The organism is Marinomonas colpomeniae (genome assembly GCF_014803385.1).
Taxonomy (GTDB): Bacteria; Pseudomonadota; Gammaproteobacteria; order Pseudomonadales; family Marinomonadaceae; genus Marinomonas; species Marinomonas colpomeniae.
Genome location: NZ_JACYFC010000002.1, coordinates 575,482 through 633,152, shown reverse-complemented (window position 1 = coordinate 633,152; position 57,671 = coordinate 575,482). Strand labels below are relative to the sequence as shown.

Sequence of the window (57,671 nt, the reverse complement as noted above, 5' to 3'; positions counted from 1 at the left end):
TCGGCGCTAAATTTAATACCCTAGTTAAAAAAGCTGACGAAGTTCAGATCATGAAGTACTGCGTCCATAACGTGGCTCACGCTTACGGAAAAACAGCGACTTTCATGCCTAAACCAATCGTTGGTGATAATGGTTCTGGTATGCATGTACACCAATCTTTCTGGAAAGATGGCGTAAACCAATTTGCTGGCGATCTTTATGCTGGTCTGTCTGAAACTGCTTTGTTCTACATTGGCGGTATCATCAAGCATGCTAAAGCATTGAATGCATTCACAAATGCTTCAACTAACTCGTACAAGCGTCTTGTACCAGGTTTCGAAGCGCCAGTTATGCTAGCTTACTCAGCTCGTAACCGTTCTGCTTCTATCCGTATTCCTTACGTTGCAAGCCCTAAAGGCAAGCGTATCGAAGCTCGTTTCCCTGATCCAACCGCTAACCCATACCTAGCATTCGCAGCTATGTTGATGGCTGGCCTTGATGGTATCAAAAACAAGATTCACCCAGGCGATGCGGCAGACAAAGATCTATACGACCTTCCTGCAGAAGAAGCAGCAGCCATTCCACAAGTTGCTTCTAGTCTGGAAGAAGCACTTAAGTGTCTAAGCGAAGATCGCGCATTCTTAACTCAAGGCGGCGTATTCTCTGACGACATGATCGATGCTTACATCGAGCTTAAAGCAGGTGATGCACAACGTGTTGCAATGACAACAACACCACTTGAATTCGAACTTTACTACAGCGTTTAAGTTTTAAACCGCTGAAAGTAATACGTAATAGAAAGCCCCGAGATTAATCGGGGCTTTTTTTTGCACTAAAAAAATCCCCCTTATTGATACGCATCAAAATAGTGCGTATGGTTTTTTATATAAGACAAAAACGTTAGTAAACAAGTCTTCTTAGGGCGCCCAATGTTGGTTCGTTTTTTGCAACTACTCCGTAGGGAATAATGAACGCAGGAGTCAAAAGAGAGGCGTATGCTGTGTATAGCTTATTAATAGACCATCTATCTACCGCTGTTGTTCAATTGAACAACAGACTTGAGATCGAATATTTAAATCCTGCCGCTGAAATGCTGCTCGCCGTCAGTCGACGTCGAATTTATGGTAACGATCTTGGGGCAGCTTTTCGAGAAGATGAAAGCAGCATTCAGGCCTTACAATCTGCCATTGCATCTGGTAACCCTTTCACAAAAAGAGAGGCTGAGATCGAGTGTAGCAACACACAAAAACTGTTTTGTGATTACACCGTCACACCGATAATGGGGTCGTCTAACAGCACAGAAACTATCATCATAGAAATTCATCCTCGCGATAGAATGAAACGAATCTCACAAGAAGACGAGATAATAGCCAACCACGAAAGCAGCAAAGAATTAGTTCGCGGCCTCGCTCATGAAATCAAAAACCCACTCGGTGGTATACGCGGAGCTGCACAGCTAATTAGCCGTGCTTTTACTGACGAAGCGCTCAATGACTACACTCAAGTGATTATTGAAGAATCAGATCGCTTACGCGATTTAGTAGATCGTTTACTAGGCCCAAGACAAATTCCAAAAAATAAACCACTAAACATACATAAAGTTATTGAGCGAGCCAGACAGCTAATTTCAGTTGAAACTGATAATCAAATTCAACTGATTCGAGATTACGACCCAAGCATTCCAGATCTAATCGGTGATGAATCGCAATTAATTCAAGCACTACTTAATGTGACTCGTAACGCAATGCAAGCCTTGATGGAAGACGACAACACTCAGCATAAAACTATTCAAATGGTTACCCGTACACTGCGTCAATTTACCATCGGCTCAAAGCGACATCGTTTAGTTTGTAAGATCAGTATTATCGATAATGGTCCAGGTATACCGGACGCCATTATGAAAACATTATTTTATCCAATGGTTAGTGGCCGCGCAGAGGGAACAGGCTTAGGTCTGTCCATCGCTCAATCCGTTGTTCATCAACACCATGGAATTATTGAGTGTAATAGTTACCCTCAAAAAACCGAATTCAATCTATTAATTCCCATTGAGACGACAGTCCAAAGCTAGGAGAAATACACATGACAGCAGAAGAAACAGTATGGATTGTTGATGACGATCGCTCTATTCGCTGGGTACTAGAAAAAACTCTAGAACAAGAAGGCATTCAATGTCGCTTATTTGATTCAGCCGAAAACCTAGTCAGTATGCTTGAAAAAGAGCAACCAAGTGCCATCATTAGTGATATCCGCATGCCAGGTATGGACGGTTTAAAACTGCTTGAAAAGCTACAGATGGATCACCCTTATTTACCTGTCATCATTATGACCGCACATTCAGACCTTGAAAGCGCTGTAGCGTCATATCAAGGCGGTGCATTTGAGTACCTACCAAAACCCTTTGATGTGGAAGAAGCGGTTAGCCTAGTAAAACGCGCTATGCTACATCACAAAAATTCTCGACCAAGCACAGAAGACATGGTCGAAGAATCTATTGAGGCAGAAGTAGATAAAGAGATCATTGGTGAAGCGCCTGCTATGCAGGAGGTATTTCGAGCCATTGGCCGCCTTGCTAACTCCAACATCACCGTGTTAATAAATGGTGAATCAGGCACAGGTAAAGAATTAGTAGCTCAAGCTCTACACACCCACAGCCCTCGTGCTACAAACCCTTTTATCGCACTAAACATGGCGGCTATTCCACATGACCTAATCGAATCAGAACTGTTTGGTCATGAAAAAGGTGCCTTTACTGGCGCGAACACACAGCGTCGTGGTCGCTTTGAACAAGCGAATGGCGGAACACTGTTTTTAGATGAAATAGGTGACATGCCAGCTGAAACACAGACTCGTTTATTACGAGTATTAGCAGATGGTGAATTTTATCGTGTTGGTGGCCATACAGCGGTAAAAGTAGATGTACGCATCATTGCTGCGACCCATCAGAATCTTGAAATTTTGGTACAGAAAGGTTCATTCCGTGAAGATTTATTTCACCGCTTAAATGTCATTCGTATTCATTTACCTAAACTTGCCGAACGTCGTGAAGATATACCTAAGCTAGCTCGTCACTTCTTAAGCCGCGCAGCGGATGAGCTCGCAGTTGAACCCAAACTATTAACAAAAGAAACAGAAAACTATCTTACCCAGCTTGAATGGCCAGGTAACGTTAGACAACTTGAAAACACCTGTCGCTGGTTAATAGTAATGGCGTCTGGACGTGAAGTACTAGTTGAAGATTTACCACCTGAGTTGCTTGCTGCTGTACCTCATGAGCAACCTTTTGCATCCTGGGAAGAAGCGCTTAAAAATTGGGTAGATAGCACATTAGCAACAGGTCAAAAAGGCATACTGGATCAAGCGGTACCTAAGTTTGAGCGTATCATGATAGAAACCGCTTTGGCTCACACAGGCGGGCGTCGTCGTGATGCATCTCTTCTCTTAGGCTGGGGACGCAACACCTTAACTCGTAAAATCAAAGAGTTAAATATTGACCACGCAGAACAAGACGAAGATTAATTCAATTCAATAAAAAACAAGAGTGTAGGCAAACCTAATGCTAGGTTACCTGCACTATCTCAATTTTCTATTATTTTGGACTTGCTTTTATATCCACAATCCCCTACTAATAAACACTATTAACTGATTATTAATGAAGGGAAAATTGTTATGTACCCAACACTCGAGTCAATGGGCGTCACTAGCATAAAGGACATTGAAAAGTTCACTTTACGTTACGAAGGCGGCCATGATGTATTAAAAATTTATTACCGCCGTGAAAAAGGATCTTTACTTCCTAAAAGTAAAAAATTCAAGTTTGGTCGTGCGACTAAAACAGTACTAGCAGATGGCGGTCAACAAACATATCGTCAAGTACAAGAACCTTCTCTTACCGTATTACGTGCAATGGAAGAATTGGAAATGATTGTTGGTAGACAACATGAAGCCAAAGTTACAAAAGACGACTTGGTCCAAGAATTAGTGCATTTGGAAAAAGTTATGACAAGTAAAATCAACGAAATCAAAGAAAAAATCGAAGCCATGCAATAAGTCGTCTACTAAGTAAAACGAAACAATAAAGCACTTCGAAATCCTTTCTATTGGCTGGGCACTAGGTTCAGCCAATAATTCTGACTGGCCCCTATATAGAAATCTCGCTACAATCGCTTCAAATATTTTATCTCTTTTTGTGCCCGAGCTTTTTATGAATATTGTTACCTCTGTATCAGAACTCGCCAACATTCTCCGTCAAGGTGGGGTTATTGCCTATCCAACAGAAGCTGTTTGGGGGTTGGGTTGCGACCCTTTTAATGAGTCTGCAGTTAGACGAATTCTAAAGCTCAAATCTCGTCCAGAATTTAAGGGTTTAATTTTGGTTGCCGGTGCACAAGAAGAATTAACGCCCTGGTTGAATTCACTCAATAACGAAACGGCAAAACGACTTACCAGCTTAAACAAGATCCCCACTTCTTGGGTTGTCCCAGACACAAAAATCGCACCTAGCTGGATTAGAGGCGAGCACAAAAGTGTCGCTATACGTTTATCGCAACACGAGCCAGTTCAAAGATTATGCGCCGCATTTAATGGAGTCATTGTTTCTACATCAGCAAACCCATCAGGGCTAAATTCAGCTCTTAACATAGAAGAAGTGAACACATACTTTGGTGATAAAATCGATGCTATTTTCAACGCCCCATTAGGCAAAGCAACACAAGCATCACAAGTGCGTGATATTCTGACAAACACGTTATTCAGACCCTAAACCGTTAAACAAGCACATCACACCAAGACAACCCAATAGCGCACAAAATTTTCTACAACTGATATCTTGTGCACAACATGCCAAGTTATTCACAAGCATAAAAAAAGCGATATCTCGTTTTATGTATAAACAAGATATCGCTTTATAAGGAAGCTTAGCTCTCTTTATTTCTAAACAATCAGAGCCTTAATGTCCACCCAAGTACGCTTCGCGCACTTCTGGATTGACCAAGAGTTCATCACCTGTACCTGTCATACGAATCTCACCATTCACCATTACATAGCCACGATCGGCTAGCTTTAAAGCATGGTTAGCATTCTGTTCGACAAGGAAGATAGTCATTCCCGTACTCGCAACATCTTTAAGGATTTGGAAGATTTGTTTAACAATAATAGGAGCAAGACCTAAACTAGGCTCATCCAATAAAAGCAATTTTGGACGACTCATTAAAGCACGCGCAATAGCAAGCATTTGCTGCTCGCCCCCAGACATAGTTGATGCACGCTGGTTACGACGCTCTAATAGGCGAGGAAACAATTCAAACATCTTTTGCATGTCTTCTTCAGCATGATCCATACCGATAGGGATTGTTCCCATCAATAAATTTTCTTCTACAGACATACTAGGAAAAATACGTCGACCTTCTGGTGATTGAGCAAGACCATTCGATGCAACGTAATGAGCCGATTTTTGCGAGATATCTTCACCGCGATAAATAATCTGTCCAGAAGAAATGCGTGGCTGCCCAAAAATTGACATCAATAAAGTTGATTTACCAGCACCATTTGCGCCGATCAAGGTAGCAATTTCACCTTCATTGACTGACAAAGACACTTTTTTCAAGGCTTGGATAGGACCGTAATGAACGTCTACATCTTTAAATTCCATCAAAGTAGTCATAGTGTTACCTCCTCGCCTTCTTCCGCACCAAGATAAGCGGCAACCACTTTAGGATTACTCTTAATATCCTCTGGACCACCTTCAGCGATTACCTCACCATGATCCAACACGACGATATAATCAGAGATATCCATAACCATCCCCATATCATGCTCGATCAACAAAACCGTTGTGTTGTGCTCATCACGCAACACACGAATCATTTTAGTAAGTGCTTCAGTTTCTGAAGGGTTTAAACCTGCTGCTGGCTCATCCAAACAAACGATCTCTGGGTTAGTACACATAGCACGAGCAATTTCTAAACGACGCTGTTGTCCGTAAGAAAGCTCACCAGCCAACCGATTTGCTGAGTCTTCAAGATCCACGACGCCTAACCAGTAAAAAACGCGCTCTAATGCTTCCTCTTCAGCTTTTCGATATGCCTTAGTATTCAAAATACCTGCAATCATGCTGCGATTAACACGCATATGTTGAGCTACCAATAAATTCTCAACTACTGACATTTCTTTAAATAAACGAATATTTTGGAACGTTCTAGACAAACCTGCACGGTTTACCAAATGCGAACCACCAAACATTTTATATTTAAGACGATTAAAAAATGCAATCGGTGAAAAGTAATCCGAAAACTGAAACGGTTCGCCAAGCACTTTAATAATGCTAGTTTCTTTGCCGCCAGCAGATAAAAGAATCTTTCCACCTGTCGCTTTATAAAAACCAGTAAGACAGTTAAATACCGTAGTTTTACCTGCACCGTTTGGCCCAATCAAAGCTGACACTGAACCGCGTTTTATATCAAAGGTCACATCATTTAAGGCTTTAATACCACCAAAATGCATTACCAAGTTTTCAACTTTTAAAATATGTTCTTGGCTCATTTCACGACCCCTTTTCTCGCTGCGAAACCTGTTCGCGTCACACGAACAATACCGCGAGGTTTCCAAATCATCATTACAACCATCAAAATACCAAACATTAATACACGATATTCTGCGAACTCCCTTAATACCTCAGGCAGTACAGTCAAACAAAAGGCCGCTATTACAACACCAAGAGTCGATCCCATACCACCAAGAACCACGATGGCCAAAATCAGAGCCGATTCAAAGAAGGTAAAAGACGATGGGTTAACAAAACCTTGATACGTCGCAAAAAACACACCAGCTAAACCACCTGTTGATGCACCTAACATAAAGGCAGAAAGCTTAACTAATACATGGTTTAAACCGAGTGAACGACATGCAATTTCATCTTCACGCAACGCTTCCCAAGCACGACCAATTGGCATTTTCACCAAACGATGCTTAACGAAAAGAACAGCCCACACTACTGCGAATAACACCAAATAAATAAACATGTATTTATAAGCAGAATCATACGGTAAGTTGAAAAATTCGTGGAAAGTATCGCCATCTTTGGATCGTCGTTTAAACTCCAAACCAAACAAAGTTGGTAGTGGTGCAGAAATACCATTAGGGCCATGTGTAAAAGAAGCCCAGTTAGTTAAAATCAAACGAATGATTTCACCAAAACCTAGGGTGACAATAGCCAAATAATCGCCATGCATACGCAACACAGGGAAACCTAATATAGCACCTGCAAAGGCAGCTAAGATCGCAGCTATCGGTAACATAGACCAAAAACCAAGACCTAAGTTTTCATACCCTAATGCTAAACCATAAGCACCTATAGCATAAAACCCAACAAAACCTAAATCCAATAGACCGGCTAAGCCAACAACAATATTAAGACCAAGACCTAACAATACGTATATCAAACCTAGAATAACAACGGTAAGAACGTATTTAGAAGCAATAAAAGGTACTAAAAGACCAACCACAATGACTAATGGAATAATCCATACCATTTTCGATTTGTGACCAGGAGAAAGGACTTTTGCCCCTTCATCATGATTCGCATATTTGAACGACATTGCCACGCCTTTTTCAGTCTGAAAAAAGCAAGACATAACAAAACGTCCAACAACAACTACAGCGACCATCCAAGCAACTCGGCCAAACTCAGCATCAAACTCATAGCCATCCAGTAGCACCCCAACAATTGGGCCAAATAAGATAAGCGCAAGAAAGCCTGCAACCAATGCATCAATACTACTTTTCTTAAAATTTATTCCAACAACTTGGCTCATTTATACTTTCTCCACTTCAGGTTTGCCGAGAAGGCCACTTGGGCGAACAATCAAAATGAGAACTAATAGAGAGAATGAAAATACATCTTTATAATCCGAGCTAATTAGTCCAGCAAATAGAGCTTCAGATAAACCGAGAATCAGCCCACCCAACATAGCACCAGGTAAAGAACCTATGCCACCTAAAACCGCTGCAGTAAAGGCTTTAATACCAATAATAAAGCCAACATAGAAATCGAATGCACCATAATCTAATGTAATAAGTACACCAGCTAAAGCGGCCATCATGGCACCAATAACAAAGACTGTAGAAATAACTTTATCTGTATCTATACCCAAAATTGAGGCCATTTTACGGTCTTGCTGAGTAGCACGACACATGCGGCCCAATTTTGTTTTTTGAATAACGTAAGTCAGTACACCCATTCCTAAAAGAGAAATAAACAGAATAAGCAGTTTCATATAAGTGATTTGTACAAAACCATCACCTACTGTAAAGCGAATAGCGCCAGTCAAAAGAGTCGGAACACCCTGTTGGTTTGCTCCCTGACTAAGTTGTACATAGTTCTGTAAAATAAGAGACATACCAATCGCTGAGATCAATACAGATAAACGACTAGAGTTTCGTAAAGGACGATATGCAATACGCTCAATAACCCAACCATAGGCGCCGGTTACAGCAACAGTTAAGAATAGCGTACCTATAATAATGATTGGAAAAGATTCGATACCAAAAAATGTAAGCAGTGCAATTGCAATAGCAGTGATATAAGCAGACACCATGTAAACATCACCATGGGCAAAGTTAATCATGCCAATAATGCCATATACCATAGTGTAGCCGATCGCAATGAGTCCATATACTGAACCAAGGGTAAGACCGTTTACCAGCTGCTGGAGAACGATATCCATCGTGAGACCTCGTAGGGAATTAATGTAGAGAGTTGTTAATTGGCACTATCCTTGTGCCAATTAACATAGAGATAAACTAAGTGAAAATTAGTTTACTTGAGTATATTTACCTTTCGCATCCCATTCATACATAACGTAATCTGAAACGGTCAAATCGCCTTTATCATCAAACGTTTTCTTACCCATTGCAGTATCAACAGAATTAGTTTGTAACCATTCAGCACCCTTAACAGGGTCTAGATCATTGGCAGACAAAGCAGCCGCTACAACTTGCATAGCAGTGTATGAATAAAGCACATAACCTTCTGGCTCAAAACCTTTGTCACGGAACCCTTGAACGACTGTTTTACCAGCAGGGTAAGAGGTTGGATCAGCACCGAATGTCATTAATACACCATCAACATACTCTGGTGAACCAGCAACAGAAACGAACTCATCCGAAACGATACCATCACCAGACATGAAGATTGCTTTAGAGCCTTGCTCACGCAATTGACGAACTAGTGGGCCAGCTTCTGAGTGAAGACCACCGAAGTAAACAACATCGGCATCAACAGAACGGATTTTTGTGATTAGTGCGTTGAAATCTTTTTCACCACGAGTCAAACCTTCATACATTACTTCTTTTACGCCGTAAGCATTAAGAGTCGCTTTCGTAGCGTCAGCAAGACCTTTACCGTAAGTGTCTTTATCATGAATGATTGCAACACGTTTTGCGCCCAATGTATCAACAATATAGCTAGCTGCTACGTCGCCTTGCTGATCATCACGACCACATACACGGTAAACATTTGATAAACCTTGATCGGTAAGAGTTGGGCTAGTTGAAGCTGGAGTAACCATTAGAACACCCGCTTCTTCATAAATTCTTGAAGCTGGGATAGATGAAGAAGAACAGAAGTGACCAACAACAGCAAGAGCACCATCAGAATCTACTAAACGGTTTGCTACTGAAACGGCTTGTTTTGGTTCACAAGCATCATCTGCTTTAACCAATTCAATCATTTCGCCATTAATACCACCATTAGCATTAATGTCAGCGGCCGCTTGTTCAGCGCCTTTCCATAGTTGCTCACCAAATGCGGCATAAGCGCCGGTATGAGGACCAGCAACACCGATGACAACATCAGCTTGAGCCAATGTAGCAGCACCAGCGATAGCAAGAGAAATTAACGTTTTTCTAACAATTACATTTGACATAAGAAAAGCCTCTACTCGTTTTGTGTTTTATCGTTATTATTCAAAAGCAAGAAGCGTTCCAAAAAAGCAACTCTCAATATATAAGACTTACATTATGGAACTTTCGATACAATTATTTAAAAAATGTGCACAACAATGAGACAACACCTTAATGTTAGAGTAAGAATTGGTCAATAGTAGTGCGTAATAATAATTCGAGGGATAAGGTAAAATCCTACCTAAAATGGCACTTTCAGTATGAATAACTAATATTTATCAAATAAACAGTTTTTTAAACTTCAAAAATGAAACTATCGCACTAAGGATAGGCAGCACAATAAAGTAATATTCATAGGATTTTTTTGTAAAAAAATAGCATTTCCATTATTTGAGACGACACAATACCAATGTATTGGATAAGCTCATGACTCACCGAAAGAAATTTTACTCATTAATAGGCGTGTGTAACACATCTGAAAGGGGAATCAACTGAACACCATCTTGATCTAAAGTACTAAGGCGTTTTTTAAGATAAGCAGTTGTTTCTGGGTAAGGATGACCTATTGCTAATGCACTACCATGACGTCTAGCCAGTTTTATCAGGCGAGTAAACTGTTTATCAATAGCACTCTCTGAACGAATATTATCTAAGAAAACATCCCGTGTTACTGTTTTCAAACCATATTCCTTGGCGGTTTGGTTTGCCACACTTTTAGAACTAGTCAAACTATCTATAAAAAAGAATGAGCGAGCTTGAAGCACATCCATTACCCATTGCATTTGCTTTTTCTTAGTCGTTAACAAACTTCCCATATGGTTGTTTGCTCCCTGTATTCCAGGTAACCCATCAAGGTCTTTATTAAGCGTCTCTTTTAACTCTTTTTCTGTCATGCTCGCGTATAAACCACCAGGACCTAACTTCAACTCACGTTCATTTTCCATCGGTGCATGCAATAGCGTCATACGCTTTTGTTTTTGTGCGGTAAGGGCTGTTTGTCGAGCAAATGGAGTCTCAGGCAAAATAGCAAGAGCGACTTCCGTAGGTAAAGCCAATGAAGATTCCATACCGTGACGGTTGTAACCTAAGTCATCGATTAAAATCGCAATTCTAGGCATTTTTGGATGCACATCAACAGCTAGGATTTTCGCAGGTTTAATCACTTTAATCGGAGCATCACCCACCATTACTGGCAAAGCAGCAGGAGAATCTTCTTTTAATGGATTCTCTTTTGGCAAAGTGTCTTTCAGAGGCACATCTTTCACGACTGGGCTATCAATGGCCTTACCATCAAGCTGGAAATTTAGAAAAGGAACGAGTGCAGGTGTCCAAGGCCGAGTATTTTCCAGCATAGGTAGACCCATAAATTCTGGCACTTTTTTAGTATCTAAAACAGGCCCGAGACTCTCTAAAGGTACGACTAGTGGTATTTCTTCACTATTTTCCACCTGCATTTCAACAAGCCTGTCTGCAGCGTCTTCTAAAGGAAAAGTTACAGAGCTTTCTAATTCGTTCGCCCACCCACTAACAGGTTGCATAGATACTAAAAACAAAGAACTGAATAAAACTCTATTAAAATTTACTAAAACTGGCATTTGAATATATCGACTTAAAAAAAACATTCTCACTGCGTTTGAACTAATTTCGGTATTGTTTTTAGAATGCTGACCGCTTGATACAACTGGAAATCCGTTTTTGCTAATTCACTGATTTCCAACTTAACGTCTTCGCTAGTATGTTCTTTTCCACCAGTTCCATTTTCCAAATGCCCTTTTAATTCTGACTCTTTCACAGAAAACTGCCCCTCGTCTAAGGTCAACGTTGCCTGTGGAACAATCAAATCAGGAATAATACCTTGAGCTTGAATAGAGCGACCGTTAGGTGTGTAATAAAGTGCCGTTGTTAGCTTTACTGCATCACCATTTGATAATGGAATAACAGTTTGTACTGAGCCTTTACCAAAACTTTCCGTTCCTAAAACCAACCCTCGATTGTGATCTTGGATGGCTCCAGCTACGATTTCAGACGCGGAAGCTGAACCTTCATTAATCAGCACAATAATAGGTACGCTAGCTAATTTTGTCGTTCTTTTTGAAGCTAAAAATTGGCTTTGAGACAATTCGTGTCTACCTTTTGTGTAAACAATCATACCGTCATCAACAAAAGCATTCACAACACCAACAGCACTTTGTAAAACCCCCCCTGGGTTATTACGTAGATCCAAAACAACCCCTTGAATGTCCTGCTCTTTCTTTAATTTATCAATAGTGTCAGAAAACTCTACACTGCTGTCGCCTTGAAATTGACTAATACGTAAATAGGCAATGCCATCACCCACCCACTTACTTGATACACTAGACTCTTCAACTAAACGACGAATCAGCTCGTACTGTTTAATTTCACCGTTACGGCTAATATCTAACATCACGGAAGAACCAACTTCGCCACGCATCAAGGTAACAATGTCTTGCATACCTAAATCAGTTATTAAGGTATTGTCGATGCGAATAATGATATCACCTGAAAGAATACCTGCTTCTTTAGCTGGTGAGCCATCAATAGGGGTAACTATAATAAGGTTACTATCTTTGATTTCGACTTCGACGCCAACACCAGCATAATTGCCTGATGTCAGTTCATCAAAATCTATCAATTCACTTTTTGTAAAATATTCAGAATGTGGATCAAGTCGAGACACCATACCCTTTAACGCTCTATGCAGGATTTCTTCATCTGATAAAACATCAACATAACCTTCACGAATAGTTTCGAACGTTTCTACAAAAGACTGTATTTGAGTCGTCGGTAAAACATCCTTTGCCTGAACTTCAGTAAATAAGACAGGTAGCGTTAATAGCGACATGAATAGAAAGGAGGTTCGTTGACGTAATATGTTAATCATAATTATTCCTATCACTTTTGTATCCACTTTATACTCTAGCTAACAACAATTACTCTAAAATCGTTTGGAGTAATTAACCCGAAACAACCCAAGAAAGTGGTTTTAATGGCGTGCCATTATGGCGAATTGCAAAAAACAAAGCAGAATCAGGACGACCACCAGAACTTCCGGCCATAGCAACGACATCGTTAGAACCAACCCATTCACCCACTTCTTTTAATAAACTTTGATTGTAACCGTACAACGACATGTAACCATCGCCATGGTCTAAAATAAGTAAAAAACCGAAACCTCTCATCCAGTCTGAAAAAACAACTCGACCTTGAAAAACTGCATGGACCGGCTCTCCCTCCTTGGTTCTTAGGGTTACACCGCCTAAGTTAATGCCACCATCAGATGGCAATTTAGAAATAGTTCGTAAAGGACGTACCAACTTCCCTCGCTGAGAGGAAAATGGCACCTCGAAATCAGGTATTTTAACATCAGCAAGAGCCTCATCTAAACGCTGAAGCATTTCTTGTAAATCTTTCTGATCACTTAATAATTGTTTAGATCGCTTATCACCTTTTGCCAAATCACCGTCTAATTTGGCTAATAAATTGCGACGATCTTGTTGCTGGCCAGCAAGGCGACTACGCTCTTCTTTTAATACAACTTCTTCCCTAGCTTGCTGTGCACGATGACTGCGGATGCTTTTTTCAACTAAGCTCAGATCACTTACTTCATTAATAAAACCATTAATCAAAGATTGCCTAGCAGTTGAAAAATAACGATTGTATTGCACCAATCGCTCTGAGTCTTCCGCATTACCACCGTTCAACAATAGCTTCACACTTTCTTCATCGCCTGAACGATAAACCGCCCTTAATTGGGCGGCTATTTGTTCGTTCTGCTGCTGAATGCTTAATTGGAGAGACTGCTGCTGAACTCTTAATTCGCTCAGCTGCTTTTCTCCTTTTTTAAGACTCTCTTGAATAGTCTGTATTTTTTTAAGGAGCTCTTGAATGTCTGTTTCTTTAGCTTCAAGCTGCTTCTCTACTCCAGACCGCTCAGATTTTATATCCTTCAGCCAACGATCCAATTTTTTCAAATCTTGCTGTAATTCTTGGATTTGCTGTTTCGCCTCCGCTGGAGTTTGCGGCTCACCTGCCGACCAGACAACACTGGACAGCAGGAATAAACACAAGGTGAAACATCTGGATATGGTCGTCACTACTTAAACTCGCGCCAACAAGCTTACGCCTGTCATTTCAATTGGTTTTTCCATTCCCATCATATCTAACAAGGTAGGTGCAAGGTCACATAAAGCCCCCTCTTTTAGACTTAAACCCGTAGTTGGCGAAAACAAAACCAAAGGCACAGGACCTATCGTATGTGACGTTAGAGGTTGGGAGCCATCGTCACTTAACATTTGCTCTGCATTACCGTGGTCTGCGGTAATTAAACATTGGCCGCCGTTAATTTTTAATGCCTCAACGATACGACCTAAACATAAATCAACCGCTTCAACAGCTTTAACTGCAGCATCAAAAACACCACTGTGACCAACCATATCGCCATTAGCAAAATTACAAATAACAGTATCGTACTTACCAGCTTCGATAACTTCGACCAGTTTATCTGTCATTTCTGGCGCGCTCATTTCTGGCTGCAAATCGTATGTTGCGACGCTTGGAGATGGAATCAACTCACGCTCTTCACCTTCAAACAAAGCTTCTTCACCACCGTTAAAGAAAAACGTTACATGTGCGTATTTTTCAGTTTCAGCAATACGAAGTTGTTTTTTACCTGCTTTTGCCAACATTTCACCCAAGGTATTACTCAAGGCAATAGGTGGGAATGCCACATCCGCGGTAATGTCAGAAGCAAATTCAGTGAAAGTAACAAAAGACGCTAATTTCGGGTGCGCTGTACGCTCAAAACCATCAAATTCAGCGTCAGTAAATGCTCTCGTTAATTGACGAGCACGGTCAGGACGGAAGTTAGCAAAAATAACCGCATCACCCTCTTGTAGTGGCGCAGATTCGCCAATAACACTGGCTTTAACAAACTCGTCATTCTCATCACGGTCATAAGCGGCTTGAATCGCCTCTTCTGCCGTCTTAGCTTGGAATTGGCCTTTACCTAACACGATTGCATCGTATGCAGTTTGAACTCGATCCCAACGGTTATCACGATCCATTGCGTAGTAACGACCAGTCAATGTCGCGATTCTACCTACGCCTAATTCAGCTAATTTGGCTTCTAACTCAGCTGCTGGTGTCTTAGCTGAACGAGGAGGAGTGTCACGGCCATCAGTAAAACCATGTACGTAAATCGCTTTCGCGCCACGTTTGGCAGCCATTTCACACATTGCCATTATTTGCTCATGGTGACTATGTACACCACCGCTAGAAAGCAAACCTAAAATATGAACGGCTTTGTTAGCCTTAACCGCTTTATCTATTGCACTAACCAAGGCTTCATTTTCAAAAAAAGTACCGTCATCGATCGCTTTACCAATACGAGTAAAGTTTTGGTAAACCACACGGCCAGCACCAATATTCATATGACCCACTTCAGAATTACCCATTTGCCCTTCTGGCAAACCGACAGCTAAACCAGATGTTTTAAGCAAAGTGTGCGGCTGATTATTCCACAGAGCATCCCAGTTAGGTGTGTTCGCTGCAGCAATAGCATTAGATTTAGAAGTTTCACTGTATCCCCATCCGTCAAGGATAAAGAGAGCTGTTGTCTTTTTGTTCATGTTAATCTATCCCATAAATTGCTCATGATTATGACTTGATACTACCACAGGCTTGTAATTTTGTTACAGAGCACAGTCTCTATTCAGGCTATTAGTTTTAATTATGAGTCTTTTATTTTAGCCAATAACCAGTCTCTAAAAACGATCACCTGTTCTAAATCAGCTTTATCAGCGGGGTACGATAAAAGATATTCATGCGGTGTAGTGATTTGGTGACCGAAAGGAGCAACTAACTCTCCTGTCTGCAGACTTCGTTCCGCAAGAATATTTGGTAGAATGGCAATCCCCATACCATTTTTTGCAGCCTCTAATACCATATGAAAATGTGCAAACGACGTTCCTGAAAACGAACCTCCCTCAAGCCCTTGTGCCACCATCCAATCAGGCCAAGCATTAATTCGTGAAGACAGATGCAAGAAAGGAAACTCAGTTATATCCTCTACCTTCCATTCGCTACGTGCCTGCCCACCAATTCGTGTCAGCAAATCAGGTGAACACACAGCAATCATGTTTTCCCTCATCAGTTGATGAGAAACAGCTCGCGGCCAATGATCACCACCATAATGCAAAATAATATCGATACTTTCTGGATCAATTTTAGCCGCGTCATCTAAAGAGCGAACTTTAATTTGAAACTGAGGATGGGATATTTGAAATTCAGCAAGACGTGGCATTAGCCAATAAGAAGCTAAGGTCGGTAAAGATGATATGGTTAGCGTCGTTTTTTCATCTTCACGATGTAACATACGTAAACACGCATTCTCCATACCATCCAGTAATGGCACAACCTCTTTATAATAAGCCGCTCCCGTACCTGTCAGCACAAGACGTTTATTTAATCGAATGAATAAATCTCGTGATAAGAACTCTTCGAGGTTACGGATCTGACGACTCACAGCACTTTGTGTAAGATGTAACTCTTCAGAAGCCTTTGTAAAACTCAGATGCCGAACAGAAGCTTCAAAACACTTTAAAGCAGTGGAAGATGGGATATAACGGCGCATTTAGGCGTTACTCATTAACAAAACAGGAAGATAATAACTGTACCCTATATAACCGTCATTCCCTAACAGTAAAAACAAAAAAACGCATTGTGAAAATGCGTTTTTTGGCAAAATACATTATATTTTTTAAGCAGTTAGCTTAAAGCATGTGACTGCTGCCCAAGATGATAAGTGCGCGCCCCTACTTCATAAAACATACGTTTCAGCTCTCTAAAAGGTATATCTCTCAATAAAGTAGTTGGTATCGAAAGGCTTTCCCTTTGTCCTGCGAACCATTGAGCCAATTCCGCGCCAACAACCGTACCAGGCCCAATACCACGCCCACTATAACCAGCCACACTAAACAAACCATTTTGCAGCTGCTGACAGTGAGGTAAATGATCTTCACTGTAGGCTATTTTTCCTGTCCAGCAATAGTCCCACTTCACTTTACTTAAAATAGGAAATAATTCTGTTACTCGCTGACTTGCCCAATTTGACAAGATATTGCCCTCTCCACCCATGCCGCCAAATACCAAGCGACCTTGTTGATCAAGGCGAAAAGAGCTCATTACAGTACAAGTATCCCAAACACCTTCCTTATTAGGCAGAATACTAGCCAATTGAGCATCAGATAAAGGCTTACTTGCGAGTTGAGAATAAAAGATTGGGACAAATTTACGTGCCTGCTCTTTAACACCATATTCGCTATAAGCATTCGTCGCCAAAATCACTTTTTCGGCATGCACTTCACCACTAGTTGTGTAAATAGCCCACCCGCCTGACGTTGGTTCAATCTTATCAACAGGAGAGAACTCAAATAATTTGGCACCCTCTTTCAATGCCGCCTCAGCTAGCCCTCTAGCGTAAGCTAAAGGTTGAATCGTACCTGCTCGTGGATCAAATAACGCGGAGTTAAATTTATCAGAACCAATACGTGATTGAGCCTCAGCAGCATCCAAGAGCTGAACTGGTGCACCACGCAGTGTCAATTGCTCATAACGTCGTTCTAATTGCGCCAATCCAGCTTTACCGACACCAGCATGCAAAGTGCCATTACGTGTTGCTTCACACTGAATACCATATTCATCGATCAAGCCATAAACATACTCAGGCGCAGCCGCTAATGCATTATAAAGTACACTACCTGCCTCAGCACCGATCGACGCATCTAGCTGATTAGGCTCTAACCATAGCCCTGCATTAGCAAGACCAACATTTCGGCCAGATCCGCCAAAACCAACTTCTTGCGCCTCAACAACGGCAACAGACATGCCTAATTTTGCCATATGCAGTGCCGCCGACAACCCTGTAAAACCGCCGCCGACAATGACTACGTCAACCTCTAAACGGCCTTCTAACGCTGTTAATACTGGTGCTGCAGGTGAACTAGCACGCCACAAAGAATCACATAACTGTGTAGGCATATCAAAACCCTCTCACGCGAAAACATTTAACGCCTTTAGAGCGAGACAGAATAAAAACGTACGGCTAAATAGTTATAAATAGCCGTACAAAGGGAGGTATTAACCAAAATAAACAACATACTAAAAATACGGTTTACTCAAAAACAATACCTTGAGCCAATGGTAAGTCACCACCATAATTCACTGTATTTGTTGTACGACGCATGTAATTTCTCCATGCATCTGAACCAGACTCGCGACCGCCACCAGTCTCTTTCTCACCACCAAATGCGCCACCAATTTCTGCACCTGACGTACCGATATTAACATTAGCAATACCACAATCAGAACCTGCAGGCGCCATAAATAATTCCGCTTCGCGCATACTTTCCGTAAACACAGCAGAAGATAACCCTTGTGGCACTTCATTTTGAATCTCAATGGCTTCTTCAAATGTACTGTACGTCAACACGTATAAAATTGGAGCAAACGTTTCCTCATGAACAATGGGAGCATCATGAGCAATGTGAACAATAGCTGGTTTCACATAAAAACCGCCAGTCGGAACGTTTTCCGTTACACGCTCACCACCACAAATAACGTCACCACCTTGTTTCTTCGCCGTTTCTAATGCGGCTTGCATGCTGTCAAAACTTCTTTCATCAATTAATGGCCCTACTAAATTACCATCTACCAATGGATTACCCACACGAAGAGAACCGTAGGATTTAGCCAAACTTGCAACCAAACCATCAACAACACTTTCGTGAGTAATAAGACGACGTAAAGTAGTGCAACGCTGACCTGCAGTTCCCGCTGCGGAGAAGACGATTGCACGTAGTGCAAGGTCAAGGTCAGCAGATTTAGAAACGATCATTGCATTATTACCACCAAGTTCTAACAAAGAACGGCCTAATCGACCAGCAACTGTTTTTGCGACAGCACGGCCCATCACTGTAGAGCCTGTTGCAGAAACAAGCGGGAACGTCTCACTTGCAGCAATAGCTTCGCCTAAATCACGGTCACCAATCATTACAGAAACAGCAGCTTTTGGAATATCCGGCATATCAGCAATAACGTTTTGTGCAATTTGATACATAGCCAATGCACATAAAGGCGCTTTTTCAGATGGTTTTAGTAAAACAGGGTCGCCACAAACAAGACCTAACATTGTATTCCAAGCCCAAACCGCCATTGGAAAGTTGAACGCCGTAATAACGGCAACAGGACCTAGTGGCTGCCATTGCTCCATCATGCGATGTCCTGGACGCTCAGACACAATCGATAAACCATGTAGCATGCGGGATTGACCAACAGCGAAGTCACACACGTCAATCCACTCTTGTACTTCACCTAGTGCTTCAGGCGTAATTTTTCCTGCCTCTAAAGAGATAACTTGTGCTAATTCATTTTTGTATTTACGTGCTTCATCACCAATACGTCGAACCAACTCACCACGGCGCGGCGCAGGAATAGTGCGTAGTACTTTAAAAGCGTCTTTTAATTCAGCATTCACTTTATCAAGTTGAGCCGCAGTCGCGTTATTAAAAGTAGACAGTTTCGCACCATCAATAGGGCTGTGCGCAGAAAAAGCACTACCTTCACCCAATACGGTTGTATTACCTGTTAAAACGCTAAAATATGTGTCGCCTTGTTTTAAGGTATTAATACCCAATACGTCTAAGCAAGCTAATGACATGTGAAACCTCTTAATAAATGTGTTTATAAATAAGAATTAACTCCTTCCACAATAACCAGCTCATTCAATAATGAGAAATACCGTTTTTCTGCTAGTGGTCTAGTTTTTACCTATAGCTAACGACATACTTCTATAGGTATATTTAACAACATACTATTTTAGAAAAAGAAGATTAAAAAAATGGACATCCGATCACTGCGTTACTTTATTGCTGTTTACGAAGAGCGAAGCCTTAGCACTGCCGCTAAACGCTGTTTTGTTGCCCAGCCTTCTATCTCAACGACTGTGGCGCGACTTGAAGAAGATCTAGGAACTAAGTTATTTGTTCGACATTCAAAAGGAGTGTCACCAACAGACAGCGGCGCACAGCTATACCCTCATGCATGTAAAATGGTTAATGACCTTAGTTCAATGCGCAGCCTATTTATAGATTCACCGGCTCCACTTGCTTTATCTATTTCGCTTGCGCCCTTCTTATCTGGCGCGCTCATTAGTCAGGTCATCAAAACCATGTTAGATGAAGTATCTACACTTACACTTAAGCTCGTCGATGAATCAGAAAGTGCCGACCTACGTTTCACCTGTAGTCGCCATACGACAGAGGAAGATGTTTTTTATCCTCTCTGGGAAGACGATTACGTGATTGCAATGCCTCTTGATCATTGGCTTACTGACTTTCCTTCTATATCGATCAAGCAGATAGATAAACAACCTTTTATATCTCGCACACCTTGCGACATTTTAGAATCGTGGAACTATTTAATGCAGAAACAAAAGCTAACCACAGATGTTCGGGCACAAGTAAAAACAGAAGAGTATGCCCTTGATTTGGTTGCGGCAGGATTAGGAATTTCATTAATACCTGAGCATTCTGCCCGTGGCCGCAGTGATTTATGCTTACGAACACTCAATGATGTTAAATTAAAGCGCATGGTAGGTTTAGCTCACAAAAAAGAACGCAGTTTTCCAGCACTCCTTATCAACACTATTTTAGCGGCCAAACAACAACTGTTAGTTAATAAAACGCCTACATAAAGTGTCTCTCGCAATACTTTTATGCATCATGAAATACATTTTTACCTTTTGCGTTATTGCTAATGACTGGATTAAAGTACTTTCAACAACCTAATTACATTGCAGGAAATCCTATGACACCTTCTAATTTTTTTAGTGCTTTGTGGGAAAACTACACACAAATCACACCTCAAGCTAAACGTATCCATCAGCTTTTTGAAAATCTTGGTGAAACCGTATTAAATGACCATGTAGCCTTCCGGACTTTTAATAACTCGCCAATTTCTTTGGAAAAATTAGAACCTCAACTTGAAGCGATTGGCTACAAACCTTATGGCGCCTTTCTTTTTGAGAGTAAACATTTAAAAGCTCGCTGCTATAAGCACGAAACCAATGCCGATTCACCGAAGATCTTTTTATCTGAGTTATTAGTAGAAGAATTACCTCAACATTGCCAAGATATTATTGGGAAGTACATTGCGCAAATTCCAACTGATGCCGTTCAAACACCCGATGTTTTTTGGTCAGGAATTTTATGGAACACACCCACTGAAGAGGAATATTTAATCCTAGCAGAGCACAGTGAATATGCCGCTTGGTTATCTACTATGGGGCTGCAAGCCAACCACTTCACCGTTAGCATTAATCATTTAAAAAACTACCAAACTATTGAAGAAGTTAATCAGTTACTAATTAAAGAAGGTTACGCTCTAAACGAAGTGGGTGGTTTGGTAAAAGGCACGCCTCAATCCTTCCTAGAGCAATCCTCTACAATGGCAGACAAAATCTCTTACCGGTTTGCAGGAAACACTCAAAAAACGATTCCAAGTTGCTTTTATGAGTTTGCACGCCGCCACATTCAACCAAATGGCGTTTTATTCGATAGTTTTATTGAAGGTAACGCTGACAAGATTTTCGATTCAACCAACAGCTAGTTCGCTATCGGTACATCACTATAAAAAGGGCTACAGTGGCTCTTTTTATAGTTCTTAATCCCAAACATCACAACTTATCCTATTTTTGTCACCTTTCCCTGAGAGTATCAACACTTGTTAGTATGTACCGGCTCTTCTGGCTGTGTATAATGCTGGTAATTTTTATATGGGCGTTAAAATTATGATGAATCAATTTATTGAATTTGCTACCAACAACTGGGAGATGGTTGCTGTATTTCTGGCAATCCTAGCAGCCGTACTTTTTTACGAGAGTAAAAACGGTGCGCAAGGTCTATCTCCTTCTGCAGCAACTAACCTAATGAATACAGAAGACGCTGTCATTGTTGACACTCGTCCTGCTAAAGAATTCAGTACAGGTTACATCACAGGCGCATTAAATATCCCTGCCGCTAAGATGAAAGAAAACCTAAATCGCCTTGAGAAACACAAAGATGCCCCAATCATTATTGTATGTAAATCAGGCATCACCTCTGGCACAACAGCAAAAGAGCTAAAGAAAGAAGGCTTTACCAAGGTGTATAAACTTCAAGGCGGGATTGCTGAATGGCAGTCATCTAACTTGCCGTTAGTAAAAGGATAGGAAAAAAATCATGGCCACGGTTACCATTTATTCAAGTAATTATTGCCCTTTTTGCACAAGAGCAAAACAGCTTCTATCATCTAAAAACGTTGCGTTTAATGAAATTAACGTTGACGGTAACAACAAACTTCGCCAAGAAATGACCAAAAAAAGCGGACGCACTTCCGTTCCTCAAATTTGGATTGGCGAGAAGCATGTTGGCGGCTGCGATGAACTTTATGATCTTGAACGCAAAGACGCACTCGACGGTTTACTCGCGTAATAGCCGTTTTTTTCATGAAATATTAGTGCGTTTATTCAAACGAATTAGTAGTAATACGTTATTTAAAATATAAAAAGGAAAAGTCATGTCTGATACTACAGAAGTGAACACAGCAGCAGAAACACAAGAAACGTCAACGCCACAGTTGTCTATGCAACGTGTTTTCTTAAAAGATATTTCTTTTGAATCACCTCGCTCTCCAATGGTTTTTCAAGAAGAATGGAAACCTGAAGTTGGCTTAGAACTAAACACTAAAAGCCGTCAAGTTGGCGAAAATGTCTTTGAAATCGTATTACATATTACGGTTACTGTTAAAAACAATGGCGAAGCAGGCTACTTAGTAGAGATTCAGCAAGGTGGTTTATTTACCATTTCTGGTCTTGATGATCAGCAACTACACCATGCTTTAGGCGCTTTTTGTCCTGCAACACTTTTCCCATACGCTCGTGAGAACATCGATGCTGTTGTGGTTAAAGGCAGTTTCCCTGCGATAATGCTTGCACCGATCAACTTTGATGCTCTTTATCTAGAAAGCCTACAAAAGCAACAAGCAGAAACAACACAGTAAGAAACACACTTGTTGATAATGAATCCGTCTAGAAAACACTAAAAAAAGGAGGCTTCAAGCCTCTTTTTTTTATAGCATAATAGCTATCTAATGCCTTTAAATATCATCCGTTAAAATGGAATGTGTGATGAAAAAGAAAAAGCCTTGTCCATATTGCCTGAAAGCTCGTTGGTTAATACTCTACTTAAGCTGCTTTGCACTGTTTGGCGTATTGCTTGCTAACCAATTTTTAGAAAAGGGTATGTAGCGTGAAATGGGGCATTCTTTGGATTACCGTCGCTCTACTAAGCGGCTGCGCAACCTATAAACAAGACATTGACGAAGGCCTAAGTCTAGCAAAAGAGGGCGATTGGCAAGAAGCTGAAAGCGTTCTCGAAGATGTATTAGATAACCCTCAAGACCAGTTACTGTATTATTTAGAAACAGGGACTCTTGCTCAAAATCAAGGCGACTTCGTTCGCAGTAACGCTTTATTAGAAAAAGCGGACAGACTTAGTGATACTTTTTTAAAAAATAGCTTTTCTAACCGCTCTTGGGCTTTACTCAGTAACCCGAGACAAGGCAACTATGAAGGCAGTGGTCTAGAAAGAGTTTATATTAGCTATTTGAAATCGCTTAACTACTTAGCTCTAGCCGAGCAAGCCAACACTGCAAAAGAAAAACTCAGACTGAAAGATGCGGCCTTAGTTGAAACCCGTCGCATCGACATCAAACTCAATGAAATTCGCGCTCAAACCCCAAGCTACCAAGACTTAAATGACAAAAAAAACCAAGCATTCTATTTAAAGGCACTTAACTGGTTAGGTGGTTTTTATACAGGCGGCAGAGACACAGACCAATTTCTCTATCGTGATGATGCTTGGGGTCGCTACATGGAAGGATTGCAGTACGAGATCAGCAACGAATACGATGATGCACGAATCAGTTATCAGAAATCGGCCGAGCTTTACGAGTCTGGCTACGCTAAACAATACGACTTATCTGATTTAACCGCCGAACGCGCTTGGTTAGATACTATTCGCATGATGCAAAAAGGTGGATTTAGTCAAGATGAGATACAACAAAAAAGCCAAGCAAAGCTGTCTGCAAAAATGCAAGACACACTCAAGCAATATCATGATGGTGACGCTGAATTAGTTGTCTTAGAGCATCAAGGCTTTATTCCAGCAAAAAGTGAAATGACACTCTTACTGCATGCAGATCCACGCTCTTATTCGTTAGTACTTCAACCACTTCACGGTGGCGGAAGAGCAGAAGAGAACGATGCATTCCGCTGGTTCACTATGGCGTATGCCGACATAAATCCACTCAATTTAATTGCTAACTATAAAGTCGGTGGAGCATGGGGAAGCCTAACCGGTATCTTTACTAAACGAGTGATTCTTGGCCGCACGGTTTGGCAACAGCTTGATGATCTAAATGTAGACAATTTACTTGAAGGGCAAGCTATTCGAGTAACGGTTCCTTATTACCACCGTTTCACGTTAGATAAGCAACAGCCAAAACTCAATATTCCTGGTTCTCGAAATTCAAGTACAAACGGCAGTTTAAGAATGACATCACTTGCCGATATTGCTTTTCAAGAACAACTAGCCATCGCACAGCGTGATATTTACGAAGGGTTAATACGAGAAATGTTCCGTAGTTGGCTTGCTTATCAAGTGTCGGCAAACGTAAAGGATGAAGGTGCCAGCCTTTTATTAGGTCTTATTGGTCAGATAGCCGTGTTCGCCTCATCGTCAGCAGATACGCGCAATTGGCTAACATTACCAGCTCAAGTTAGGCTCACTAGAGAACCTCTTCCTCCAGGGGACTACTCACCGGATTATAACACCAATAAAAAGCGTTTTTCTCTTGGAAAAATTGCTTTAGAAACAAATGAAATTAAGGTCTGGAACCTACGCAATCCAAACTAAATTGATTACACTCAATATTAATTGTTGAACATCACGACAAAAAACATATAAGGAAAGTATTATGAATATGAGTCAACTAGCCCAGTTAAAATGGACACAATTTTCACTAAAGAGTATTTTCATATTCTTTATGGCTGTTGTATTAACCGCATGCTCTAGCGGCAGCGTAGAACGTGTTAGTACTGATGAAGACATCATGCTTTCAGATCGTTGGAACGATACAGATTCGCGCCTTGTTGCAGAAGAAATGATGGGGGATATGCTAACCTTCCCTTGGTTCCGAGATTACAATTTTAGCCAGAAAGGAAACCCAACCGTTATTGTCCAAACCATTCGCAATAAAACCTCTGAACATATACCTGTTGATACCTTCGTCAATGACATCAAACGCAGTTTATTACGAGCAGGAAAAGTTGACTTTGTTGTTTCAGGAGCAGAGCGCGATGAAATTCGTACTGAGCGTGAAGAGCAAGAACTTAACGCTGCGCCAGATACAGTGGCTAAATTTGGTTTAGAACAAGGGGCTGGTTTTGCCCTTTCAGGTACGATCAACTCAATAGTGGATTCTAATGGTGACCAACGAGTTAGTTTCTATCAAGTAGATTTGAAATTGATCGATATGACCACTAACCGCGAAGTATGGAATGGCCAAAAGAAACTCAAAAAACTGGCTGATAAAGGCTTCTTTTAAACATGATACCTCCCTTGATTCCTAAACCGTTAAACTGGCTATTGACCCTAGGCCTACTTGCCAGTTTAACGGGGTGTCTTGGTTCAGATACCAAAAAAGAGTCTGCCGAGTCATTGCCAAACTGGGTAACATCACCACCAAAAGACAGCACCTATCTTTATGGTGTTGGCAGCTCTGCACGTATTGAAAACATTGCATTAGCGTTTACTCAAGCAGAGCAAAATGGCAATGCTCAAATCGCACAACAATTGCGAACTCAAGTAAGCCAAGTTAATACGCAAGACACAACAGTGGCATCATCGGGACAAGGAAGCGAACAGGTTTCTAAAGTACACACAGCGTACACTCAAGTCACAACAGCGCCTATAGAGCTAGAGCAAGCGGTCAATGAAAAACGCTTTGCTCACACAAACTATGTATACGCACTTCAATCGATCGATCGCTCTCGTATTGTGGCTAAACTCCGCCTAGCGTTAACCGAACTAGACAGCAAAATTCGAGACCAAGCGAAGCGTTTGAGTACAGACAGTAATCAACCACCAGCACAACAAGACTGGCAAACGTATATGGGGTTGATCCCTCATTTTGCACAACGAAAATCCTATCAAGATGAGCTAAGCCTTTACTCCACAGAGCGAACACTGGCTAGTACAGCAGACCAAGATATCCAAGATATAGAACAACAACTTGGGCAAGCTCTCTTCACCTATGGCTTTGATACGTCAACAACAAAACAATCGAACGAGCTATCTAGCGCTCTATCTCAGTACGGACTGACGCCTAAAAGTAACTCATTATTCACATTAAAAAGTACGACAACTCAACACAATGAAACGCAATCAGGTCGCTTTTATGTATTTGAGGACGGTACATTGGAACTAATCGGCCCAACGGGTGATCGTCTTGCCTCATGGGAAGTAAGTGCCAGAGGGATAGCCAGAACGAAACAAGCAGCTGAAGGCAACGCCACTCAAAATTGGTCACTGCAAGCAATTGAAGCTATGTTCGTTTGGTTAACCCGTTTAAAATAGAAAGAGTGAATTTTTCTAACCTATAAGCTGAAATTTGATCGTTTGCTGAACGATAAGTCAACTCCTACAATAACAACAGTCAAATATGACTTAATATTTAGGAGAATCATCATGAAAAACAATTTGAAATATGACAATTTTGGCAATATTGATGCTGATTTCTATGTTGAACAAGCATATGAATTACGTCGTGCTTATTACGCTGTTGTCATCAAAAAAGCGATTGTAAGTGTAAAAGCTTTCTTTGCAACTCATACTATTAGCCACCCATTAAAGTCAGCATAGGATTTAACAAAAAGCTAAACAGTTCAGTACAAGAAAAGTAATATAGTTAAACTCAATGTTCCCGATGATCGAAAGGTAACAATAAAAATATCGATCCGGTAACTGGGCTTAATCGCTTCTATTATTTACTATATCCTATTTAAATAATCTAAAACCTAAATAAAACGCTCTCGCCTCTTCGCTCAATTTCTTCTGTTTCTAGTGATCCATTACTCATCAAAATATTACTGTAACCAGAGTGTCATAAATACGACATAAGCTATTGTTTACGTTATTTTCTAACTTAGATGACATTGAGAGAACATGAGTAAAACTGATGATGCTGCATTACTGGAAGACATCCTTAAAAACGGATTAATCACACCTTATTTCCAACCTATTTACAATCTAAGTAATGGAAAAATTTACGGACACGAAGCGCTTTCTCGTGGTCCTAAAAACACCACTTTATTTTCTCCAGATCCATTGTTTTCCCTAGCAACACAAGAAGAGAAGTTACACAAACTGGAACTTCTTTGTCGTGAAAAAGCCTTATCTAAATTTTCAACATTATCATTAAAAGGCCGTTTATTTCTTAACGTCAGCGCCTCTCTATTAGGGTCTCCTGACCATCAATCTGGCATGACTCTGTCTATTCTTAATGAGTTAGGTTTAAACCAAAAAGACATCGTTATTGAACTTTCAGAGCAACACCCTTACGACCATAATGGCTTGCCTCGCAGCAGCGTTGATCATTATCGTAAAATGGGATTTCAAGTCGCTATTGACGATCTAGGCGTAGGTTATTCCGGGTTACAGCTTTGGTCAGAGTTACAACCTGACATAGTCAAAATAGATAAACACTTTATTAAAAATATCGATACGGATGAGATTAAACGAGAGTTCGTTCGCTCTATTTTAACCATCGCCCAACGTCTAAATTGTAAGCTCATTGCAGAAGGAATCGAGACTAAGCAAGAACTCGATCAATTAATCGAAATTGGCGTCAAACTTGGACAAGGCTATTATTTAGGTCGCCCTACCGACACGCCTAACTTTTCAACCAATACGTACTTAGAAAAACAAGGACAGAGGCGCGAACAGTTCCAAGTAGATCACTCTGAAACCGTTCAAACGTTATGTCGTCCAACAACAGCGCTATATGAAACAAGTTTGCTAGGTGACGTTTCTGAGTATTTTAAGACACACAAAGATCTTGCTGCTATTCCAGTAATTGATCAAAGCGGAGCACCAATTGGAGTGGTACGTCGTAACCAATTCCATGAAACACTTTCCACACCTTATGGCCGAGCACTTTATGAACATAAACCCGTTACTCACATGCTCAGCGACGACATGCTTATTGTTGAAAGCAATACCAGCCTTTCAGATGTTTCAACATTAATGACAGATCAAGACACGGATATTCTTAACAATGAAATTATTGTTGTACGCGATGGCAAGTTTATTGGTACAGGTCATTTAAGGGATCTATTAAAACGTATTACCGAATTGAAAATTCAAACGGCGACGTATTCAAACCCATTAACTTTATTGCCTGGAAATGTACCTATCCACAATGAAGTAAGCCGCCGCCTTTCCGCTAAAGAAGAGTTCCATGTCGCGTACTTTGATTTAAACGACTTCAAACCTTTTAATGACTTCTTTGGCTATTCAAAAGGCGATGCTGTTATTCAATTGCTTGGCTCATTAATAAAAGACGTAGTTTCACCGGTTAATAATTTTATAGGTCATATTGGCGGCGATGATTTTGTGGTTATTTTTGGTGAGCAAAACTGGAAACAACAATGTGAACAAATCTTATCTGCTTTCGCTCAGAAAATTACTATTTTTTATTCTGAAGATAACCTGAAAGAAAATGGTGTTTGGACCAAGAACCGGAAAGGGGAAATGGCTTTTCATGACATATTAAGCTTAGCTATTGGTGTCTTTAAACCGGACGTTACAGAATGTAAAAACCAACATCAAGTTGCTGAAAAAGCAGCTAAGGCCAAAAAACTAGCCAAAGACAAGGGTGGAAATTGCGTCTATCTACATATATCTTCAAAAGACTTACCGTATAAATCAGCCATCTAATCTGTTGTGTTTAAAATGTCATAAAGAACACACAGGGCTGTCATAAACACCTATTAGTCTGGAAATAACTCAGTCTAATCACTCATCATTGGGGCGTGTTTATGCAGACAACATTCAGATCCGTATTTATTTCCGACGTTCACTTAGGTACCAAGGCTTGCCAAGCTGTTCACTTATTGGATTTCTTGAAAAGCATTCAAACAGACACGCTTTATTTAGTTGGCGATATTATCGACTTACAAGAGATGCGCCATAAAGCCTATTTTATTGATACTCACCACCAAGTGGTTGAGCAAGTCTTAAGCATGGCGAAATCCGGAACCAAGGTCATTTACATTCCTGGAAACCATGACGCATTCTTCCGTCAATTCGTAGGGCAAACCTTGTCAGGCATTGATATTAAAATGCACGCTCGCCATAAAACGGCAGATGGTCGAACTTTCCATGTTAGCCACGGTGATGAATTCGATCAGATGGTAAAAATAAGCCCTCTCATGCTGGCCATAGGAGACAAAGCACACGGCGTCATGTTGTCACTGAACCAATGGATAAATGGCGTCAGACGGTTTGTTGGTTTGCCATACTGGTCACTCGCTGGTTATTTGAAAAGCCACATCAGCAAAGCCAAAGAATTCATCGAACGCTTCGAAACTGCGGCCTTAAAATCCGCTAAAAACCAAAAAGTAGACGGCTATATTTGCGGCCACATTCACTTTGCCTCATTCAGAATGAAAGACGACATCCTTTACTGTAACGATGGAGACTGGGTTGAACATTGCACCGCGCTAACCGAATCCACTTCTGGCGAACTGAGTTTATTACATTGGTCAGAACAACCTAAAATACTCGCGACAGAACCAAAAGCAGAAGATTGGGGCTATGAGCCGATTCCTTCCAACAGCTAAATGGTTGGAATCGTGGACTGTGTTAGGAAGTTCATTCAATTATGAGTAATGGTGTTTGTGGGGAATGAGTTAACGTCCGTATATGGTTTTTTTAAAGTGCAATGAGGAACGAGCGAAGAGTAAGCAGCCCCAGTAATCGAAGTCTGTGATTATGATGCACTTGTTAAATACTGTGCTATGTATTGGGACTGTAAAAAGTTGACTTATGGGTTTCTTGAGATCATGCAATTGCTGGTGCGTTGCTACGTATTCATTCAATTTCACTATAACCAAGCTCTTCACCTTTTACTCTTTCAAGTAATACTTCTATAGATGGGTTATAGAATATAACCAAATTCTCCGAATTTACTTTGGTAGATAACTTTTGAAATGAACCTGTCTCACCAACGTCTAAAAATACCCATAATATTATCCATGGCCATTTAACGTCTACAACCAGAACTCGCAGTTGTTACGAGTCCCAACCAGTGTATTTTTACTGGCGATTGTTTTTTTTGTTAGTTGTATTTTTAATAAACTTATCCGTAGTGAATAGAAATGATTACAGATCGTTACTAATAGACTTATCTTGTTTTTTCAATAACAAGATATCATAGCTGGGTGATGTATAAAGCAAGATAGCACTTTGAGTATAGTTTTCATCGGACATTAGCTTTAAATATACCGTGTTTTTGTCGTACGCTAAAAATGCCTCCCTGTTTGGTAAAGCATCAACAGCCTGAAATTCTTTCTGAGTTGAAGATGAAGAAGGTGAACCATATTTCTCAGAAAGTCCGTTTGCTAGACTAAGAGCAACATCAACAGAAGGTGCAATAGCGAACCTCAAAAACTTATCATCAATAAAAAATGCACCAGCTTCTACTGCCTCACCACCAAACATGAAATCATCACAACCGTAATACTCTACTCCAATCTGGCCAGACTCATATTTTTGCAGGGTACAAACATTACTCGCAACAATTTGTTTTGCAGACATTCCAAATTTGAGATCTTTATACCCATCAACTGCTGTCGCCGTTTGAGATATAAATAATACACCCAGAATTAATGATGAAATTATGTAGCTTCTGAAATTCATTTTTCACTCTCCTCCCTAATTTTACTTATTTTCAAATACTTTAGATTATGATGTCAAACAACTAACTCTTCAAGAAGAGGCGCGCTTTTACGCGTTCTTCTTGCTTGATTTGTTTGGGATTTGCTCTCGCTTACTTATGAATAAACTTGCTTGTATAAGTTCTTGGACTTGCTGGGAAATATCGTTATTTGTAGGCCAATCAATGGATCCACCCTCTTTAACTGCTTCCAATGATTTTTCATACTGCTGCTTGAGGTTCCTGACATTACTTAGGAGTGAACTCCATACTACTAGGTACTCACTCGATATCTCAGCAGCAACGGGAGTTAAACTTAAAAGGGTGTCATAGTTCTGATGCACAGTCTCAAGTAGCATTTTTGTATGCAATGGGCCGACTTCATTTTTTAGAGTATTAATTGTTGAGTAAGTTGACCTACAGAAATCTTCAAGCTCGTCCATTGAAGCGCTATATTTAGCATGCTTATCCCAAGCAAAGGGATTAGCGGACTTAAACACATCCAGCAATAAGCAAGAGTGCATTTCCAAGCTCTTTCTCAACTCCTCCTTTCTATCTTGCTCGATTTTTTTCTCTGTTTCTGATAGTGATTTACTTCTCTCGTGAGATAGAGAGTTCAAGAATAACCCTAAAATCATAACCCCGAAAAATGCCTGAGAAGATACGACGATTTTCCCAATATCTGTTGTTGGTGTGATATCTCCAAATCCTAACGTAGTAATTGTCATCAAACTTAAATATGCACTATCTACCCAAGACTCCGGCAATCCTAAAGCACATTGAAAAGATAGATAAATTACAAAGTAAGCAATTACGAAAACAATATATGCCCACCCATAGAATTTTGGCTTTTGCTCTATCAAATTCTCTATCATCGTAAATTCAACCCCTTATACCTAACAGCTTTAATAGTGCGCACATGCGTTTAGACAATTTCAAAACCACTCAAATATCTCTATAACGTACTAATTATAAAGCCATTACTAAATGTATTAACAAAGCTAAATACTGGCAAAGCGCGCACACGCATTATTCTCTTTATCTACAACACGTTATTTCGATGCTGCAAAACCTTGTTGATTGATACTAAGAGGCTTTTCATTTATCTACCAGTACAAACGCGCAAAAATAGAACACTATGCATTCCACACAGGAGTATGAGAACAAGGAGCGCCAATTCCGTGAGGCAAAGCAAAATCGATGAACGAGGTCAAACGACAGTGTCGAGCGAATGGTTTTGGTTTGGCGATCCAGAATGCGGAACAGGTTAGCATTAACGCGGCGTAAAACAGGTTTTTCCGCTGCCCATTTGGTTTAGGTCGTGCAGACGGCAATCCGCACCTTGGTAGGCGATTTGCGCTAACAAGAGTTCCGCCGTTGCTAAGGCATCGGTTAACGCATCGTGGCCTTCATATTCAGGCAATCCGTAACGTACTCGACAAGCTCCAAGTCGAAAACCACCGTCTTGAATGGGTTGCTGGGAGCGGTTATTTTTCGTTCGCTCAATCGCCAAGGTGTCTAACCAATTGACCGAAAAAGAAGGCAAGGCGAACGCTTGCCATGATTGCTTCAAAAAGCTCAATTCCAGTGGCGCGTGATGCATGACTAAGATTCGATTTCTGAGTAAATGCCGAAGATAACGCAAAACACTTTCTTGCCTTTTACCATCGCGCTCCACATCAGAATCCATAATCATGTGAATGCCAACGTTGTCGCCAATCTCTGCATTTTCAAGCAAGATATGGCGAGCGCTGTCTAACTCAATCACACCATTTTGAATGCAAACCCAGCCAACGCTGACGATATGATCATGCTTAGCGTCCAACCCAGACGTTTCAATATCCAACACCAAATAGTTCCAATTAGCCCAATCTTGTTTTGTTGATTGACGAGACAAATGCCACGCTTTCGCCTTGTGTATCAGCTTCTGCATCGGTTCTATTAGCATCTAGCTGTAACCTCTTAAAAAGCGTTGCTGAGCCACGTCTTGCACATCGCTAATAATACTAAAGGTGGTTTTCAGATGTTTTCGTTCTAGTGAACTTAAACTTTTAGGATCTAAATACGCACTCGCTTTTCCAGTTGATTGCCAATGAGCACTCTGGGTTTCCAAGCGTAATTCATTAAGCTGATCCCATGCATCCATCAGATTACGAGCGGTATCCACGCTGATCAGCTTTTCACGAATCGCTTGTTCAATACGCTCTAAGGTTCCGACTCGATAGGTTTGGCAGGACAAGCCATACAACCTCGCTAAATCATTAATAAGCGCCAAACCTTGATGCTTCAGGTCCAATTGGTTTTTGTGTTCACCTGACGACTCTAATAAGAAGTGTCGGAAAAATCCTAATGGCGGTTTTGTCACCAAAGCACTGCGCGTCAATGTCGCTAGGAACAGACTGTTTTTACTGATTTCCAACTGCATCGATTGAATCAAACTATCTACCGCTTCTTCATTTCCGTACACGCAACGAATATCAAAGAAGATACTCGCATGAAGCAAAGCACTCGGCGCACTGCTTTTTATCCACTTGGAGAAGGCTTTTTGCCAACCTGCGCGGGTCATTCGCCATTCAGGGTTGCTCGCCATAATATTGCCAGGGCAAAGTCGAACACCGCATAAGCCTAATCCCTGACACACAAATTCAGACAAGTTAGCGAAATAGACACTTTCCTCTTCTGAAGGATCACGCTCTAACATCAAACCGTTGTCTTGATCACTGCCTAACGATTGGTCTTTGCGCGCTTGAGAACCAAACACTAAAAATTGAAAGGCCATCGGCGCGGGGCCAAACTTTTCCAGTCCAAGTTCAATCAAGCGCCGCGTTAAATTGTCGCTGACTGTCGCCAATACTTTGCCAATATCAGCTGGCTTCATGTCCGTTACGATCAAATTAATGATCAAGGTTGGCCATTGTTTACAAACGTGAGCCAAGGTCTCTACATTTTGCTGCCGGTGAATCTGATTAATTAATAACAGTGGGCTAAGTTCTTGATGACGTAATAAATCCGCTGCGGTTAACATACCAACGGCGTTTTGCTTATCATCAACGATAGGCAAATGGTGAATATTGCTTTCACTCATTAAGGTCTGCGCCTCCATTACTAGAGATTCCGGAAGCAAACTCACCGGCGAGGCCGTCATGACATCGGCCACTAGAGAGTCTGACGAACCTCCCAACGCCAATATTCGTGAACGTAAATCTCGATCTGTGACGATACCCAATAAGCGCGAACCATCTACCACCAAAATCGAACTGACTCGCGCTTCTGTCATGCGCATGGCAATGGTTTGTACGGTTTCAGTGGGCGATGCCAAAATCAGCTGGCGTGTCATGATGTGGGCAACTGGTGTAGAAAGCTGCAATGCTGGCGAAGCCAGTTCATTACTCTGGCTACGAGACAATTTTCTCAAGCGATTATGGCGAGTGTGTTCAAAGAAAAGACCAAAGGCTTCGTTCTTTTCAAGTGCCTCTAAAAAGTGAGTTTTATCAAATCGATACACCAAGCTGTCTTCCATGGCGACAACTTGTAAACCGTCAGGGTTTTGCGACATGGCGCTCGACACACCAAAGCATTCACCATCCGCAATTTGATCCACCAGCCCGCCTTTTGGCGTACGAATTTCACACGCCCCTCGACGAATCAAATGTACCGTTGCCGCTTCGTTTTCCAATGACAAAACTTGACCTTGGCGGACGTACAACATGGAAACGCCGGTTAATAAGCGGGTTCTTTCTGGTAAATCTAAGCTCGAAAAAGGAGGAATAGTTGTAATGAATTTGTGGACTTCAGGAATATCTATGGCAGCCATATTATTATTCTCTTAACCAATAAAAAAAACCTAATAAATAAGAGACTAATCAATAAGCGACTAATCAGTAAGAGAGTGTGCGCTTTTATTATAGATAACAAAACGTTTCTTAGACCAATGTCTAAAGCTAAGAAAAGCCACATACATACTTTTAGGCACAATACGTTTTGATTTCGCTGAGTTAGATTTCTTTTATATATCAATCGACTATAAAATCTTTCACTCAATTCACTATCTAACGCTTGACTAGAAGGAAAAGTTACCGGTAACATTCACTTTAGAGTTACCGGTAACATATGATCGGAATTAATACTCTTTTCCTAAAAAAAATAATCATCAGGAAGTAAAATCATGAGCAAGATTAGTACAGTTCTTCTAACTGCCACTTTAGCTGGCGCACTCTCTACTTCTGCTATTGCTGCAGATTACAAATTCAAGTTCCAGTCTTCCGATCCAGCGGGCGACAAAAACTTCCAAGTTCAAAAAGAGTGGACGGAACGCGTTGAAGCCATGACTGGCGGTCGTGTTCATATCGATTTACTGCCTGTTGGTAGTGTTTTTAAACATACTGAAACCCTTGATGGCATCAAATTGGGCATCTTAGATGGCCACATCACTGCAACGGAATTTTTCTCCGGTAAAGATCCAGCATTTGGATTAATTGGTAATACAGTTGGCGCATGGTCAAGTACTCAGCAACTTCTACAATACGTAAACTACGGTGGTGGTTACGAGTTAATGACTGAACTTTACGCACCTTACGGCGTGAAATTCATCGGCGGTTCAACTACTGGAGTAGAGTCTTTTGTTTCTCGTGTTCCATTGAACGGCGTGGAAGATCTTAAAGGTCTAAAACTTCGCGCTCCAGAAGGTTTGGTTCAGCGCGTATTTGCCGCTGCAGGCGCGGCGCCAGTAAATCTACCTGGTTCTGAAGTATTCACTGGCCTAAGCAAAGGCGTTATTGATGCGGCTGACTACACGGTTTTTTCCACAAACCAAAAAGCCGGTATGAATGACATTGCAACACACCCTGTGCAGCCTGGTTTCCATTCTTTACCATTGATCGATATTTCAATGAATCAAAAGAAATGGGACAAATTACCAGCGGATATCCAAGCAATTCTTACGGTATCGGTACGTGACTTTGCTCAAGATATAACAACTCAATTGAATATCGCAGATCAAATCGCGGTAAAAGCAGCACAAGCTGATCCAAATATCACAATTCATGATTGGTCTGCTGAAGAGCGTAAGAAATTCCGTGCGATTGCTCGTACGCAATGGGAAGAGTTTGCTAAGGGTTCAAAAAATGCCCAGAAAGTATACGATTCAATTACGACCTACCTAGAAACAAACGGTCTTCTTTAAGCTGTAAATACACAACTTAGATGATTTATTAAGCCACGCAAAGCAGGCGTAATTTTACGCCTGCTTTTCATTGGACCCTATTATGAAAGACACCATTCATCCTCCTGTTACAGATAACTCCGACGAGCCAAAAAACGCTTTAGATCGTTTTATTTATAAGCTTGGTAATGCTTTGAGTTTATTGTTTATCCTCACCGTTGCTATTTCTTTTTACGAAGTACTCATGCGCTATGTATTCAACGCACCTACTATTTGGGTACACGAAACAGCTTCCTTTCTAGGTGGTTGTTTATTTGTTTACGGCGGAATTTATGCGATGTCAATTAACAAACACGTTCGTGTCGTGCTGATCTACGATATGGTTTCAGACACAACTCGACGTTGGTTAAATATTTTTCACCATATTATGGGGCTAATTTTTTCGAGCTTATTAAGTTGGGCAGCCTATCAAATGGTACAAGATTCCTGGTTTTCGCCATTCGGTGAAATGCGTTTAGAAACATCTGGTTCAGCTTGGAATCCTGCGTTTCCAGCGCTAGTAAAAGGCATGATTTTTCTTACCTTAAGTATCATGTTTATACAATTTTTACTGCACCTAATCCAAGAGATTAATGGCCTAAGGAAACGCAAAAATGTTTGATTTATCTGTTATGGGCATAGGCTACGGCAGCCTACTCATGCTCGGTTCTATGATTCTATTATTGCTAACGGGTATGCAGTTGGCGTTTGTTACCGCTCTTGTTGCGTTGGTTTTTGCAGTCGGTTGGTTTGGTGTTGGTGCATTGCCGCTGATTACTAGCCGCCTATACAGTTTTGTCGGCAGCTATGTTTTCCTCGCCGTTCCCATGTTTGTCCTAATGGCGGCACTGCTGGATAGGTCTGGCATTGCCCGCGATCTGTTTGATGCAATGAAGGTATTTGGCCGTAAACTTCGTGGCGGTGTTGCGGTACAAACATTATTAGTCGCAATTGTTTTAGCTTCTATGTCTGGCGTTATCGGTGGTGAAACCGTTCTGCTTGGCATTCTAGCGTTACCGCAAATGTTACGTCTCGGCTATAACCGTAAGCTCGCCATCGGAACAACTTGTGCTGGGGGTGCGTTAGGTACCATGTTACCGCCAAGTATCGTACTGATTATCTACGGTTTAACCGCCAGTGTTTCTATTGGTGATTTATTTAAAGCCGCATTTTTACCTGCTTTTATATTGGCTTTTGCCTACATGGCTTACGTACTTATTTTATGTCGTATCCATCCTGAATATGCGCCGTTACCAACAGAAGAAGAGCTTGCCGCTGACGATGATATCAACTATTTCAAGGCACTTTTCTTTCCCCTACTTACAGTAATGATCGTTTTAGGCAGTATTTATTTAGGTGTCGCATCGGTAACAGAAGCGTCTGCACTGGGTGTTGTCGGTATTTTGATTAGTGCCGCTATTCGCGGTGAACTTAATTTTTCCATGATCAAAGACAGCGCTAAAGCGACCATGAGCACCTGTGGCATGATCATCTGGATCGGTATCGGTGCAACCGCGCTTGTTGGTGTTTACAACCTTATGGGCGGTATCGATTTTGTTGAAGAAATCATACTTGCTCTAAGTGGTGGCAGCGTCATGGGCACCGTCATGATCATGATGTTGATTCTATTTGTCTTAGGTATGTTCTTAGATTGGGTAGGAGTCGCATTATTAACCATGCCAATCTTTGTGCCCATTATTACAGGTCTAGGCTTAGATCCAATTTGGTTTGGTGTCGTGTTCTGTTTAAATATGCAGGTATCTTTCTTGTCGCCGCCTTTTGGTCCTGCCGCTTTCTACCTTAAATCTGTTGCACCTAAAGACATTAGTCTAGGTGAAATATTCAGCTCTTTACTTCCTTTTATTGGTATCCAAGTTGTCGTGCTCGCCTTGGTTATATTTTTCCCAGAATTGGCCCTTTGGTGGAAATAGTCAACGGAGAAAAAATACCTCTAAAGACGATTTTTTGAACGATACAGATACACCCTTGCTGATAACAGCAAGGGATAAGGATTTAACAATATGATTAAAAAAATTGTGGTACTGGGCGTGTCAGGCTCAGGCAAGTCACTAATAGGTAAAAACATCGCAGATAAACTTGGCTATCGTTTCTTTGATGGTGATGATTTTCACAGTGAAGCCAATGTAGCAAAAATGAGTCAAGGTATTCCGCTAACAGATGACGACAGAAAAGATTGGTTAGCTGCACTCAACAGATTATTAATTGATAACCCAACCGCTGTTATTGCCTGCTCTGGGTTAAAGCCAGAATACCGAACCATGCTCCGTCAAGGTTTAGAGGGTGTGGCTATGATTTATTTGAAAGGCAGTATCGATACAATCTGGGAGCGTCACCAAAAACGTAACGACCATTATTTTAAAGGTCGTGAGATGCTAGAAAGCCAATTTTCAACCTTGATTGAACCTACAGAAGAAGAAGCATTTGTCATTGATATTGCTCAAGACGCAGATGCAGTTTTGAACGAAGCACTTTCGTTTTTATCTTAAAATCAAAGAAAAAAGGCATAACAACTAGGTTATGCCTTTTAAAGACAATCACACTAAATTACCTATTTTTGTTTCTAGCCATGAATTGCTTATGCTAATGTTACAGGTAACAATTCATGGACACATCTCTTGATATGAAAAGCTCAGGTATGAAAAATAAGCGCCCCACACTACAAGATGTTGCAAATTTAGTTGGCGTAACAAAAATGACGGTGAGTCGCTTCCTGAAAAATTCTGATCAAGTCTCTCCTCCGCTAAGAATAAAAATCAAAGAAGCATTAGACGATTTAGGCTACATACCTAATCGCGCACCTGATATTTTATCCAAATCTAAAAGCCACGCGATTGGCGTCTTACTACCATCCTTAACCAATCACGTTTTTGCCGAAGTAATACGCGGAGTTGAGTCAATCTTAGAGCCTGCAGGCTACCAAACTATGTTGGCTCATTATGGCTACAGTCAAGAAGCCGAAGAATCCCGTATTGCCACCTTACTTTCTTATAATGTTGATGGTCTTATCATTTCTGAAAGTTATCATACTGAACGGGTTCGAAAAATGCTTAGCGTGGCTGGCATTCCAGTTATTGAAATCATGGACTCTACATCGCCACCAATTGAACAAGCCATTGGTATTGATAACCAAGCAGCCGCTTATGCCATGACAGAATGCATGATCAAAAAAGGTCATACTAAAATTGTCTATTTCGCGGCTCGAATGGACCAAAGAACTTTATTAAGATTGCAGGGCTACAAAGCAGCAATGCATGACAATGGCTTAACTGAAATGTGTATCAGCACAGACAGCGCATCCTCTTTTTCATTGGGTGAACAGTTCATGAAAGAAGCCTTAGAAAAACAACCTGACACAGATGGCATCTTTTGTACCAATGATGATTTAGCGATTGGTGCTCTCTTTGCTTGTCAGAAGGCAGGTATTAAAGTTCCAGAAGAAATGGGCATTGCTGGTTTTCATGGACACGATATAGCAAGGGTCATGGTGCCATTATTAGCGACCGTCATTACGCCTCGTGAAGAGATTGGTCGCTTGGCGGCGGAGCATTTATTGTCTCGTTTGAAAGGTAATCCCGTCACTGAAAAAGTCATCAATTTACCCTTCAAAATAGAGCCAGGAGAAAGTATTTAGCACCTTCCTGAACGTATAATGATAGAAAACTTTGTTTTGATAGTTAATCAACAACACTTTAAATAGAATTGAGAAGTGTTATCATTAGTAACAACTATTATCCAAAAAGGTTTTACTAATGCTGCGCTTCCTTTCCGCGATCTCTATCGTTTTTTTATTCTGTTTTTCAGCCTTTTCTCATGCGGTAACTGTAGAGGACAGTAAAGGCACTTTTACTCTAGACTACACACCACAACGTATTGTTGTTTTAGAATTTTCCTTTGCTGATGCTTTGGCTTCCGTGGGCATCAGCCCTGTTGGTATTGCGGATGACAAAGACGCGACTCGTGTCTTAAAAGAAGTTCGAGATGTGATCGGTGATTGGCAATCTGTCGGTACTCGCTCGCAGCCTAGTTTAGAAGTGATTGCGTCGTTGAAGCCTGATTTGATCATTGCAGACATTGGACGTCATGAAAGCGTATACGAAGATCTGCAGAAAATAGCTCCCACTTTAATTTTACCATCACGTCGCGAGACTTACGAAGATAGCCTCAAAGCGGCAGCCATTATTGGCAAGGTGGTTGGGAAAGAAGCTCAAATACAACAGCGCTTGCAAGAACACAGAGTCAGCATGCAAAACTCCGCGAAGCAACTCCCAGAAAATGCTGAAGTGCAATTCACCGTAGCACGAAAAGACAGCCTTTATATTCATACGGCAAATTCCTATGCTGGCGGCGTGATTCACGCATTGGGCTTACAAAATCCGCCATTGAGTCGTGATGACAAACAAGCAAGCCGTCAGATTGGTTTAGAACAACTGCTGGCAATTAACCCTGAATATTTAATCGTTGGGGAATATACGTCACCTAATGTAGTGGATAATTGGCAGAGCGAACCTTTGTGGTCCGTACTAAAAGTTGCCCGTAACAAACATGTTCATCGCGTTAACGGTAACGTCTGGGCACGTTGCCGTGGAATCATGGCTGCTGAAAGAATGGCTCAAGATTTAGTGACGGTGCTTGCAAAATAACACCATGTTGAATGTATTCAAAAACCTTCCCTACCTAGGACAGTATTTCATACTGTCCTTTTTACTTTGCTTATTTGCTTGGTTGTCTTTGTTTTCTTGGTCCATTGTGCCGATTACAGGGCAACAAGCATTAACCGCTTTACTGCATCCAGACAAAAACATTATTGCTCACAGCATTGTGCTGGACTTACGCTTACCACGCGTACTAGTTGCAGCGGTTGTTGGGGCTTGTTTGGCTGTCGCCGGTGCGATTATGCAAGGTCTTACTCGTAACCCGCTGGCTTCGCCTTCCGTATTGGGCGTTAACGCGGGTGCCGCACTTGGTATGGCAACGGTATCAACCATCGCACCTTGGTTTGGTTTATTCGGTACATCTGTTGCCGCCATTATTGGTGGCGCGATTACTTGGAGTTTAGTCATGTTGTTGGGTGCTGCATGGCGTGGTGGTAACGAACATGGTCGACTTGTTTTGGCTGGCGTAGCCATTTCAGCTTTATGTGCCGCACTAACAAAAGCCATGATAATTTTGCATGAAGATCAAGCCGCTGGTGTATTAACCTGGTTAGCAGGCAGTGTTGCTGATGCCCGTTGGAGTCATTGGCAACAGCTTTGGCCAATGGCGTTGGTTGGTTTGCTTGGCGCTTTTTTAATGAGCCCTACGTTGAATTTACTCAATCTTGGTGAAGACAACGCACGCAGTTTAGGCGTAAAACTAGGTTGGGCTCGGGTTATTTGCAGTTTATTAGTGTTACTTCTCGTCGGTGCTGCATTGAGTGTGGCGGGGTCCATCGCCTTTATTGGTTTGTTAGTGCCTCATATGGCGAAATCATTGGTTGGGCAAGATCATCGCAAAGTACTACCGATCGCGGCGATAATGGGCGCACTGTTAGTCATGATTGCGGATGTCGTCAGTCGCTCTATTATCTATCCCATCGAAACGCCAGCTGGTGCAATTTTGGCGCTTATTGGCGCACCGTTCTTTATCTATATGGTGAGGGCACGAACCTCATGAGAACCTTATTCGTTTCTTTCTCTTTATTCTCTCTGTTAGCTTTTCTGGTTGTTCTTAGCTTGTCTTTCGGCGCTGTCAGTTTGTCTATTAGCGAAATTTTAAGTGGCTTTACACCGGATTCAGAATTCTATTTTACGATCCATGAGTATCGTTTTCCGAGAGCCGTTCTTGCTGTATTAGTTGGCGCAATGATGGCGCTGTCTGGTGCTTTAGTACAAGGCGTGATTCGTAACCCATTGGCTTCACCAGATGTATTAGGTGTCAGTCAAGGCGCAGGTCTGGCTGCCGTTGTGCTAATGACTCTGTTTCCCAGTGTGTCTATTTTCTGGCTACCTTGGGCGGCGTTAGCAGGCGGCATATCGGCGGCATTGTTGCTTTGGGCATTGTGTGGCGCACACAGCAGTGCTATTAAGTTGGCTATTACTGGCGTTGCTATGGCGGCTCTGTACAGCAGCGCTGTGGATTTTCTCATGCTGACTCGACCACTTGAAATCAATAATGCCTTGTTATGGCTAACGGGCAGTTTATGGGGAAGAGGTTGGGATCAGGTGTTTATGATTCTGCCTTGGTTGGTGTTACTGCCTTTGGCTTTTTGGTTGGCGAAGCGAATGAACCTTATTTCTCTAGGAGATGAAGTCGCCACCAGCTTAGGCGTTTCTATTCCAGTTACACGCCTATCTGCCTTAGCAATTGCTGTTGGCTTAACAGCATCTTGCGTGGCTATTTGTGGTCCGATTGGCTTTTTAGGACTAATTGCGCCCCATTTGGCGCGTCGTTTGGTTGGTGGTCGTCATCAAATTTTACTGCCTTGCTCCATGGTGGTTGGTATGGTGATTTTATTGCTGGCAGATTTATTGGCTCGCACGATTAACCCACCAATAGAACTGCCCGCTGGCATTATGACGGCGATTATTGGCGCACCGTATTTTCTTTGGCTTTTGCTTAAAACCAGATAGAACCGTATTCATAAGACAACATTCATAGGACAACATGCTTTATGTCGCTTAGCACTCATAATTTATCGGTTGGTTATCACGATAAAGCCATTGTGAAAGATGTCAGCCTGATAATTCCAGATGGCAAGATTGTGGCCCTACTCGGGCCAAACGGTTGCGGTAAATCGACGCTACTCAAAGCCATGTCACGTATTTTATCGCCTATGGAAGGTGAGATTCATTGGCAAGGTAAAAACCTGCTTACAGAACCGTCTCGCTACTTGGCAACACAACTCGCTTTATTACCTCAAACGCAACCGATCCCAGAAGGTATTAAGGTGAAGGACTTAGTCGCCTATGGCCGTAGTCCTTATACAGGTTTTTGGGGGAGGCTAACCACCGACGACAACAAAGTCATTCAAGATGCGATGGATAAAGTCGGTGTGGCGGAACTTGCAGAACAGTTGGTCAGTGAGTTATCTGGTGGACAGAGACAGCGTGTTTGGCTCGCTATGACGCTCGCTCAAGACACACCTTATTTGTTGTTAGACGAGCCAACAACCTACATGGATTTAAGTCATCAAGTTGAGCTTATGGAATTATTTAAAACATTGAATGATGCAGGGAAAACCATCGTCACTGTACTTCATGACATCAATCAAGCAGCGCGTTATTGCGATCATTTAATCGTAATGAAAGACGGTGAAATCATCACACAAGGCGAACCAGAAACCGTGCTGACGAAAGACATGCTGAAATCAGTGTTTTCTTTAAACGCCCAAATACACCAAGACCCAATCGCTAAAACACCCATGTGTGTTGTCGAATAAAGGCCAACCATGAACCTATTCTCAAAAATTCTATTTACGGCTCTTTGCTTCTTATTTTCCATAATGTCGAAAGCGGTGACAGTACAAGACAGCCAAGGTACTTTCACTCTGGATTATGTGCCAAAACGTATCGTAGTTTTAGAGTTCTCTTTTGTGGATGCTCTAGCATCTATAAATGCCAGACCTATCGGTATTGCGGACGACAAAGACAAAACACGAATCATCAAACAGATAAAAGACATCATAGGAGACTGGCAATCGGTTGGTACACGATCACAACCAAGCTTAGAAGTCATTGCGTCTTTGAATCCGGATCTGATCATTGCCGACTTTGATCGCCATGCAGTCATTTACGAAGATTTAAACAAAATCGCGCCCACCTTAATTCTGCCATCCCGTCGTGTGGTTTATGAAAAAAACATCGAAGCCGCTACCGTGATTGGTAAAGTGCTCGGTAAAGACAAAGAAATGCAGGCGCGTTTAGCCCAACATAAAGACATTATGGCTGGATTTGCAAAACAGCTCCCTCAAAATATTGAAGTACAATTTGGTGTCGCTCAAGAAAACTATATTTCCATGCATCCGGGAAAATCTTATGTTGGCAGCGTTATTCAGTCTTTGGGAATAGCCACACCAGCGTTCATAAAAGATCAAAAAGCCTCCGTACATACAGGGCTTGAACAACTGCTCGCTATAAACCCTCAATACTTGATTATTGGACATTACAGCAACAAAGATATTGTGAATATTTGGGAAAATGAATACTTGTGGGGATTATTACGAGCAGTCCAAAATAAACAGGTTTATCACACAAATGATCCCAATGTTTGGTCACGGGCCAGAGGAACCATGGCGGCGGAAGTCATCGCTCAGGAATTGGTAAGAATACTAGGAAAGGAAGGCTAAAGTCTCATCAAGCGAAATAACCGTCGTATATTCATCATGGAGATTGGCGAGTGACATAGCATGCACTTCTTCGGCACTGCGCGCTCGTCCATCAAAATCGGCTTACCGACAAATTCATCTCCCAAATAGTTAATCTACAAATGTAATTGATAATCATTATTGAAAGCATTACCATATCAATCCTTCTTCATCTATACGGTTTCTATACAATGTTAAAAACATCTATCTTAATGATGCAAGCTTGCGGAGCGCTTGTATTTTCTACTGCTATTTTTGCCGAAGGATCAGCAAACAGCACATCATCTAACGACACGGTTGAGCTTCAAGTACTTCAGGTAGAAGGCCGTGCGCTAACACTATATAAAGAAGATGAAGCTTCTGTCGGCACACGAACTAACACTTCGATTGATGAAACACCTCAGTCTGTTCAAGTCATCACACAAGACCTGATTGAGGATCTAGCAGCAAACGAAGCACCAGACCTTTTCCGTTCTATTTCTGGTCTTTCCTACTTAAATTACGGCATAGTTAAAATGCGCGGCTTCGAACAAGAAAGCCAAGTACTTTACGATGGTGTGAAAGGCGACCCGTTCAGAACCTTTACTATTCCTCAGCTTTTCAATATTGAGGAAGTCCAAGTTTTAAAAGGCCCTTCTGGCGCGCTTTATGGTGCAGGTGAAGCCGGTGGTGTGATCAATTATGTAACTAAAAAACCAACTTACGAGCAGAAAAATACGATTGAAGTAACGGCTGGTAACAAAGATTTTATAAGTGGCAGTGTTGAATCTTCTGGCACAGCGAATGAAGATGGTTCCCAGCGCTATCGCGTGGGTATTTATGGCAGCACCGAAGGTTCTTACCGTAACAATGTAGAAGAAGATAATGAAATCATTGACCTTGGCTACGCTTGGGATATCAACGATGACACAACCTTAACACTGCAATACACACACTTTTACCAATTAGGTGAACGTTTACGCGGTGTACCAATTGATTCCGATGGTAATTTCTTAACAGACATTTCATGGAACAGTAACGAGCCAGATGATTATCAAGAATTTGAAGCCGATATATTCCAAACCAACTTACAACACTCTATTAATAGTTGGTTAGACAGTAACTTCACTTTACGTTATTACGAAACAGAAGAAACTATTAAATATCACCAAGCTAGAGCTTTAATCGATAATGATTCTGACGGAGTTTATGATGAAGTATCTCGTCGATACCAAGATCAAACTCGTATCTATAAAGGACTCGATCTAGCCTCTTACTTTGTGGCAGATTTAGACGATCATACCTTAGTAACCGGTGCAGATTACCACTTCGCTAGTGAAGACGAATTGTTCATTTATGCTGATAAAGAAGCTGACGGTGTCTCTAATTTAAGCTTAACCGACCCTACTTATGATGACGACATCAGCTCTTATGTTATGGATGTAGATAGAGATAGGGTAACTGAGCTAAATCAAATTGGTGCTTATATTCAAGACCAATGGCAAGCCACAAACAAGTTAAACCTCTTAGCCAGTGCTCGTCTTGATTACTTTTCTGAAGATTTTGTAGATAATACAGACTCATCAGAAAATGCCTCATATGATGATATTGGCTACTCTACTCGCTTAGGTGCGACTTATGATCTCAACAAGGAATTTAAACCTTACACTTCCTTTTCCACAAGTCTGACCCCACAAAGCGCTTCTGACCAAGCCGATTCGGAAGATGGTAGTCTGTTTGATCCGGAAGAAGCGAAACAATTTGAAGTCGGTGTACGCAGCTATTTGCTAAATAACCGATTGAACGTCAATACTGCGGTTTATCATATCGTCCGTAACAATACGATTACTGAAGATGATGACGACAATACCGTGGCTGTTGGTGAGGTTCAAAGCCAAGGCTTCGAAGTCGATGTTCTTGTGGACATTACACCACGTTGGGTTGCCAATATCAGTTACACATACACTGATGTAGAAGTCAGCGATATCGCAGACGAAGGAGATGCAGACCGAATTTTAGCTAACAACCCATATCATCAAATAGGTCTATGGACTCGCTATGAATTTCCTAACATAGATTCGTCTATTGCGTTTGGTGCTGAATACGTCGGCGAAAGAACAGATCGTACAGATGCTGATGACGGAGGACCATATACCATTCCGTCATACACTATTTATGATATTTCTTGGCAAACACGATGGCAGGATTGGAAATTCCAGGCCAACATCAAAAACTTATTTGATAATAAATACGCACTTTCAGGCTTTAATGACGTATCAGGAGCTATCGTTGGTGAGCGTCGTCGGATTTATTTAAGTGCGGCTTACGATTTCTAAAGCTCTAAACAGAAATGTATTGTTAAAAGCGGGTCAATTGACCCGCTTTTTTATTGCTTACAAAGCAAGAGAGCGTCAGCCTGAGTAATCACGGTGGCATATTCACCATCAAGATTGGCTAACGACATGGCGTGTACTTCTTGCGCACTGCGCATTTCTCCATCGAAATCTTTTTTCTCAAAAGCAAAACATCCATTGGCGACTACATAGGTTTTAAAACCTAAGTTGCCCGCACTTCTCACCGTCGATTCTACTGAATTATTCGTACTTACCCCAACAATCACAAGCCTCTGAATGCCTTGTGTATTCAACCAAACCTCCAAGTTAGAATACGTAAACGCATCAGGTACAGATTTCACGATAACCTTCTCATTTTCTAATGGTAGAAACATCTCTTGTGGCTCTGCGCCTTCTTGTTCAGGCCAAAACAAGGAATCAGGCTCTGTAGAATGATGAAGAACATGGACCACTGGTTGATTTTTCCCACGCCAATGAGCAAGTAGCTCTGTGATATCGCGCTCTGCGTTTAGATTATTCCGCACACCAGCTTGCGGCCACGACATGCCTTTTTGCATATCAATGATCATCAATACTATCGGCGTATTCATGATATTTTCTGTTGTGTTTTTTCAAGTGATCTTGATTCCAGTCTTTCTTCTAGAAACAAAAAACGCTTTTTTTGACGGTGTAGTTGAAAAAATACTATAACCAATCCCACACATAACAAAAAAGTCACATTACCAAGAAAACTCACCCTGCTTTCAAGAGAAACCACTTTACTATGCATCGTTTGATAATCATCTAGATTTGCCTTAGACAACTGTAAAATGGCAACACTACGCTCTAGCTCAAAAACAGTTTGCGTCAGTTGTTCATCTTCTGTTGCTGTAACAGGTGCCGCCATCAAAGCTGACATAAAGAAACTAAAACCTAATACCAAACGAGATAGCATATTACTTTCCTTTTAATGAGTGGATTTGCCTATTTTCATCGTGAAAATTTACAGAATAAAAAAGCAACGCCATTTACAATGACATGCTATCAAGTCTTGCCCTTGTTTTTAATGCAAACGCGTAAAAGACTCTTTTAGAAAATCTAATAATAAACGTAGTTTTTTTGACTCTGCAGTTCCTGGAGGAAAGACAGCATAAACATCAATTCCTGTGCAATGGTAGTCCGCCAAAATACGCTCTAAGCTGCCTCTCTTAATGCGTGGTATCGCATCGTACATGGGTATTTTTCCTATGCCATTGCCACCTTCTAAAAACAAGGTTCTCGCCGCCGCATTATTCGTACTCACGGAGCCATGTACCGATAGACTAAAAGATCGAGATTCCTGAGAAAGATGCACGGTATTCGCCGCTGGTGTATATACGACCCAATCATGATCATACAATTCTTCAGGTTGCGTTGGACGACCACGGCGACGAAAATAATCAGGAGAACCACATAGACAGGTTTCAAACGTTTTGAGTTTACTGGCTTGCAGGCCTGAATCTAATAATGGCGCACCACGAATAGCAAGATCAACGCCCTCTTTGATAATATTAACGACATCATCACTCAAAGAAACATTCAGCTCTATTAATGGATAAAGTCGACGAAACTCATTAAGTGCAGGCACTATGACTTGTAGGCCCAAATTCACCGGACAGGTGATTTTTAATTTTCCGACAGGTTCTTGTTTGGCTTTTTCAATTTGTTGGTTTGCCTCATGAGCTTGATATGCAATGGTGCGACATCGCTGATAATAGGCGTCTCCCGTTTCAGTTAAAGACAAAGAACGAGTCGTACGATTGAGTAATTTTACGCCCAAGTGTTCTTCTAATTTTTTTAAATGGTAGCTCACTACACCACGAGAAATGCCCATGACTTTCGCCGCGGCGGTTAAACTGCCTTGATCCACTACTTGAGCGAACACAACCATACTTTTCAACTGCTCAAAAGAAACTTCCATAGCAACAGCTCACTGTATCTAATAAATTTTTTATCTTTTCGATTGTATCAAATATTAAACCAATGAAGTCGAATACCTCCTAATTACGTTTATTAACTTAATTCTATAGACTAATCACAAGTTAATTAATTCATTCGACATATTCATTAGGAGCTCCTCATGAGCAAAAATAAAATTCTAGTTGTTCTAACATCACATTCTGATTTGGGCAACTCTGGCCACAAAACTGGTTTTTGGGTAGAAGAATTCGCTGCACCTTATTACGCTTTCATTGATGCTGGCGCAGAAGTTATCGTGGCAACACCAAAAGGCGGACAGGCACCGATAGACCCAAATAGTGAAACGCCAGATGCACAAACAGACGCAACGACTCGATTCTATGACGACAAAGCAACACAATACATCATAGCTAACACTCATAAACTAGCGGACATGAAGCACGATGATTTTGATGCTGTTTTCTATCCTGGCGGCCACGGTCCACTTTGGGACCTTACGGATAATGCAGAATCTATTGCTTTAATCGAAAGCTTTATACAAGCTAACAAACCGATTTCTTCTGTTTGCCACGCACCAAGCGCTTTCTTAAACATTAAAGATGCGAATGGCGAATACTTTATCAAAGGTAAGACCGTTACTGGCTTTACGAATAGTGAAGAAGCTGCCGTACAATTAACCGATATCGTGCCTTTTTTACTTGAAGATGAAATGAAAAAACGTGGTGCAGACTACAAAAACACCGCTGATTGGGCCGCTTTCGCCGTTCAAGATGGACTGATGATTACAGGACAAAACCCAGCAAGCTCAGAACTCGTTGCAGAGAAATTACTCACTCAACTTAATAAGTAAATTTTAAAGCGAAACTGAAAAAGCCCGTTTTAGCTAACACTAATACGGGCTTTTTATTGCTCGGGCTAGACATTTTCCACTCTCTATTAAAGGCCGTAATCAAAGACGATAATGTCTTCTAGTATCGGCCCTAATTGAGTTTTAAGCACTTCGTGCTCAGAATGTGGAAGGTAATTATCCCGCGCTATTTCATCGGTAAATGTCATAAACACGCAATGTGTATAATTTTTATTGCGTCCTTCAGGACTATTGTTCAAACCCCATTCGACCGATTCAATACCTTTTATTTTGTTCTTAATTTCCTCAAAATTACGTAATGAAGTGGCTATATCTTCTTTTGTAGCTTGATCTTTATACTGAATAAACAATACATGGCGAATCATAGTTCTTCCTATTTAAGCTGAGTAATAGCCTCACATAATTCGTTAAGGCTTGTTTTCAATTGTTGAGAAATATCCACATGGGCGACGATACCCTGACAATCAAGTTGGCTACCGAGTAAAGGTATTGTGACTTGTGCGTTCTCGATTAGTTTCCCTGACATAGTGATTAGCACCTCTTTTAATGATGCTTGCGCGTGGGTCGCTCTAGGCGATGTGTTGATCAACATAATTGGTTTATCGACGAACTCATCGCCGCTCACTAGCCAATCCAATGCATTTTTCAATACCCCAGTCATTCCATGGGCGTATTCTGGACTGGCAATAATCAACCCATCACAAGCTCGCAATTTTTCTTTTAGCGCTATTACAGAGCTTGGTGCTGAGTTTTCCAGATCTGGATTAAAGAGAGGTATATCTCCCAAACCACTTATCAAGACATTGACATTATCAGGTGCTAATTGTGCCAGAGCGTGTAACGCAGCCGTATTAAATGATGCTGCCCGCAAGCTGCCAGATAAAGCCAATAGACGAAAATGATTCACGTGATTCCTTGTCATTAATAATTAAAAGGTCAATTTTGTTCAATACTCAGGATACCTCAAAGACGATAGTAAGCGCCTGTTTGAATTTCTGAGAAACATATTATGACTTTGTCTTTAATTACGTCTATGTCTTTATTTGCCTTGGCGGCTTCTTTGTCACCCGGCCCAGTTAACCTACTTTCTTTAAGCGGTAGTGCACGTTATGGCGCAAAAGTAGGCTTACGTTTTGTTTCTGGTGCCAGTACTGGGTTTATCTTTCTTTTTCTGATGATTGGTCTTGGTCTGCAACATATCATCAGCGCATTACCTTGGCTAACGCTGGTATTGCAGTGGCTCGGTATCGCCTTTCTTTTCTATTTAAGTTATCAGCTGTTTATGGACAATGGCGATCTTAATGCGGATTCATCAAGCTCTGCACCAACTTTTATGACTGGCGCGATTATGCAATGGCTCAACCCAAAAGCATGGTTAGCGTCCGTGTCTGGTATTGCCGCTTACATTCCAGAAGCCACGACTGATCAAGTTTTGTTGTTTGCCAGTTTGTATTTGCCTATCTGTTGGTTGTCATTAGGTGTCTGGGTTGGAATAGGGATTCTATTGGGGCAATATTTTCAGAGCCCAGCGAAAATGCGTGCAATGAATAAAACACTCGCCATTTTACTGGCTGGGAGTTGCGTGATGATTCTGGTCTGATTTATTTAAGCGTTTTGGTCTACATGTGTGACACAGAGCGACGATATTGATCTGGCGTGGCTGCCACTCGTTTTTTGAAAACTCGCTGAAAATGCGCCTGATCGCTAAAGCCAATGGCTTGCGCAACTTCGGCGATAGCTTGTCCTTCTTTTAGTGCCTGTTGGCCTAATTGAACCCGTCGATTTAATCGATAGGCGTGCGGCGTCATATTGAAATGGCGCTTAAATGCACGTACTAAATATCCGGTACTGAAACCAAATTCTGAACTAACAAGATTGATGGGGGTTTCTTCTAGGCAATGTTGATTCAAATAATCCGCAACGTCATAAAGCTTATTGGCTGGCAAATGTATTCTAACGGATTCCGTTGCATTATCTAGATGAGTGAACAAACCAATAAAATAGTTTTGTAATAATTGCTCTTTCTCACAAGATTCCAACGCCTTGGACATTAGGTGTTCACACATGTTAATGAAATCGTCGTAGAAGGTTTCATTAACCAAGGTATCTTGCAGGCTGTCTTGCCAATCCAAAGTGCTTCTTGTATTCGTTTTATACAGTAAAGCCGCCAACCACGCTTTATCCAAATGCATCATGTAATACGCCCAAGGTGAATCTTGGTTGGGATTACAAGCATGAACCACGTTTGGGTTCATCATCACCAAAGTACCCTGTTCCACTGTATGCAACCGATCTGCACACAGAAACTCGCTCTGACCATCAAGAATAGCGCCTATCGACCACTCCTCATGAGAATGCGGTGCGTAGCTGACATCACGACCATCTAATACTTGTCGAAGCTCAACAAAAGGCAAAGTAGTATCTCGCCAAAATAAAGGATGAGTAGAAGGAATCATGATGTCGTCCTATAAATCAAAAGGCCAAATAAAATAAACATGATAAAGAATAAAGCGCCTAAGGCTGACAGCTCACTCGAAACTTGTCATTTAAATCTTTAGGCAAAACCAATGTACTGAACTTTAATGCCAGAGATTGCTGACACATACTTTCTCTCTGGGAAGTATTATCAACATATATGGTTCGATATTCTGCGTTCAATACCGGTTTGCCTTTTTTAATAAAAATAGACAAGGTTCGGCATTCTGAGAATTCAAAGCATTGCTCATTCACTGCGAAGTCAAAGTGATCAGATAAAGATCTCGCTTGATCAAGATTGTTTTTCAAACCGATTGCTAAGCCTCGTTTGTGTGCTTCATCAGCCAGCAAGCGGTTGAAGGTTAATTGGTCGTTCGCTCGAAAGGAAAAACCGGTATTCGTTCGGTAACCATCGACATTGTCAGGTTCTACGCCGTCGCAGCCTTTTTGTACCGCCATGTCTAACCGCGCGAGCATGATCTCACGAACATTTTTTGATCGAATATCCAACCATCGCTCGTTGTCCCAACCGTTGAGTGTTTTGCCTAAATCTTGTGGCATAAATACAGCTGCATCAGAGCGCCAATCTTCATAGGAACCCGCAGAAAAGTAACAAATCACTTTCTTATCTGATGCTTGTAACCGTTGAATCAATTCAGCGGAGGAATCAAATAAATCAATGTCGTATATATCCACGTCGTAGTCTTCATTCACCACGCCATCTAACTGCCATTGCCACGTCGCAGAAATCGACGGACGGTACCAATCATCCGCAGCTAGAAGAGGCGAAGCACCAAATAATAAGACAACAAAACAAACGACAAACAAACGCATACAGAATCCAAAATTTCAAAGGGCCAATAAAAAAGCCCACGACAACATTGTCGCAGGCTTCACTGTACGCTTTTATTGTCAGGAGTGCTTACAAATGAAGCAACAACCTAAAATCTGCGTTTAAATGGCAATACTCATGCACGGTCTATCGAATCAATTTGTGCTCTATAGCGTATTTTACCAAACCAGCCGAACTATGAATATCCAGCTTATTCTTAATATTCTGACGATGAGTTTCTACCGTCCTTACACTAATTTCTAATGTGAGAGCTATTTCTTTATTAGAGAACCCCATGGCTAATTCTTTAAGGACAGAGGTTTCACGCTTTGTAAGCTCTTCTACTAAATTTGCTTGAGAAAACAAGGTATCAGATGCACCAGAGCTAAAGTAGGTTCCACCTTGGTGAACGGTATTTATCGCTTGAACCAACTCTTCGGATGATACATCTTTTAATACATAGCCATTCGCGCCAGATTGAATTAACGACAAAATGTATTCTTTATCGTTATGCATGCTTAGCATTAAAATTTTAATGTCAGGTTGTTCTTTTTTAAAGCGTTTGGTGGCTTCTAAACCATTCAGAATAGGCATGGAGACATCCATTAAAACCAAATCTGGCTTAAGTGCTTTGGCTTTTTCAAGTGCTTCTAAACCATTTGACGCAGTACCGATGATGTCGATATTTCCTTCTAACTCTAAGCGAGCCTGCAGTCCATCTAAAACTAAGGTGTGGTCATCTACTAATAGAACACGTAATGAAGAAGGCGATATGGTCATACTTTGGCTCTTTTTATTATTGTTTAAATAATTGTTTCAAAACGATAGAAAACATTATTGAATAGGAAAGGTAGCATAAATACGCGTACCTTTGCCTTTTTGAGATTCAACATAGAAATCACCACCAATTAATTCCAGTCGTTCACGCATGTTGATAAAACCAATACCGGGCTCAGGATTAGCAGAAATTCCTTTGCCATTATCCTTGCATTCGAACTCGACGCCTTGGTTTTTCTTGATAATACTTAAAGTAACCAAGCTTGCTTCGGCGTGTTTTTCAATATTAGTAAGTGCTTCTTGAGTCAAACGATACATACTGGTTTCAAATTCGTCAGCCATCTCAACATCGGCATCAAAATGGTATTCGATTTTGATGCTTGTTCGTTCAGAAAACTGGTCAATTAAAGACCGTATCGCTGTGTCCAAGCCTAAATCATCCAATAAAGTAGGACGCAAATTATGAGAAATTTGCCTTACTTCATTGATCGTCTGGCTAATCAAATCACTGGCTTTTAATAACTCACCCTGCACGACCTCATGGCTGTCGTCGCGACGTAATTTATTACTTGCTAACTCTATACGAAATTTACAACTAACGAGAGATTGGTTAATGCCATCATGAAGTTCTCTGGAGAATCCTCGACGCTCGTTTACCTGCAACCGCATGAAACGTTGAGCAACGGTGTTGAGTCGTGAATCTGCTAATTTATGCTCATGCAAGTTAATAAAGAGACCAAGTAAAACCACTAAAATAACGGTAATCACTACCACAGCTATTACCGTTATAAAGCTATTTTGAATATTTTCATTCATAACCGCTTTCGTTTTTTCTAGCTCTTTATAAACATCACCAAGGTATAAGCCCGTCCCCATCATCCAGCTCCAACGCTCGATCAAAATGGCATAACTTAGCTTTTCTTCATGTAATAACGCAGGTGGTTTACCCCAAATATAACGATGATAACCTCCTCCCGATTTTGCAGCGCTTATTAACCCACGAATCAGATAATTTCCTAAATCGTCTTGAAAATCCCATAGGTTTTTCCCGACAAACTCAGGTTGGGTTGGGTGGACAATGTTAACGCCAGACAAGTCATAGATAAAAAAGTAACCTTCATCACCATAGTCATAACGTAATTCTCTTAGCACCGCTTTAACTTGCCTTTGTGCTTCTTGATCACTAAGTGAAGTGTTTTTCAATATTGGATCAACTGCAGACAAGGCAATTTCAACATGATTTTTAAGAGCTTTTTTCTTAGCATCGACTAAATTGTATTCATAAATAGCCAGTTCTTCAGCGGCTAATTCTTGTGCTGACTGAAATCCTAAATAAGTAATAATGGCAGTTGCAACGAGCAATGGGGCAACAGCAAGAAGGATGATTTTTGTTTTTAAGCCCACTAGAAAAAACCTGCTTTATTGATGATGAGATGGATATTGCGTCACTTTAACCTGAAACAGTTCAAAAACAAAAAAAGCGGACTAAAAGTCCGCTTCCTTTTGACACTTCACACTAACAATTAAGACAAACTCAACCGTGGAAGCGATCTGTTTTAGCTCGTGTATTTCAGCTCAGTGTTTTAACCCATTCCATACCAAGAAGGGAAAATCATAATAGTCGCCAGTACAAGAACTTGGATTAAGATAAAAGGCATAACCCCTTTATAAATATCCGTGGTACGAACAGATTTTGGCGCCACACCTTTGAGATAGAATAGACTAAATCCAAAGGGCGGAGTCAGGAAGGATGTCTGCAAGTTCATTGCAATTAAGATCGCAAACCACACCATATTAATGCCCAAGGCTTCAGCAACTGGCGCTAAAATTGGAACGATGATGAAAGCAATCTCAACGAAATCGATGAAGAAGCCTAAAATCAGGATCGCAACCATAGCCAATATGATGAAGCCCCATTTCTCGCCAGGTAAGCTTAATAAAGCTTCTTCTACAATGTAATCACCACCGGTGTAGCTAAACGCCATTGAGAAGGCTGTCGCCCCCATCAAAATAGCAAATACCATGGCCGTTACTTTTACTGTTTCCAAGCCACTATCGTATACCATTTTCCAGCTAAATTGGCCGTAGATCAATGCAAGTACTATCGCACCAACACCACCTAGAGCAGAAGATTCTGTCGGCGTAGCAACTCCCGTAAAAATAGAACCTAATACAATTAGAACCAACGCCAATGGTGGAATAATCGCTTTTAATGCGCTTCGGATTTGCTCAGCGCGAGTTTCACCATTTTCATCCTGAGGCATAGCTGGAGCCATCTCAGGATTCATGTAAGTAATAATCAGGATATAAACAATGTAGCAACCAATCAGAACCATACCCGGCATTAGTGCTGCTTGGAAAAGATCACCAACTGGAATACCCAATACGTCACCTAAGATGATTAGGATAATTGACGGAGGGATAATTTGACCTAATGTACCTGACGCACAAATAGTGCCGCAGGCTAGAGATTTATCGTAGTTGTATTTCAGCATTACAGGCAAAGAGATAAGACCCATTGCCACAACGCTCGCACCCACAACACCTGTTGACGCGGCTAATAGCGCACCAACTAGAATAGTAGAAATGGCTAAACCACCGCGAACACCACCAAACAACTTACCCATAGCTTCGAGCAACTGCTCTGCCAGTTTGGTTTTTTGTAATACGATACCCATGAAAATAAACAAAGGCACCGCCATCATTACGGTGTTTTCCATATAGCTTTGTATGCGGAAAGGCATAAAAGCAAACATATCAAAACCTTCGGCAAAGACACCAAAGATCAACGCAATACCGCCAAAGGTAAAGGCGACAGGGAAGCCTAGTAATAACATTACTAGAGCAACAAAAAACATGATAATGCCAATCATAAATGACCTACTAGCTTAAAATAATAACTTGAATTAATGCTGACTGAATCAATGCTGAATAGGCGGATGAGAAAAACCTTCTTCACTCAGACCACGAATCGCATTAATAGAGCGAATTACCATACCTAAGCCACTGATTGCCATAGAGAAGAAGGCAAACGGAATCACTGCTTTGATAATCCAACGATAAGGTAAACCACCTGGATCACCACTTGTTTCACCTAGCGTATAAGCCTCATGGGCAAAACCAATACCGTAGTAACCAACTAGCAAGGTAAAAGGCATCAAGAGAAAAACACAACCTAGCAAATCAATCCATGCTTTGCCTTTAAGAGGCAGGTTTTCGTATATCAAATCCACACGTACATGTCCGCCATGCTGTATTCCATAAGGGATACCTAACAAGAAAATGGCTGCATATAAATGCCATTCTAATTCTTGCATACCAATAGAGACATCGTTAAAAACATAGCGCATCAACACGTCATAAAACACGTTGAACAATAGACCAATAAATAACACTGTGGAGACAACACCGAGTAGATTTGAGAAACGAGTAATACCTCGTTCTAGGCTCAGTAAAAACATAAAAAACTCCTAGAAATGACAAAGGGTGAGAGACGCATATGTATGCATACTCTCACCCTTTAAGAGGTCTTAATTTGCTAGATCATCAATACTATCAAGGTAAGCTCGGTCAGAGATGTTCGTCCAAACACGTGCTTTCTTCATGTATTCCGCTTGTGAATCAAGAATCTCTTTTGCAAGAGGGTCTGCAGCGGCTTTCTCATCAAGTAGTTCTTGATTGGCTTTTTTCATTGCCATCAATACTTCTTTTGGGAAAGTTTTCACTTGAACATTCGGGAATTCTGTTTTCATCGTTACCCAGTTTTCAGCACTTTCGTGGTAAGACTGGATATACATGTCATAAGAAGCAAGCTTCATAGAGACACGAAGAATTTCACGAAGATCATCAGGAAGCTTTTTCCAAGTACGTTCGTTCACAAGGAATTGAAGCTC

Annotated in this window: 57 protein-coding genes (2 of these 57 only partly in view); 29 read left to right on the top strand and 28 right to left on the bottom strand. The window is 41.2% G+C overall.

Annotated features, from left to right (window positions below; translation table 11 throughout):
• From glnA to IF202_RS08170, 5 genes are all read left to right on the top strand, one after another.
• A protein-coding gene (gene glnA / locus IF202_RS08190; protein WP_191594386.1) for a glutamate--ammonia ligase crosses the window boundary here: on the top strand, positions 1-746 show its 3' portion. 661 nt of this gene lie to the left of the window's left edge; 746 of the gene's 1,407 nt are visible here — the last part of the coding sequence; the start codon falls outside the window, past its left edge; its stop codon occupies positions 744-746.
• 233 nt (positions 747-979) lie between these two features.
• Positions 980-2,050, top strand: coding sequence for a nitrogen regulation protein NR(II) (glnL, locus tag IF202_RS08185; RefSeq protein ID WP_328797210.1), 1,071 nt, complete (start codon positions 980-982; stop codon positions 2,048-2,050).
• A gap of 11 nt (positions 2,051-2,061) precedes the next feature.
• Positions 2,062-3,498, top strand: coding sequence for a nitrogen regulation protein NR(I) (gene ntrC, locus IF202_RS08180; RefSeq protein ID WP_191594384.1), 1,437 nt, complete (start codon positions 2,062-2,064; stop codon positions 3,496-3,498).
• 150 nt (positions 3,499-3,648) lie between these two features.
• Positions 3,649-4,029: a DUF3461 family protein gene (locus tag IF202_RS08175; protein WP_191594383.1), complete on the top strand. Its 381-nt coding sequence runs from the start codon at positions 3,649-3,651 to the stop codon at positions 4,027-4,029.
• Between the two features lie 154 nt (positions 4,030-4,183).
• Positions 4,184-4,741: an L-threonylcarbamoyladenylate synthase gene (locus IF202_RS08170; protein ID WP_191594382.1), complete on the top strand. Its 558-nt coding sequence runs from the start codon at positions 4,184-4,186 to the stop codon at positions 4,739-4,741.
• 186 nt (positions 4,742-4,927) lie between these two features.
• Here IF202_RS08170 and IF202_RS08165 read toward each other — a convergent pair whose 3' ends face one another.
• From IF202_RS08165 to amaB, 12 genes are all read right to left on the bottom strand, one after another.
• Positions 4,928-5,641 carry an ABC transporter ATP-binding protein gene (locus tag IF202_RS08165; protein ID WP_191594381.1) on the bottom strand — a complete coding sequence of 238 codons (714 nt, stop codon included), beginning with the start codon at positions 5,639-5,641 and terminating at the stop codon, positions 4,928-4,930.
• The gene (locus IF202_RS08160; RefSeq protein WP_191594380.1) at positions 5,638-6,519 is read right to left on the bottom strand and encodes an ABC transporter ATP-binding protein; all 882 of its coding nucleotides are present in this window, start codon (positions 6,517-6,519) and stop codon (positions 5,638-5,640) included. Before IF202_RS08160 ends, IF202_RS08165 begins: the two co-directional genes overlap by 4 nt.
• Positions 6,516-7,790: a high-affinity branched-chain amino acid ABC transporter permease LivM gene (gene livM / locus IF202_RS08155; protein ID WP_191594379.1), complete on the bottom strand. Its 1,275-nt coding sequence runs from the start codon at positions 7,788-7,790 to the stop codon at positions 6,516-6,518. Before livM ends, IF202_RS08160 begins: the two co-directional genes overlap by 4 nt.
• Complete coding sequence (locus tag IF202_RS08150) at positions 7,791-8,702, bottom strand: ABC transporter permease subunit (RefSeq protein ID WP_191594378.1); 912 nt, start codon at positions 8,700-8,702, stop codon at positions 7,791-7,793.
• A gap of 87 nt (positions 8,703-8,789) precedes the next feature.
• On the bottom strand, positions 8,790-9,902 hold the full coding sequence (locus IF202_RS08145) for a branched-chain amino acid ABC transporter substrate-binding protein (protein WP_191594377.1): 1,113 nt from the start codon (positions 9,900-9,902) through the stop codon (positions 8,790-8,792).
• A 423-nt stretch (positions 9,903-10,325) separates the two neighbouring features.
• Positions 10,326-11,474 carry a divergent polysaccharide deacetylase family protein gene (locus IF202_RS08140; RefSeq protein ID WP_235963366.1) on the bottom strand — a complete coding sequence of 383 codons (1,149 nt, stop codon included), beginning with the start codon at positions 11,472-11,474 and terminating at the stop codon, positions 10,326-10,328.
• 29 nt (positions 11,475-11,503) lie between these two features.
• Positions 11,504-12,781: a S41 family peptidase gene (locus IF202_RS08135; RefSeq protein ID WP_191594376.1), complete on the bottom strand. Its 1,278-nt coding sequence runs from the start codon at positions 12,779-12,781 to the stop codon at positions 11,504-11,506.
• 73 nt (positions 12,782-12,854) lie between these two features.
• Positions 12,855-13,967: a murein hydrolase activator EnvC family protein gene (locus IF202_RS08130; RefSeq protein ID WP_206705423.1), complete on the bottom strand. Its 1,113-nt coding sequence runs from the start codon at positions 13,965-13,967 to the stop codon at positions 12,855-12,857.
• Positions 13,968-13,997: 30 nt separating this feature from the next.
• Positions 13,998-15,527: a 2,3-bisphosphoglycerate-independent phosphoglycerate mutase gene (gene gpmI / locus IF202_RS08125; RefSeq protein WP_191594374.1), complete on the bottom strand. Its 1,530-nt coding sequence runs from the start codon at positions 15,525-15,527 to the stop codon at positions 13,998-14,000.
• A 101-nt stretch (positions 15,528-15,628) separates the two neighbouring features.
• The gene (locus IF202_RS08120; protein ID WP_191594373.1) at positions 15,629-16,531 is read right to left on the bottom strand and encodes a LysR substrate-binding domain-containing protein; all 903 of its coding nucleotides are present in this window, start codon (positions 16,529-16,531) and stop codon (positions 15,629-15,631) included.
• 134 nt (positions 16,532-16,665) lie between these two features.
• Positions 16,666-17,937 carry an NAD(P)/FAD-dependent oxidoreductase gene (locus tag IF202_RS08115; RefSeq protein ID WP_191594372.1) on the bottom strand — a complete coding sequence of 424 codons (1,272 nt, stop codon included), beginning with the start codon at positions 17,935-17,937 and terminating at the stop codon, positions 16,666-16,668.
• Between the two features lie 133 nt (positions 17,938-18,070).
• On the bottom strand, positions 18,071-19,615 hold the full coding sequence (gene amaB, locus IF202_RS08110; protein ID WP_191594371.1) for an L-piperidine-6-carboxylate dehydrogenase: 1,545 nt from the start codon (positions 19,613-19,615) through the stop codon (positions 18,071-18,073).
• Between the two features lie 180 nt (positions 19,616-19,795).
• Here amaB and IF202_RS08105 point away from each other — a divergent pair, with 180 nt between their 5' ends.
• The 11 genes from IF202_RS08105 (at position 19,796) to IF202_RS08055 (ending at position 29,899) form a co-directional block, all read left to right on the top strand.
• Positions 19,796-20,650 carry a LysR family transcriptional regulator gene (locus IF202_RS08105; protein ID WP_191594370.1) on the top strand — a complete coding sequence of 285 codons (855 nt, stop codon included), beginning with the start codon at positions 19,796-19,798 and terminating at the stop codon, positions 20,648-20,650.
• 113 nt (positions 20,651-20,763) lie between these two features.
• The gene (locus IF202_RS08100; RefSeq protein WP_191594369.1) at positions 20,764-21,564 is read left to right on the top strand and encodes a DUF1338 domain-containing protein; all 801 of its coding nucleotides are present in this window, start codon (positions 20,764-20,766) and stop codon (positions 21,562-21,564) included.
• A 166-nt stretch (positions 21,565-21,730) separates the two neighbouring features.
• Positions 21,731-22,165 carry a rhodanese-like domain-containing protein gene (locus IF202_RS08095; RefSeq protein ID WP_191594368.1) on the top strand — a complete coding sequence of 145 codons (435 nt, stop codon included), beginning with the start codon at positions 21,731-21,733 and terminating at the stop codon, positions 22,163-22,165.
• Between the two features lie 10 nt (positions 22,166-22,175).
• Positions 22,176-22,427, top strand: a complete 252-nt coding sequence (gene grxC, locus IF202_RS08090; protein ID WP_191594367.1) for a glutaredoxin 3 — start codon at positions 22,176-22,178, stop codon at positions 22,425-22,427.
• Positions 22,428-22,512: 85 nt separating this feature from the next.
• Positions 22,513-22,995, top strand: coding sequence for a protein-export chaperone SecB (gene secB / locus IF202_RS08085; protein WP_191594366.1), 483 nt, complete (start codon positions 22,513-22,515; stop codon positions 22,993-22,995).
• A 248-nt stretch (positions 22,996-23,243) separates the two neighbouring features.
• A complete protein-coding gene (locus IF202_RS08080; protein WP_191594365.1) occupies positions 23,244-24,911 on the top strand; it encodes a hypothetical protein in 1,668 nt (555 codons plus the stop codon).
• A gap of 61 nt (positions 24,912-24,972) precedes the next feature.
• Positions 24,973-25,602, top strand: coding sequence for a penicillin-binding protein activator LpoB (locus IF202_RS08075; RefSeq protein ID WP_191594364.1), 630 nt, complete (start codon positions 24,973-24,975; stop codon positions 25,600-25,602).
• A gap of 2 nt (positions 25,603-25,604) precedes the next feature.
• Positions 25,605-26,633 (top strand): LPP20 family lipoprotein, encoded by a 1,029-nt coding sequence (locus IF202_RS08070; RefSeq protein WP_191594363.1) that lies wholly within the window; start codon positions 25,605-25,607, stop codon positions 26,631-26,633.
• A gap of 111 nt (positions 26,634-26,744) precedes the next feature.
• Entirely contained in the window at positions 26,745-26,918 is a 174-nt protein-coding gene (locus tag IF202_RS08065; RefSeq protein ID WP_191594362.1) for a hypothetical protein, read from the top strand.
• 303 nt (positions 26,919-27,221) lie between these two features.
• Entirely contained in the window at positions 27,222-28,994 is a 1,773-nt protein-coding gene (locus IF202_RS08060; RefSeq protein WP_191594361.1) for a GGDEF domain-containing protein, read from the top strand.
• A gap of 101 nt (positions 28,995-29,095) precedes the next feature.
• Positions 29,096-29,899: a UDP-2,3-diacylglucosamine diphosphatase gene (locus IF202_RS08055; RefSeq protein WP_191594360.1), complete on the top strand. Its 804-nt coding sequence runs from the start codon at positions 29,096-29,098 to the stop codon at positions 29,897-29,899.
• Positions 29,900-30,440: 541 nt separating this feature from the next.
• Here the strand turns inward: IF202_RS08055 and IF202_RS08050 are convergent.
• The 4 genes from IF202_RS08050 to IF202_RS08035 form a co-directional block, all read right to left on the bottom strand.
• Positions 30,441-30,977 carry a hypothetical protein gene (locus IF202_RS08050; protein ID WP_191594359.1) on the bottom strand — a complete coding sequence of 179 codons (537 nt, stop codon included), beginning with the start codon at positions 30,975-30,977 and terminating at the stop codon, positions 30,441-30,443.
• A gap of 87 nt (positions 30,978-31,064) precedes the next feature.
• Positions 31,065-31,868, bottom strand: coding sequence for a potassium channel family protein (locus tag IF202_RS08045; RefSeq protein ID WP_191594358.1), 804 nt, complete (start codon positions 31,866-31,868; stop codon positions 31,065-31,067).
• Between the two features lie 398 nt (positions 31,869-32,266).
• The gene (locus IF202_RS08040; protein ID WP_235963364.1) at positions 32,267-32,941 is read right to left on the bottom strand and encodes a 3'-5' exonuclease; all 675 of its coding nucleotides are present in this window, start codon (positions 32,939-32,941) and stop codon (positions 32,267-32,269) included.
• Positions 32,942-34,807 (bottom strand): putative nucleotidyltransferase substrate binding domain-containing protein, encoded by a 1,866-nt coding sequence (locus IF202_RS08035; protein ID WP_191594357.1) that lies wholly within the window; start codon positions 34,805-34,807, stop codon positions 32,942-32,944. It abuts the gene before it with no gap.
• Between the two features lie 351 nt (positions 34,808-35,158).
• Between IF202_RS08035 and IF202_RS08030 the strand changes: the two genes are divergently transcribed.
• From IF202_RS08030 to IF202_RS07980, 11 genes are all read left to right on the top strand, one after another.
• On the top strand, positions 35,159-36,175 hold the full coding sequence (locus IF202_RS08030; protein ID WP_191594356.1) for a TRAP transporter substrate-binding protein: 1,017 nt from the start codon (positions 35,159-35,161) through the stop codon (positions 36,173-36,175).
• Between the two features lie 82 nt (positions 36,176-36,257).
• On the top strand, positions 36,258-36,815 hold the full coding sequence (locus tag IF202_RS08025; protein ID WP_191594355.1) for a TRAP transporter small permease subunit: 558 nt from the start codon (positions 36,258-36,260) through the stop codon (positions 36,813-36,815).
• Entirely contained in the window at positions 36,808-38,124 is a 1,317-nt protein-coding gene (locus IF202_RS08020) for a TRAP transporter large permease (protein ID WP_191594354.1), read from the top strand. Before IF202_RS08025 ends, IF202_RS08020 begins: the two co-directional genes overlap by 8 nt.
• 90 nt (positions 38,125-38,214) lie before the next feature.
• Positions 38,215-38,700, top strand: coding sequence for a gluconokinase (locus IF202_RS08015; protein WP_191594353.1), 486 nt, complete (start codon positions 38,215-38,217; stop codon positions 38,698-38,700).
• 116 nt (positions 38,701-38,816) lie between these two features.
• Positions 38,817-39,845 carry a gluconate operon transcriptional repressor GntR gene (gntR, locus tag IF202_RS08010; protein ID WP_235963362.1) on the top strand — a complete coding sequence of 343 codons (1,029 nt, stop codon included), beginning with the start codon at positions 38,817-38,819 and terminating at the stop codon, positions 39,843-39,845.
• Between the two features lie 118 nt (positions 39,846-39,963).
• Positions 39,964-40,854 (top strand): Fe(3+) dicitrate ABC transporter substrate-binding protein, encoded by an 891-nt coding sequence (locus IF202_RS08005; protein ID WP_191594352.1) that lies wholly within the window; start codon positions 39,964-39,966, stop codon positions 40,852-40,854.
• Positions 40,844-41,866: an iron chelate uptake ABC transporter family permease subunit gene (locus IF202_RS08000; protein ID WP_235963360.1), complete on the top strand. Its 1,023-nt coding sequence runs from the start codon at positions 40,844-40,846 to the stop codon at positions 41,864-41,866. Before IF202_RS08005 ends, IF202_RS08000 begins: the two co-directional genes overlap by 11 nt.
• On the top strand, positions 41,863-42,822 hold the full coding sequence (fecD, locus tag IF202_RS07995; protein ID WP_191594351.1) for a Fe(3+) dicitrate ABC transporter permease subunit FecD: 960 nt from the start codon (positions 41,863-41,865) through the stop codon (positions 42,820-42,822). The genes IF202_RS08000 and fecD overlap by 4 nt, the downstream gene beginning before the upstream one ends.
• Positions 42,823-42,863: 41 nt before the next feature.
• Positions 42,864-43,631, top strand: a complete 768-nt coding sequence (gene fecE / locus IF202_RS07990; protein WP_191594350.1) for a Fe(3+) dicitrate ABC transporter ATP-binding protein FecE — start codon at positions 42,864-42,866, stop codon at positions 43,629-43,631.
• Between the two features lie 9 nt (positions 43,632-43,640).
• Positions 43,641-44,537 carry a Fe(3+) dicitrate ABC transporter substrate-binding protein gene (locus IF202_RS07985; protein WP_191594349.1) on the top strand — a complete coding sequence of 299 codons (897 nt, stop codon included), beginning with the start codon at positions 43,641-43,643 and terminating at the stop codon, positions 44,535-44,537.
• 209 nt (positions 44,538-44,746) lie between these two features.
• Positions 44,747-46,870, top strand: a complete 2,124-nt coding sequence (locus IF202_RS07980) for a TonB-dependent siderophore receptor (RefSeq protein WP_191594348.1) — start codon at positions 44,747-44,749, stop codon at positions 46,868-46,870.
• Between the two features lie 50 nt (positions 46,871-46,920).
• Here IF202_RS07980 and IF202_RS07975 read toward each other — a convergent pair whose 3' ends face one another.
• From IF202_RS07975 to IF202_RS07965, 3 genes are all read right to left on the bottom strand, one after another.
• A complete protein-coding gene (locus IF202_RS07975; RefSeq protein ID WP_191594347.1) occupies positions 46,921-47,478 on the bottom strand; it encodes a cysteine hydrolase family protein in 558 nt (185 codons plus the stop codon).
• Positions 47,475-47,822: a hypothetical protein gene (locus IF202_RS07970; RefSeq protein WP_191594346.1), complete on the bottom strand. Its 348-nt coding sequence runs from the start codon at positions 47,820-47,822 to the stop codon at positions 47,475-47,477. Before IF202_RS07970 ends, IF202_RS07975 begins: the two co-directional genes overlap by 4 nt.
• A 108-nt stretch (positions 47,823-47,930) precedes the next feature.
• Positions 47,931-48,827, bottom strand: a complete 897-nt coding sequence (locus tag IF202_RS07965; protein WP_191594345.1) for a LysR family transcriptional regulator — start codon at positions 48,825-48,827, stop codon at positions 47,931-47,933.
• A gap of 159 nt (positions 48,828-48,986) precedes the next feature.
• Between IF202_RS07965 and IF202_RS07960 the strand changes: the two genes are divergently transcribed.
• Positions 48,987-49,676: a type 1 glutamine amidotransferase domain-containing protein gene (locus IF202_RS07960; RefSeq protein ID WP_191594344.1), complete on the top strand. Its 690-nt coding sequence runs from the start codon at positions 48,987-48,989 to the stop codon at positions 49,674-49,676.
• Between the two features lie 86 nt (positions 49,677-49,762).
• Here the strand turns inward: IF202_RS07960 and IF202_RS07955 are convergent, their stop codons facing one another.
• Positions 49,763-50,059 carry a Dabb family protein gene (locus tag IF202_RS07955; RefSeq protein ID WP_191594343.1) on the bottom strand — a complete coding sequence of 99 codons (297 nt, stop codon included), beginning with the start codon at positions 50,057-50,059 and terminating at the stop codon, positions 49,763-49,765.
• Between the two features lie 8 nt (positions 50,060-50,067).
• Positions 50,068-50,601 carry an NADPH-dependent FMN reductase gene (locus IF202_RS07950; protein ID WP_328797209.1) on the bottom strand — a complete coding sequence of 178 codons (534 nt, stop codon included), beginning with the start codon at positions 50,599-50,601 and terminating at the stop codon, positions 50,068-50,070.
• A 102-nt stretch (positions 50,602-50,703) separates the two neighbouring features.
• On the opposite strand from IF202_RS07950, the gene IF202_RS07945 reads away from it, so the two are divergent.
• Positions 50,704-51,294 carry a LysE family translocator gene (locus IF202_RS07945; protein WP_191594341.1) on the top strand — a complete coding sequence of 197 codons (591 nt, stop codon included), beginning with the start codon at positions 50,704-50,706 and terminating at the stop codon, positions 51,292-51,294.
• A 19-nt stretch (positions 51,295-51,313) separates the two neighbouring features.
• On the opposite strand, the gene IF202_RS07940 is transcribed toward IF202_RS07945, so the two are convergent.
• The 7 genes from IF202_RS07940 to IF202_RS07910 form a co-directional block, all read right to left on the bottom strand.
• Positions 51,314-52,150, bottom strand: coding sequence for an AraC family transcriptional regulator (locus IF202_RS07940; RefSeq protein WP_191594340.1), 837 nt, complete (start codon positions 52,148-52,150; stop codon positions 51,314-51,316).
• Positions 52,151-52,208: 58 nt separating this feature from the next.
• Positions 52,209-53,003, bottom strand: a complete 795-nt coding sequence (locus tag IF202_RS07935) for an endo alpha-1,4 polygalactosaminidase (RefSeq protein ID WP_191594339.1) — start codon at positions 53,001-53,003, stop codon at positions 52,209-52,211.
• A gap of 145 nt (positions 53,004-53,148) precedes the next feature.
• A complete protein-coding gene (locus IF202_RS07930) occupies positions 53,149-53,781 on the bottom strand; it encodes a response regulator transcription factor (RefSeq protein WP_191594338.1) in 633 nt (210 codons plus the stop codon).
• Positions 53,782-53,835: 54 nt separating this feature from the next.
• Positions 53,836-55,182, bottom strand: a complete 1,347-nt coding sequence (locus tag IF202_RS07925) for a cache domain-containing protein (RefSeq protein ID WP_191594337.1) — start codon at positions 55,180-55,182, stop codon at positions 53,836-53,838.
• 179 nt (positions 55,183-55,361) lie between these two features.
• The gene (locus IF202_RS07920) at positions 55,362-56,651 is read right to left on the bottom strand and encodes a TRAP transporter large permease (RefSeq protein WP_191594336.1); all 1,290 of its coding nucleotides are present in this window, start codon (positions 56,649-56,651) and stop codon (positions 55,362-55,364) included.
• A gap of 48 nt (positions 56,652-56,699) precedes the next feature.
• Positions 56,700-57,239: a TRAP transporter small permease subunit gene (locus tag IF202_RS07915; RefSeq protein WP_191594335.1), complete on the bottom strand. Its 540-nt coding sequence runs from the start codon at positions 57,237-57,239 to the stop codon at positions 56,700-56,702.
• Between the two features lie 69 nt (positions 57,240-57,308).
• Positions 57,309-57,671, bottom strand: the end of a protein-coding gene (locus IF202_RS07910; RefSeq protein WP_191594334.1) for a TRAP transporter substrate-binding protein. 723 nt of this gene lie beyond the right edge of the window; the window shows 363 of its 1,086 coding nt (coding positions 724-1,086); the start codon falls outside the window, past its right edge; its stop codon occupies positions 57,309-57,311.

What these genes read in the sequence shown, in the direction of transcription:
- ntrC (WP_191594384.1), top strand. Translation starts at nt 2,062, where the DNA reads ATGACAGCAGAAGAAACAGTATGGATTGTTGATGACGATCGCTCTATT.
- IF202_RS08175 (WP_191594383.1), top strand. Translation starts at nt 3,649, where the DNA reads ATGTACCCAACACTCGAGTCAATGGGCGTCACTAGCATAAAGGACATT.
- IF202_RS08170 (WP_191594382.1), top strand. Translation starts at nt 4,184, where the DNA reads ATGAATATTGTTACCTCTGTATCAGAACTCGCCAACATTCTCCGTCAA.
- IF202_RS08165 (WP_191594381.1), bottom strand. Translation starts at nt 5,641, where the DNA reads ATGACTACTTTGATGGAATTTAAAGATGTAGACGTTCATTACGGTCCT.
- IF202_RS08160 (WP_191594380.1), bottom strand. Translation starts at nt 6,519, where the DNA reads ATGAGCCAAGAACATATTTTAAAAGTTGAAAACTTGGTAATGCATTTT.
- livM (WP_191594379.1), bottom strand. Translation starts at nt 7,790, where the DNA reads ATGAGCCAAGTTGTTGGAATAAATTTTAAGAAAAGTAGTATTGATGCA.
- IF202_RS08150 (WP_191594378.1), bottom strand. Translation starts at nt 8,702, where the DNA reads ATGGATATCGTTCTCCAGCAGCTGGTAAACGGTCTTACCCTTGGTTCA.
- IF202_RS08145 (WP_191594377.1), bottom strand. Translation starts at nt 9,902, where the DNA reads ATGTCAAATGTAATTGTTAGAAAAACGTTAATTTCTCTTGCTATCGCT.
- IF202_RS08140 (WP_235963366.1), bottom strand. Translation starts at nt 11,474, where the DNA reads ATGCCAGTTTTAGTAAATTTTAATAGAGTTTTATTCAGTTCTTTGTTT.
- IF202_RS08135 (WP_191594376.1), bottom strand. Translation starts at nt 12,781, where the DNA reads ATGATTAACATATTACGTCAACGAACCTCCTTTCTATTCATGTCGCTA.
- gpmI (WP_191594374.1), bottom strand. Translation starts at nt 15,527, where the DNA reads ATGAACAAAAAGACAACAGCTCTCTTTATCCTTGACGGATGGGGATAC.
- IF202_RS08120 (WP_191594373.1), bottom strand. Translation starts at nt 16,531, where the DNA reads ATGCGCCGTTATATCCCATCTTCCACTGCTTTAAAGTGTTTTGAAGCT.
- IF202_RS08115 (WP_191594372.1), bottom strand. Translation starts at nt 17,937, where the DNA reads ATGCCTACACAGTTATGTGATTCTTTGTGGCGTGCTAGTTCACCTGCA.
- amaB (WP_191594371.1), bottom strand. Translation starts at nt 19,615, where the DNA reads ATGTCATTAGCTTGCTTAGACGTATTGGGTATTAATACCTTAAAACAA.
- IF202_RS08105 (WP_191594370.1), top strand. Translation starts at nt 19,796, where the DNA reads ATGGACATCCGATCACTGCGTTACTTTATTGCTGTTTACGAAGAGCGA.
- IF202_RS08100 (WP_191594369.1), top strand. Translation starts at nt 20,764, where the DNA reads ATGACACCTTCTAATTTTTTTAGTGCTTTGTGGGAAAACTACACACAA.
- IF202_RS08095 (WP_191594368.1), top strand. Translation starts at nt 21,731, where the DNA reads ATGGGCGTTAAAATTATGATGAATCAATTTATTGAATTTGCTACCAAC.
- grxC (WP_191594367.1), top strand. Translation starts at nt 22,176, where the DNA reads ATGGCCACGGTTACCATTTATTCAAGTAATTATTGCCCTTTTTGCACA.
- secB (WP_191594366.1), top strand. Translation starts at nt 22,513, where the DNA reads ATGTCTGATACTACAGAAGTGAACACAGCAGCAGAAACACAAGAAACG.
- IF202_RS08075 (WP_191594364.1), top strand. Translation starts at nt 24,973, where the DNA reads ATGAATATGAGTCAACTAGCCCAGTTAAAATGGACACAATTTTCACTA.
- IF202_RS08070 (WP_191594363.1), top strand. Translation starts at nt 25,605, where the DNA reads ATGATACCTCCCTTGATTCCTAAACCGTTAAACTGGCTATTGACCCTA.
- IF202_RS08065 (WP_191594362.1), top strand. Translation starts at nt 26,745, where the DNA reads ATGAAAAACAATTTGAAATATGACAATTTTGGCAATATTGATGCTGAT.
- IF202_RS08060 (WP_191594361.1), top strand. Translation starts at nt 27,222, where the DNA reads ATGAGTAAAACTGATGATGCTGCATTACTGGAAGACATCCTTAAAAAC.
- IF202_RS08055 (WP_191594360.1), top strand. Translation starts at nt 29,096, where the DNA reads ATGCAGACAACATTCAGATCCGTATTTATTTCCGACGTTCACTTAGGT.
- IF202_RS08050 (WP_191594359.1), bottom strand. Translation starts at nt 30,977, where the DNA reads ATGAATTTCAGAAGCTACATAATTTCATCATTAATTCTGGGTGTATTA.
- IF202_RS08045 (WP_191594358.1), bottom strand. Translation starts at nt 31,868, where the DNA reads ATGATAGAGAATTTGATAGAGCAAAAGCCAAAATTCTATGGGTGGGCA.
- IF202_RS08040 (WP_235963364.1), bottom strand. Translation starts at nt 32,941, where the DNA reads ATGCTAATAGAACCGATGCAGAAGCTGATACACAAGGCGAAAGCGTGG.
- IF202_RS08035 (WP_191594357.1), bottom strand. Translation starts at nt 34,807, where the DNA reads ATGGCTGCCATAGATATTCCTGAAGTCCACAAATTCATTACAACTATT.
- IF202_RS08030 (WP_191594356.1), top strand. Translation starts at nt 35,159, where the DNA reads ATGAGCAAGATTAGTACAGTTCTTCTAACTGCCACTTTAGCTGGCGCA.
- IF202_RS08025 (WP_191594355.1), top strand. Translation starts at nt 36,258, where the DNA reads ATGAAAGACACCATTCATCCTCCTGTTACAGATAACTCCGACGAGCCA.
- IF202_RS08020 (WP_191594354.1), top strand. Translation starts at nt 36,808, where the DNA reads ATGTTTGATTTATCTGTTATGGGCATAGGCTACGGCAGCCTACTCATG.
- IF202_RS08015 (WP_191594353.1), top strand. Translation starts at nt 38,215, where the DNA reads ATGATTAAAAAAATTGTGGTACTGGGCGTGTCAGGCTCAGGCAAGTCA.
- gntR (WP_235963362.1), top strand. Translation starts at nt 38,817, where the DNA reads ATGGACACATCTCTTGATATGAAAAGCTCAGGTATGAAAAATAAGCGC.
- IF202_RS08005 (WP_191594352.1), top strand. Translation starts at nt 39,964, where the DNA reads ATGCTGCGCTTCCTTTCCGCGATCTCTATCGTTTTTTTATTCTGTTTT.
- fecD (WP_191594351.1), top strand. Translation starts at nt 41,863, where the DNA reads ATGAGAACCTTATTCGTTTCTTTCTCTTTATTCTCTCTGTTAGCTTTT.
- fecE (WP_191594350.1), top strand. Translation starts at nt 42,864, where the DNA reads ATGTCGCTTAGCACTCATAATTTATCGGTTGGTTATCACGATAAAGCC.
- IF202_RS07985 (WP_191594349.1), top strand. Translation starts at nt 43,641, where the DNA reads ATGAACCTATTCTCAAAAATTCTATTTACGGCTCTTTGCTTCTTATTT.
- IF202_RS07980 (WP_191594348.1), top strand. Translation starts at nt 44,747, where the DNA reads ATGTTAAAAACATCTATCTTAATGATGCAAGCTTGCGGAGCGCTTGTA.
- IF202_RS07975 (WP_191594347.1), bottom strand. Translation starts at nt 47,478, where the DNA reads ATGAATACGCCGATAGTATTGATGATCATTGATATGCAAAAAGGCATG.
- IF202_RS07970 (WP_191594346.1), bottom strand. Translation starts at nt 47,822, where the DNA reads ATGCTATCTCGTTTGGTATTAGGTTTTAGTTTCTTTATGTCAGCTTTG.
- IF202_RS07965 (WP_191594345.1), bottom strand. Translation starts at nt 48,827, where the DNA reads ATGGAAGTTTCTTTTGAGCAGTTGAAAAGTATGGTTGTGTTCGCTCAA.
- IF202_RS07960 (WP_191594344.1), top strand. Translation starts at nt 48,987, where the DNA reads ATGAGCAAAAATAAAATTCTAGTTGTTCTAACATCACATTCTGATTTG.
- IF202_RS07955 (WP_191594343.1), bottom strand. Translation starts at nt 50,059, where the DNA reads ATGATTCGCCATGTATTGTTTATTCAGTATAAAGATCAAGCTACAAAA.
- IF202_RS07945 (WP_191594341.1), top strand. Translation starts at nt 50,704, where the DNA reads ATGACTTTGTCTTTAATTACGTCTATGTCTTTATTTGCCTTGGCGGCT.
- IF202_RS07940 (WP_191594340.1), bottom strand. Translation starts at nt 52,150, where the DNA reads ATGATTCCTTCTACTCATCCTTTATTTTGGCGAGATACTACTTTGCCT.
- IF202_RS07935 (WP_191594339.1), bottom strand. Translation starts at nt 53,003, where the DNA reads ATGCGTTTGTTTGTCGTTTGTTTTGTTGTCTTATTATTTGGTGCTTCG.
- IF202_RS07930 (WP_191594338.1), bottom strand. Translation starts at nt 53,781, where the DNA reads ATGACCATATCGCCTTCTTCATTACGTGTTCTATTAGTAGATGACCAC.
- IF202_RS07920 (WP_191594336.1), bottom strand. Translation starts at nt 56,651, where the DNA reads ATGATTGGCATTATCATGTTTTTTGTTGCTCTAGTAATGTTATTACTA.
- IF202_RS07915 (WP_191594335.1), bottom strand. Translation starts at nt 57,239, where the DNA reads ATGTTTTTACTGAGCCTAGAACGAGGTATTACTCGTTTCTCAAATCTA.